We start from the raw sequence: 54,781 nt of genomic DNA, 5'->3' as shown, positions 1-54,781 counted from the left end.
CCATGGCGCTGCCACTGTCGAACATGGGGCGGTTTTGTTCGTCCACGATCTGGATCTGCAGGCCGTCGGGCGTCACGTCGGTGCGGATCTGCGAGCGGAATTCGTTCAGGCGCGCATTGCTGGTGATCATCGCGTCCACCTTGGCCTTGAGCGCCTTGATGCGGTTGGAATCCACCTGGGCCTGGTCAGCGCGGCCCGCATCGACGCTGGTGCGCCGGTTGGAGCTGTCCGCTGCCTCCGAGCGCCGCACCTGGCCGTGCACCTTGGCCAGGTCGTTGCCGCCGCCGGGAATCACGCTGGAGCTGTTGCCCGCACCGTCGCCGCCGGCCATCGCCACCTTCAGCGGCGAGGAAAAATACGCCGCAATGCCCTGCAGCTCACCCTTGGCCGTGGAGCCCAGCAGCCACATCAGCAGGAAGAAGGCCATCATCGCGGTCACGAAGTCGGCATAGGCGATCTTCCAGGCACCGCCGTGGGGTGCATGCGCTGTCTTCTTGACGCGCTTGATGATGATCGGCTGTAACTTTTTCTCTGCCATGGCTTGACGCTGCTGGACGCAGGATTACTTCTTGCCCTTGACGTGGGTTTCCAGTTCAAGGAACCCGGGACGTTCGGTGGAGAACAGCACCTTGCGGCCGAACTCGATGGCCGTGGCGGGGTTGTAGCCCTGCATGCTGGCCAGCAAGGTGGTCTTGATGCACTCCAGTTCCTTGGCAGCATCCTGGGCGCGTTGCTCCACCAGGCCGGCCATGGGTTCCACCAGCGCATAGGCCAGCAAAATGCCCAGGAAGGTACCGACCAGGGCCGAGGCGATCATGCCGCCCAGCACGGAAGGCGGCTGGCCCACCGAGCCCATGGTGTTCACCACACCGAGCACGGCCGCAATGATCCCGAAGGCGGGCAGGGCGCCGGCCAGGCGGGTCAACGCATTGACCGGGGCATGCGCTTCGGCGTGATGCGCCTCGATCTCGCTGTCCATCAGCGACTCGATCTCATGGGAGTTGAGGTTGCCCGACACCATCATGCGCAGGTAGTCGGTCAGGAACTCCACCACATGGTGGTCGGCCAGCAGCTCGGGGTACTTGGTGAAGATGGGCGACTCGTTGGGTGCCTCCACATCGCTTTCGATGGACATCAGGCCCTCCTTGCGGGCCTTTTGCAGAATCTCGTACAGCAGGGCCATCAGCTCCATGAAGCGGGCCTTGGTGTAGCGCGAACTCTTCATCACGCCAGGGATGGCCTTGGCCGTGGCCTTGAGCACCTTGGGCTGGTTGCACACGATGAAGGCGCCGATGGCGCCGCCGCCGATGGTCACCATCTCGAAGGGCAGGGCCTTGAGAATGACCTGGACGTTGCCCCCGTGCAGCACATAGGTGCCGAAGATGCAACCGAAGGCGACGATGTATCCGATGATGACAAGCATGGGAGTGGATTGTGAGCGCGCGCGGTGACGGCGTTGGGCTGAAAAGTCGGGTGATTGCTTGTTAGATCGGCAGCTTGGGCCAGGGATGTAGGGTTCACCCGGTGAAGATGCGATCAGACGCATGCATGCTACATGCGCGCTTCGCAATGAAAGCTGGAGAATTCAGGTGTTCGTCGGTCAGATCGCAGCTTCGACGCGGGCATCTGAGAAGACATTAGTGGGTACATGTCGATGCCCTTGCGCGATCGACGGGTCGGCCTGCTTGCAGGCCTGGAGGCAGCCAGCATTTGCCTGACTCCGACGTTCTTTTCCATTCATATGCCCCAGACTGCTCTTGTCATCATCGCGCGCGATGAAGAACGCTCAATAGCCCGCTGCATTGACAGCGTCAAAGACTTCGTGGATGAAGTCCTGGTGCTGGATACGGGCTCCGTGGACCGCACGATGGAGATCGCCCGCAGCTGCGGTGCGCAGGTGCATCGCTTTGAGTGGTGTGATGATTTCGCCGCTGCCCGCAACCGGGCCCTCGATCTGGCGGATGCGAACTGGAACCTGGTTCTCGACGCCGATGAATGGTTGGTTGAGGGCGGCGCGTGGTTGGCAGGGTTGCCGACGATGGAGCGCCAACTCGGAGTTGCCGACGTCCAGAGCCTGTACGAAATGGGCGTGACCGGCTCGGTGAGCCGTTCGCGGATTACCCGGCTTTTGCCACGGGGAGTGCGCTATCAGGGTGTCGTCCACGAACAACCCATGTCTGATCTGCCACGTGTGCTGGTGCCGCTGGTCATTCGGCATGACGGATATCTGCCTGAGCAGATGTCGCGCAAGCAGGGGAGAAACCAGCGCCTTCTTCTGCAGGAGTTGAGTAGAAATCCTCGTGATGCCTATATCAACTACCAACTGGGCGTGGACTTCGAACTGAACAGGGATTTCTCCAAAGCGTGCGCACACTATGGTGTGGCGATGGAGCAACTTGAAGTGTCGAGTGGCTATGAGCACGATCTGTGCGTCAGATACCTTTATTGCCTGGGGCAAGCGGGCCGCCATGAAGAGGGCTTGGCCCTGGCGCAGGCCCAGATGCCGAAATGGCAGGATTCGCCCGATTTCTTTTTCACTCTGGGCGGTGTCCTGCTGGATGCGGCCATTGCCAAACTTGATGGTCAGGTTGAGCACTGGCTTTCGATGGCTCAGGCTTCCTGGGAACGCTGCCTGGAGATCGGAGAGGTGGATGCGTGCCAGCATGGCGGGGTGGCGGGGCGGGGCAGCTATCTTGCGGCGCACAATCTGGCCGTGATGCATGAGCAGCTCGGAAATCTGGACGAGGCCCGGGCTCTGAGGCTGCGCCACCCCATGCCGGCTTCGGGTTCCTGAGATGAGAACTCGGCTCGACAGAGCGGGCGATCAAAAGCGTTAAGAGCTTGTGTCTTTCCGAAGCTCCAGCAGGTGCTTGCCTGTGGGGTCGTGGCTTAGCGGCTTGTGTGTCTCGGAGTGACCAACTGGGCGGTGTGATGTGTCTGGCCGGTTGCAGATGGTGTGGCAAAAGCTGCAACTACACCTGGAAACGGTGTCTGTTTGTGCGTTGCAACTAGGCTGCTTAACAGCGGATTGGTTGGCGGGCAAAAGTGGATAGTTGCCAAAGCTCCATCCTGCCGTGCCATAGCGCATTCTCTGGTCCATAGCCATGCCTTCTTCCGTACTCGCCGAAACTTCCTCGCCACCGGTCAGCATCCCTCAGGAGCTTGCGCGTGTCCGCGCCATGGTCGAGCAAATGCAGTTCATACAGGCGCTGGGTGCACTGTCGCAGCTGGTGGTCCAGGAGCCGCGTAACGCCCATGTGTGGCTGCACATAGGGTTTGTCTATGTGCGCATGGCCATCTGGCACAAGGCCGTTGATGCCCTGCAGGCGGCCCTGGAGATGGAGCCTCGTATGCCCGATGCGCAGCGCCTGCTGGCCCTTGCGCTGTTCAGCACTGGCCAGCGCGAGCAGGCCTGCGACCTCATTGACGAGGCCTGTCGGCACAAAAAGAACGATGGGCAGCATTGGATGATGCGTGCCTACATCCATTCGCACACCAGCAGCGATTCGGCGCGATCGCTGCAAGTGGCCGCTGATTGGGGCAGGCGCTTTTCTGATCCGCTGACGCGCAAGTCAGCGCCGCTGCCAGGGCGCGACCGCAACCCGCGCAAGCGTCTCAAGGTCGGATACGTGACGGCGGATTTTCGCGAGCACTCGGTGGCGTTCTTCATGCGTCCTGTGCTGGCCCACCATGATCCCGAGAACGTCGAAATCCATGTCTACTCCAGCGGCAAGCCCGATTGGGTGACTGCGCAGTTGCGCGCGTTGGTGCCGAATTGGCGCGAGGTTGCCGATCTGACCGAGGTGCAATTGGTTGACCAGATACGTGCTGACGGCATCGACATCCTCGTGGACCTGTCGGGCTTTACCCTTGGCCACCGGATGGAGGTGTTCGCCCGGCGTGCGGCACCAGTGCAAGTGACCTGGCTTGGGTACATGCACACTCTGGGCATGAAGGCCATGGATTACCGTCTGGTGGATGCCGGCATCGCTCCCCCCAGCCATGCTCCTTACTATTCAGAGGCACTGTTCCAACTGAGTTGCATGGCCAGCTATGCGCCACCTGAGTACTCGCCCTTGTGTGAGGAGCCGCCCATGCTGCGCAACGGCTATCCCACGCTGATATCGCTCAATAGTTCATCCAAGATTACAGACCAGATGCTGTCCGTATGGGCGCGCATACTGAACGAGCGCCAGGACGCACGGCTGATCATCATGGTCAAGGAGCAGGAGCCTGAGGCCGCCCAGATCCATATGCTGCCACGCGTGCAAAACGCTGGCATGCCGTTGGATCGTGTCTCGGTGCTGCATCAGCAACCACTGGACCGCTTCATGGAACTGGGGCATATCGCCGATGTGGCGCTGGATACATCACCTGTTTCCGGTGGCACCACTACGTTGCACGCCCTGTGGATGGGGCTGACCATCGTGGCACTGGATGCCGAGCGGGGTGTTGACGCCTCGACAGCACGAACCCTTGTCGGCCTGGGCTTCGGTGGAGAGGTCACCAATAACGAGCAGGAATATGTGCAGGCCGCATTGCAGCTGATGAACGATCCCGAGCGTCTGCGCCAACAGCGACTGACCGCGCGCGCCAGCATGGAGGCCAGCGTGCTGATGAACTATCCCGAGCGGACGGCCGAGCTGGAGAAGGCCTTCCGTCTGATGTGGCTCAACTGGCTGAACGGTGATCGCCGCAATTTGAGTGCGGCCGTTGATCTGGACGCCCTGCTGGCCGAAGCGGACGCTGTCGCATGAACCTCAATCGACCCACGAACATGGATCCCATTCCGCTTCTGGTGCCCGACATGCCTGCGCCGCAGGCCTTGTTGCCTTGGTTGGAGCGCATGCATGCGGCGCGGCACTATTCCAACTTTGGCCCGTTGGTACAGGAGTTGGAGGCGGCGTTCGCTCATCGATTTGCTGTGCCCAGTGATGCTCTGACAACGGTGGCGAATGCCACGCTGGGGCTGGAGCTGGTGCTGCAGGCGCTGGATCTGCCCCGCGGCTCACGTGTGCTGGTCCCGTCCTTGACTTTTGTGGCCACTGCCACTGCGGTGATCCGTGCAGGCCACGTGCCCGTGATCGGTGATGTGGATCCTGCCAGCTGGATGCTGACCCCTGCCATTGCATACGCGGCCTGCAAGCAGATGCGCATCGATGCGGTGTTGCCCGTCGCCACTTTTGGTATGCCCTATGACATGCAGGCATGGCAGCAGTTTGAATTGGAAACCGGATTGCCCGTAGTCATCGATGCAGCTGCTGCCTATGGAAGCCAGTGGTTGCAAGGCGCGCAGGGCACCTTGGTCTTCAGTCTGCACACCACCAAAAGCCTGCCGGCCGGCGAAGGCGGGCTCATCGTTTCCACGCGCCCAGGCTTGGCTGCCAGGGTGCGCCAACTCTCCAATTTCGGCATCAATCTGGACCCCGCTGCAGGATTGCCGATCGGTTCGCTGGCTTCCATGGGCAGCAATGCCAAGATGAGCGAATACCATGCAGCCATCGGCTTGGCTTCGCTGCAAGTCTGGGACGAGCACGCAAGGCAGAGGCGCGAGTTACAGGCCGAACTGATCGCTGCATTGAATGAGGCCAGTGGCCACAGCTTGTCCTGGCAAGCACAGGGTAGCGGTGGTTACCTGACGGCGCCTTCCCTGCTGTGCACACGCCTGCCGGGGGAGGCCGCGCGCGCAGCACTAGAGGCGGGCTGCCAGGCAGCCCGCATCGCAACTCGCCGTTGGTATCAGCCGCTGTTGCAACAGATGCCGGTGCTGGAGTCACAGTGCCTGCGGTTGGAAATACGCCATGCATGTGAACTGGGAGAGACGCTGCTGGGCCTGCCGTTTTTTCTGGACATGACACGGGATCAGCGCCAGCGCCTGTGCGACGTGGTGACCCAGAGCCTGCAGGGAAACTGCCCTCCCAGTCCAAGCCAACCTTTGCGCGCGCCAGCCCCAGTCACGCTGGCTGATTGAAGCGGGACATGCATGTGACCATGCATGAATGCCTTGATCACGAATAGAAGTACAGGCAGGTGTCCCAGCGGAAATGGGTGTGGTGGCGCAGTCCTATCTTGTATCCGGGCTGCTGCTGCATGACATAGTCCGTGATCTCCAGCAGATCGGATGTCCGGTGGTAGGCGGAGATGGCCAGCTTGGGCGCATGGTTCTTCAGTGACTGGCGGGCACCCTTGAGGGCAGACAGTTCTGCACCCTCCACGTCCATCTTGATGAAGCTGGGCGCATCGTCAATGATTTCATCTATCGGGCGCACGTCGATCATGTCCTCCTCGCTGCACGCTGAATCGGCCGCGTGGATGGAGCTGCCATGGCCTCCTTCGTGCTTGAAGGGAACCCTGCATGGGGTTTCGCCCACGCCGCAACCGTGGATGCTGGTTCTTGAGGCCAGTGCCGAGCCTTCGTAACGGCGGCGCAAAGCCTGCAGCGTCTGGATGTTGAATCGATCAGGCTCGATCAGCCAGCTATGGGCGAAATCTCCGTCGGTGACCTCGGCAAGACCCATAAGCGCTTCGCCCACAGAGGCTCCGCAGTCCACCATCTTTTCCGATTTTCCGAAGCTCAACAGGCCAGACCTGAAATAGAGTGCTGAATAGGGGCGCTCGATTTCATAGTAGTGGCTTGGATCGCAGGTAAGCCGGTAATTCAGGATCGAATAAAGTGTTTGTACTGAATAACCATCCGACAGGCGCTGGGCCAGTTGCTGGTATCTTTCGACGTTGTCTGCGATATATGGGCCCCAGTCGTCGAGCCGGAAATCGAGCAGACCGCTGATGCCAAATGCTCTGACGAATTGCTCAAAACTCAAGTGTGGAATCCCATTGGTACGGCACACATGGTTGAAGAAGAACTTCGGCTTGTCGTGGCCGCAGGTGTTGATGGCTACCGCATCACTCTGCCCGCGGGCTTTGGAAAGAAAGGCTTCGGTGGAGATTAATGGAATTCCACGATGCGTGGATTCCTTTTGGCAGAGAAAATCATCAACGACTGCCTCGACAACGAATTTTCCCTGGCGAGAGATTCGGATGATATCTTCCGAAAATCCTCTGCTGCCCAAAATAAAAACCCGTACGGATGGACCTTGCCGGGAAATGATGTCGCAAAGGTCCTGGGGAATGCCGAGCAGTGGATTATATCGCAGTGCTGTTGCTGATTCGAGAAATATTGCCTCCAGCTTGGAAGTGTGAATATCTGAGTGGGTTTGATTTTTCTTCATGATGCGAAGCTATTTCTATGTGCCCGGGTAAACGTATATCGGTTCGCCGTATCTCAGATCAAAAACCGTTTTGCTGGGGATGTCTTCATGATAAAGACGGGGCCAACCCAACTCACAGCCTCGTCCCACTGTGATGCCTTTCTTGATCATCGCCCCCATGCGTAAAATGCTATGCGCACCGATTTCTACGTTCGCGCCCACTTGCACGCCATTTTCGATCCAGCAGGACGTTTTGATGACGCTGTTGGCTCCAATCTGAACGCCGTTGTGGATGATGGTATTGAAGCCTATGCGGCTGCCATGGCCGATGCTGCAATGGTGACCAATGAAGCAGTTAGGGCCGATGAGGGCGTTCTGCGCCACGCTGGCCATGGGACTGATGAAGGGCTCCAGTTCCAGGCCGCGCTCCATGGCCGCCTGCATCAGTTCCATGCGTTTGAAGTTGCCGAAGCTCTCGTGAAAGGCCACAAAGGCACTGCCTTGTTGAGGATCCAGGCTGTCGAGCACGGAGTAATCGAACTCATAGTCTTCGCTTTGACAGACTTCGACTTTTTCAATTCGTTCATCAGGGCGTATCTGTTTCCATGCATGAAAAGAGGTATCCAGAAAATCACCGCAACCGATGATCCATCTAAATTTCATGGTCCGTCTCCATCAGAGTGGTGTACCAGCGCTCTATATTCCGGTTGGTGTACTCATAAGCACCTTGTGTAGGAAGAGGGGCTGTATCATGCAGGACAGATTGGATGCCTTCTAGGATGGCAATATCCTCTCCGACAATCTGCTTGCTGTAGTGCATATGTGATAGCAGCACCTGGCCCGAATAAGCGTAGGGGGCCTTCTTTCGGGCCGTCATGAAGAAAATTTCCACATCTGTCTGGCCGGGAGAGATTGGTACGTGATGCTCAATGGTGAAAGAGTAGCCCCCATTTCCGCAGGCTATGTGCAGATTGGGATAGGCTAGCCAGTTGAAATAGGCATCGGTATCTCCCCAGCGCTCCACCTTATCCAGCCATGGAACCCTTCTAATGGGGTCAATCTCTCCTTCTGGCCCTCCATAGCTGAATTCGCGAATTTCCTTTCGAAGACCAGCCGTTGATCCATCGAGCTGTGGCTTTTCTAGAGGCTCACCGTCTTGTGCAGCGAACGGGAAGCTGGCAACCTTGGCTAGGCTCTTAGGGTGAAGGTATTTCACATGATTGAAGTCGCGCAGATTCTCATAGACAAGCTTCCAATTGAATTTGGCATGCCAAGTGGTCATCATGACTTCGCTGTCATAGGATTCGGCACTGCTTTGCAGTAGTTCGATGAATTGGGCAGAGAACTGCTCCTCGAACTTCATGGGGTCGGATGACAGATTGATGAACAGCAGGCCGCCAATCTGCCTGAGAGAAAATTCCCGTAATTTCAGGGATTTTTTTTCGCAGGCATCGAGTCGATAGATTGCATCGCAATCTGGGATATTCTTCACCTGACCTTGGCTGTCATAGCTCCAGGCGTGATAGGCGCAAACCAACGGACGTGTGCCCGTGAAACCTTGCTGCAACGGTGCGCTGCGATGCAGGCAGATGTTCTCGAAAGCGCGCAACTCTCCGTTGAAATTCTGAATGACTACGGGAATGCCCGCGATCTTGCGTGTGATGAAAGAATGGTTCTTGGGTAACAGTGAGGCAAGGCCTGCGAACAGCCACACCTTGCGAAAGATCTTTTGCTGTTCGCGCTCGAAGATTTCCTGAGACAAATAATATTTTGGGTGCATGCGCGAGCGCATAAGAGATTTCCTGTCGGCTTCGGGTTTTTAGAAGATCACGCGTGCAGGATTGCCGAACACGGTGGAGCCGGCGGGCACGTTCTTGAGCACTACAGAACCGGCGCCCACGGTCGCGCCTTCGCCAACTTTGATGCCCGGCGTGATCGTGGCGTGCGGATGCACGATGGCATAGTCGCCGATTTGTGCACCTCCCCCGATGAAGGTCATGGCGCCTATCTGCGCATAGTTGCCGATATGCACGTCATGACCTATGACGGTGCCGCTGTGTATGTTGGCAAAGTCGCCGATGTGGACATCAGGGCTGACTTGCACGCGTGGCGCCCAGAAGCAGCCTGTTCCAAGATGCACGCGCACGCTCAGGTAGCCTACGGTGTTGTAAGGGGTGCGTACGTGCATGAATTCACCCCCTTTATCCAGTATGGGCTGGGAAAACTGCTGGCGTGGGCGTGGCAGGCCGATGGCGCAGACGAATGCTTCGTCCGGCTGCGGCATGTGGGTCAGGGGGCTTCCGACGATGGTCAGGCCGCAGTCAATGCCGTTGAGCATGTGGGGCCGTGTATCCAGAAAGCCGGCGATCTTCCAGTCCTGGCCATGCTCGACCGCATCACACATCTGGACAAGGACTTCCCGGCCCCAGCCACCAGCACCAATGATGTAGACCCTTTTCATCAGTGCGCTGCTCCGCCATCCAGGATCAGGCTGGTTCCTGTCACCCACCGGCTGGCATCGGACAGCAGGTAGATGGCTGCATGGGCAACGTCATCGGGCGTGCCATGGCCCAGCGGATGGAGAGCCTTGTCTGCCACCAGGATCTGCTGGCCCGACTCGGCAGGCGGCGTGCCAATGACTGCGGGTGAGATGCCGTTGACGCGGATTTTCTGAGAAGCCTGTTCCAGTGCGAGGCATTTGATGAGACCCCACAGCCCGGCCTTCATGGCTGCATAAGGGCCTAGCCGTTCCATGCCGCTGTGCGCAGCGGTGGATAGCATGAAGACGATGGAGCCTTTTTGCGCCACGGCGCCGACCTGCAGCAGGTGCTGGGTGAGCATCACAGGAGCCAGGAAATTGATCTGGTACATGCGCGTCATGAGTTCTTCGGTCAGTGCATTGACAGGGGTTGCCTGATGCAGTCCTGCGCAGTGCAGCAGACCATGGATGCCAATGCTGGCCTGGACCACGCGGTCCCGGTCCTTGGGCAGGGTCAGGTCGGCCGTGATCTGCACATGGCCTTCGCCCTGCAGAGCTTCATGGCATTGCCTCAGCCTGTCCGCATCACGCCCGGTGATCACCAAGCGAGCACCTCTTCGCGCCAGTGTGATAGCGATGTGCCGGCCCAGGCCTGAAGAGGCACCTGTGACCAGCACTGTCTTTCCTTGCATGGAAAAAGGAGAGATGGCCGCGCTGCTCATGCGTAGATGTCCATTGAGGTACTCAGTCCTCCGTCCAGGATGAAGTAGTTGCCGGTGATCCAGCGGCTGGCATCTGCGAGATGGAAGGCCGCGGCATAGGCTATATCCTGAGGATCGCCCAGGCCCAACGGTGTCTGCTCAATCAGGCGCTCCATCTGGGCACCGCCTTGGCTCAGTCCGTTCAGCATGGGGGTGCGAACGTAACCTGGTGCGATGCAGTTGGCACGTATGCCATGCTTTGCGACTTCGATGGCCAGTGAACGCATGGCTCCCAGCAGGGCCGATTTGCTTGCGGCATAGGCTGCTGTGGCCTGGGCCCCGCTGTGTGATGCCAGGGCCGAAATGAACACGATGGAGCCGCCGGCCACCACACGCTTTTTGCCCAGTAGCTCCTTGGTCAGCATCATCGGAGCATAGGTATTGTGTTCAAACATCTCGCTCAGATGCGCCTGGCTGATCATGCGAAAAGGCACCAGCCTGGAAATGCCGGCAGCATGCACCAGACCGTTGATCACGCCAGTTTGCTCGACCAGCCGAGCCAGATCGACAGGTTGTGCAAGATCAGCAATCACCGCCAAGTGGCCGCTGCCGGGCAGTTCATCGGCTGTGGCTTGCAGGCGTTGCGGGTCCCGTCCGGTGATGATCAGTTGCGCTCCCATGTCGGCGCAACTCAGCGCGACCTGCCGGCCTATGCCCGAAGACGCCCCCGTGACTAGAATGCGTTTCCCCGCCAGGGAGAACGGATCCTGATCCATCATGCCTCGACCAGTGCAGGAAAGCAGGCAGATTCCACTTCCACAATGGCCCCGCCCCAGGAAAGACCCACACCGAAACCGCACAGCAACAGCCGCTTTTTTCCCTCGGCCAACGCATCGCGCAGGCGCGTGGTCATGGTGACCGGCAATGAAGCGCCGCTGGTATTGCCGAACTCCTGCAGGGATGACGGCACTTTCTCGGCGGGCAGGCCGAGCTTCTTGCGTATCGTCTCGTTGATCATGCGGTTGGCCTGGTGAAAGATGAAGTAGTCCACCTCTTCCTTGTTCCTGCCGGAGTACTGCATCAGGCGCTCGACCATGGGCGGGACACGCTGCGTGGAAAAGCTCAGCACGGCAGGGCCGTCGAGCACCAGGTCCAGGTTGGAGTACCAGAAGCCATCTTCACCCTTGCGCGCAATCGCATGTTCCAGTTCAAAGGGCTGGCGATGCCCGCCTACCGGGACCATGATGGCCTTGTGGCCGCTGCCATCGCTGTTCAGATCGAAATGCATGGGGGGTGCTCCGGGCTGGTATTCCAGCGCTGTCGCCGTGGCGGCATCGGAGAACAGCGGGTCCTTGAGCGAGTCCCTGTGCTTGTAGCTGGACCGGTCTCCCAGCAGGATCAAGCCCTTCTTGACGACGCCCGAGGCCACCATGGAGCCCAGGATCTGCACCGCGAACGGATAACCGGAGCAACCCAGGTTGACATCAAAGGCCACGGTGCCGTGCGGCAGTCCCAGGCGGTCCTGCAAGATGATGGCCGTGGCCGGGGTCAGGTAGTCCGGCGACTGGGTGACCACGATCAGTGCATCGACCTCTTCGCGGGCCCATTGCAGCTCGGTGAGCAGCTTTTCGGCTGCATCGAACGCCAGGTCCGAAAAGCACTGCCAACTCGGACAGACCCTGCGCGTCAGTATGCCGATGTTGCGCACCAGGCGCTCACGCTCTGAACGCAGATGGGGGGGGACGTCGTTGATGTTGTGTACGACTTGCCGTGGCACGCAGCTGGCCATGCCCGCGAATCGCACGTTGTGCAGGGTGGACAGCGTCATGTCGTTCAGCCCAGCAGTTGGTAGAGGTCGTTGATGGTCGCGCAGTTCTTGAGATCGTCGCCCGTGATGGTTTTGCCGAAATCGACGTCGAACATGACGATCACGCCCAGTGCGGCCAGCGAGTCCCATTCGGGCAGGCGCTTGAGTTCGGTCTCTGGCGTCACTTCCACGGCCTCCTGGAAGTCCACGGCGGTCAGAAAGCTTTCGATGAATTGTTCAATGGAGGGCATGGACGGTGTTCCTAGTGAAAAACATCGTGCCCGGGCTTGGCCGCCAAGTCGCTTGGGCGGCTGGGTGGGCTTCGCCCATGCAGGCACGAAATACGACGGATTCTGGCAGAGCCGCTCGGGCGCGAACGATGGAACTGGACAGGAAAGTGCGGTTTGTTTTGTGTACTGCCGCAGGTGCCGTGCTTCTCGGACATCCACGCTTGGCCGCAGACCCCTGGAGTTGGCGCGGGCGCATCTATATCTTGTGGCCGGTGCGGGAGGGGCCGTCTGGGCAAAGTGTCAGGCTGGCATCAAAAAATCTTTGCAACGCCCCTAAAGTTCGCCGGGGCAGCTCCGAAAACCAACTCAGCAGAGGGACAAAAAGTCCTGAGCCCACCAAAAGCCGCGTAAATCGATGTGAAAGCGGCTGATGGTTGGATTGGGCCGCCGCCGCCCGCCTTGCGATAAGCGAGGGCACCGTGGCGGCGACGTAACTGAATTTACTAGGAGTTGTCACCATGGCCATGTCTATCAACACCAACGTGCAATCGCTGAACGCCCAACGCAACCTGGGTGCTTCGCAAAGCTCGCTGTCCACCACCATGCAACGCCTGTCCTCCGGCCTGCGCGTCAACAGCGCCAAGGACGATGCCGCTGGCCTGGCCATCGCTGAACGCATGAACGCCCAAGTCCGCGGCATGAACGTGGCTGTGCGCAACGCCAACGACGGCATCTCTCTGTCGCAGACCGCAGAAGGCGCGCTGGGCAAGATCGGTGAGAACCTGCAGCGTATGCGTGAACTGGCAGTCCAGGCGGCCAACGACACCAACGGCACGGCCGACCGCGGCTCGATGGACAAGGAATTCAAGCAGCTGGCCGAAGAAAACGCCCGCGTGATCAAGAACACCAAGTTCAACGGCCAGGAGCTGCTGACAGGTTCGGGTGGCAATTCCGGCACATTCCAGTTCCAGATCGGCTCCAACACGGCAAGCGACAACCAGATCTCCATTACCACGTCCGATCTGGCGTCTGCCATGGGCACCGTGGCTCAGGGTACAGGTGCCGGCGCAACGCTGGGTTCCACGGCCGCCACGGCCCTGACGGCAGTCACTGCCCTGGATAGCGCCATCGATGCCGTCAACGGCAAGCGCGCTGACTTCGGTGCCTCGCAAAACCGTTTCGATGCAGTGATCTCCAACCTGCAGGTGGCGTCCGAAAACACCGCGTCGGCACGCAGCCGCATCACGGATGCCGACTTTGCATCGGAAACAGCCAACCTGAGCCGTGCGCAGATCCTGCAGCAGGCCGGTACAGCGATGGTGGCCCAGGCCAACCAACTGCCCCAAGGCGTTCTGGCCCTGCTGCGCTGATCGTGCGAGTCCGGTGGCCTTCCCAAGCAGGAGGCGGCCGGAATTCTCCAAGCCCCAGGCATCTGCCTGGGGTTTTTTTATGGGCGAAAAGGTTGGCCAAGAGGGTGTACGAAGGGTGAATTGGCGCCAGATCATGGGCTTTATCGGCGCTTTGGTGAGGGGGCTTTTCCGCACAATCGTCCACATCAGATAGGCAGGGCTGGAAGTTCTGGCGTGCTGTCTGGCGTTCTGGCGGCTTGGGGTCGTCGAACGGTTGGCTATTGTTCATGCCTAACGAGGAGCTGCCCATGGCATCCATCATCAACACCAATCTTGTTTCGCTTAACGCCCAGCGCAATCTCAGCACGTCCCAGTCGTCGCTGAGCACGACCATGCAGCGCCTGTCTTCGGGTCTGCGTGTCAACAGTGCAAAGGACGACGCGGCGGGTCTGGCCATCGCCGAGCGCATGAACGCTCAGGTGCGAGGCATGAATGTGGCCATGCGCAATGCCAACGACGGCATTTCCATGGCGCAGACGGCCGAAGGCGCGCTGGGCAAGATCGGCGATAGTCTGCAACGCATGCGCGAACTCGCTGTTCAAGCTGCCAACGACACCAACGGCTCCACCGATCGGGGCTCGCTGGACAAAGAGTTTCAGCAGCTGGCGCAGGAAATTGCACGTATCGTTGGAAGCACAAGCTTCAACGGTCGTCCCCTGCTGAATAGCTCTAGTCCTACAGTCTTCCAGGTGGGCGCCAACACCGGACCTGACAATCAGATCACGATTTCCGCAGTGGATTTGACAGGCTCCACTCCGGGTGGTTTGGGAGTCAATGCAGGAACGACGCCTCCTTCGTTGGGCGGGTCCCTGGGCTCCTTGCTCGGTTCGGGTACCGGCACTGCGGGTGACGCACGCCTGTCGATGGCCGCGATCGATACGGCATTGGACGAAATCAACAATACACGCGCCACTTTTGGTGCTGCCCAGAACCGCTTTGAGGCTGTGATCTCGAACCTGCAGGTGGCGGCAGAAAATACATCGGCGGCACGCTCGCGCATCATGGACGCCGACTTTGCCGCTGAAACCGCGAACCTGAGCCGCACGCAGATCCTGCAGCAGGCCGGCACAGCCATGGTGGCCCAGGCCAACCAGTTGCCCCAGTCGGTGCTCAAGCTGATCCAGTAAGAGGGAGCCCGCGGGGCTTTGAGCCTGGCTGCGCGGCGCGCGGCCAAGAAAAGCCTCAGGTTCCAGAAAAACCGGTCGATAAGATACCGGGGAATGCCCTCGGGCATTTGGTGTGCGTGTTCGCAAGGACGCGTTCTGCGCTGTGGCGCGGAGGTGTTCTGCACTTAGAAAGGGATGGTCATGGCCACCTTGAGTTCAGCTGGCATCAGCGGCAGCGGCCTGGACGAGACGATGATCGCCAAACTGGTGGCCCTGCAAAAGCAGTCACTGGTTCCGCTTCAGCAAAAAGCGTCTGTCCTGGATTCCAAGATATCCACGTTCGGGCAGATCAAGTCCCTGATGTCCACGCTTCAGGACGCGGCCACTTCGCTGGCCAATGCCGATACGTGGCGTTTGACCAATGCTGCCACGACCAATACGGCCGTGGCGGTTTCGGTGACGGACGCCAATGCACTGCCGGGGTCTTCGGTGATCTCGGTGGACAAGCTGGCGCGCAGCCAATCGGTGGCCACCGGCATCATGCCTGCGGCCACGCAGTTCGGCGCGGGCAAGCTCACCATCACCATGGGTTCCTGGAACGCGGACGGAACCCAATTCAGCAATCCTGGAACGCCCCTGGATATCGATATCGCGGCGGGCGCCAAGCTGGAGGACGTGGTCCAGGCCATCAACAGCAAGGGCGCTGGCGTGGTGGCTTCGGTGCTCAAGGACGCCCAGGGCGAACGCCTTGTGCTGCGCTCGCGCAGCACAGGTGCGGATGCGGGCTTCACGGTCGGCTCCAGTGGAGATGCCAGCCTGTCGGCCCTGGCCTTCAATGGCAAGGCCACCACGGGTTCCGTGGCGCAGTACGCCCAGAACGCCGAGATCAATGTCAACGGCATCACGGTGCAATCGACAACCAACGAATTCAAGCAGACCCTGCCTGGACTCAATATCACGGTGACCCAGCAGACCACAGCGCCCGTCACGGTGACGGTGTCTTCGGACACTGAGGGCATGAAGAAGAAGATCCAGGCCTTCATGGATGCCTACAACGCGCTCAACGATGCGCTGGGCAGCTCCACCAAATACGACGCCGAGAGCAAGGTGGCTGGCGTGCTGCAGGGAGATGCCACCACGGTGGGCATGACCAACAGCCTGCGCAGCGTGCTCTCGGGCTCGGTCGTGGGCGGATCCGACACGCTCAAGCGCCTGTCGGACATGGGCATACAGATCCAGAAGGGCGGAAAGCTGGCCTTCGGGACGACGGCCAGTGACAAGACCAAGTTCGAGGCAGCTCTGAAGGACCCTGAGTCCATGAGCAAGATGTTCGCCTCGGCTGGCACCGATGGGCAGCCCAATACGCAAGGCCTTGCTGCGCGCATGAAGGACTTCACGAAGAAGGCCCTGGAGTTCGAAGGAACCTTCGACAACAAGAACAAGAGTCTGCAGGCGCTCAAGAAGGACAACGGCAAGTCCCAGGACCGGGTCAATGACCAGGCCGATTTGCTTGAAAAGCGCCTGCGTGCGCAGTATGCGTCCCTGGATGCCAAGATGGGCAGCTATTCCTCGCTGAGCGCTTACATGAACCAGCAAGTGGCACAGTGGAATAAATGATGGCAGGGCGGAGCGGCGGACGTGTTTTCTGTAACCAATGCTCGATGCCTCTACATTTTTGAGCATTGCAGCCGAAGAACAAGACATCAAGGAAACGAACATGTACACATCGCTCAACCGCCGTGCTGCAAGTGCCTACGCCCAGGTCGGCGTCCAGTCCTCCGTGGACGGCGCATCGCCCCACCAGCTGATCCAGCTGCTGTTCGACGCGCTTGAAAAATCGCTGAACGCGGCCAAGGGAGCCCTGCAGCGTGGCGACATCGGTGAGAAGGGAGTGCAGATCGGCAAGGCCGTTCGCATTCTGGAAGAAGGCCTGAAGGCCTCCGTCAATCCCGATGAAGGTGGCGAACTGGCCCAGAACCTGATTTCCGTCTACGACTACAGCATTACCCAGCTGACGCTGGCCAATCTGCGCAACGACGCGGCGCTGCTGCAAAGCGCGCAGGATGTGCTGGCTCCGATTGCCCATGGTTGGCGCGACATCGCCAACACGCCAGCCGTTGCCGGGACCTAGAAATGGAGCTGACATTGATTGACTTTTACCGTGCCATAGAAGACAGCAGCGCCAAGATGCTGCAGGCCGCACAGAACAAGGATTGGGAGGGGGTGACGCGCTACGAGGGCACTTGTGCCGTGCTGATCGAGCAGCTGCGGCTCAAGTCGCATGACGAGCCGCTGGCGCCCGATCAGCGCAAGGAGAAGGCCCGCATCATGCAGCGCATCCTGCGCAACGATGCCCAGATCCGCACGCTGGCCGAGCCCTGGCTGGCACAGTTCGAGCACATGTTCGACGGCCAGCCCCACGCCATGCATTGAGCAGGGCAGATCGGCAGGAGCAGCATCCGCAGCCTTCCTGCCGGACACATAAAAAAACCGCCTGATGTTCAGGCGGTTTTTTTATGGGCGGAATCTGTGGATGCCAGCGGCGGCTGAGGCTTCCCACCCGGCCGCTGTGGACTGATCAGGCCGCAGGCGCGGGCTGCACCTGCAGTTCGCTGAGCATGCGCAGCAGGATGCGGTTCACGTCCTCGATCTCGAAGGCGTGTTCTTCGCGCAGCTGGCGAATCGGTGCGGGATCGTCGGACTCCAGCGCAATGGCCATGAGCAGGGCCGGCGCGTAGGGGCCGGTGCGCGTCACTGCGGCGTCGAAGACGCGCTCGGACACGGGAATGCGGCGCAGCGCGGTGGGCAGGGGCTCGCCCAGCAGCTGGTCCAGCTGCGAGAGCAGGCCCAGCAGATAGACCTCGCGCTGCAGGTCGTGGCTGATGCCGGCCTCGATCAGTCGCTCGGTCAGGCTGGCGCGCAGCCGGATGGCGGTGCGCACGGGCACCAGGCTGGGCTCGGTGCAGGCGTGGGGCAACTGGTCGGACAGCCAGCGCTGCAGCGTGCCGTATCCCAGCATCACCAGGCCGCGGCGCAGCGAGTCCACATTGCCTCGCAGGCCCAGGGCTGCGGAGTTGGTGTAGAGCATGAAGCGATAGGCCAGGATGGGGTCCTCGCCCAGGATCTGCTCGAAGGCCTCGATCGATTGCTCGGCATCGACGGCGCGCATCAGTGCGAGCACGGTGTCGCGGCTGGGCAGGGCGGCGTGATGGCGCTGGGCATGCAGCGTATCGGCCACGGGCCAGCCGGCGATGGCGCCCGCATGGAAGCTGTCCAGGCACAGATCGGTCAGGGCCAGGCTGTCCAGCCCCTCGTACATCTGGCCGCCCAGCAGTTGCAGGGGCGGCAGGGTGGGTGCGGGCCTGGCGGCCTGCTTCAGGGCCTGGAGCTTGGTCGGTGCCTGGGCTGCCTGCGCGGCCTGTTGCAGCGCAAGCGCTGTCTGGTTTTGCATGCCCGAAGCGCCTTCGGGCGGCAGGTGCAGCAGGCTGCTGGCAAACCAGTGGGCGGCCTGGGCGTCGGGCACATCGGACAGTGGCCCGCGCCACACCAGCATGAGGCCGCGCGCATGGGCCTGGCGCACCAGGTCGTAGATGGCGGAGTCCTGCAGCCAGTCGCCGCGCACTTCGATCCAAGGGCTGCCCTTGGAGGCATTCTCCAGCAGGTCGCACAGTACCTGGCGGGATTGGGGGGACAGCAGCACCGGCGGCGACTGCGTGCCCCAGGTCTCGCGCAGTATGCGCAGCAGGTGGGCCACGTCGGCCTGGACGCCGGGTTCCTCGTGAAGATAAAGCTGCACGCCCGCCAGACGGCGGGCCTGGTTCCAGAGCGGCCTATAGCCGAGGGTCAGAGAGCTCAGGACGGACTGGACCATGGATGCATGCGCGGGTGGCTATCAGTTGATGAAGTTGAACAGTGACAGTTTCTGGATCGAGGCATAGGACTGCAAGGCAGCCTGCATGCCCACCTTCTGCATGTCCACATCGGAGAGGGCCTTGATCATATCGATGTCTTCGGCCCGCGAACGCGCCGCTTCCTGCTGGTCCGCCTGGTTCTTCATGTCGTCTTCAAGGCGGTCGGCGCGGTTGAGCTGGTCGCCGGCGAAGCTGCGCATGGCCTGGACGCGGCTCATGCCGGCGTCGAGTTCATTGAGGCCGCGTGCCAGCCCTTGCTGCAGGCCGCCAGGGTCCGTGCCGCCGTTCTTGACTGCGGAAATCACGCCGTCGAGCACACTGAACAGGTCGGTGCGCTGGCTGGGCGCCAGCTTGAAGGTGTCGCCGGTGGCCGGGTTGCCCGAAATGCCGACGGACATGCCGTCCACGGTGAGTTTGCCGTCGGCGGGGAAGGCCGTACCTGCGGGAACCTTGTTGGTTGTGGTGCCCCCGGGGGCGGGCAGGGGGTTGAAGGCGTCGATGCTATAGGTGACGGCGTTGGTGACCGGGTCCTTGACGAAGGCAATGGTGTAGGTGTCACTGGTCAGTTGACTGGGATCCGTTACGGTACCCAGGCTCGCGTAGGCGGAACTGCCGGCCACCGACTGGCGCGAGACGGAAAACACGCCGTTGCCCGTAGGCACGTTCATCCAAGTCGAGAACCCGTCCAGCGCGATCGGCAGCCCGTTCTCGCCGCCTGTGCTCTGGCCTGCCTGCAGCTGGGAGCTCGCGCCAGGCGTGGCGCTGGTCAGGGGGTCTTCCTTGCTGCCCAGTCCCCGGAAGAGAGGCATGCCATTGGAGTCCTTGGCATTGGCGTAGCTCAGGACCTGGTCGCGCAGGCTTTGGAGTTCCTGCACCAGCGCATCACGGGCCTTTTGGTCATAGGAGCCGTTGCCTGCCGCCAGGATCTTGTCGCGGAAGTCCTTGAGTGCGTCCTGGGCCGTACCCAGCTTGGATTCGCCCTGGGCGATCACATCGCGCTGCAGGCCCAGCACGCGCTGGTCGTTTTCGGAGCGGGAGATGCGCGTGAGTGCGCGTTCGGCCTGTGCGGCGGCCACGGGGTCGTCGCTGGCGCGCACCACGCGCTTGCCGGAGGTGGTCTTTTCCATCAGGTCCACCAGACTCGTGTTGCGCGAGTTCAGGTTGTTGATGGTGCTTTCGTACATGTTGGCCGTGCCAATGCGGGAGATGCTCATGGTGGAATGCTCCTGTCCTGTGATCAGCGGCCTACGGTCTGCAGAACGCTGTCGAAAATGCTTTGCGCGACCTGCAGCATCTTGGCCGAGGCCTGGTAGGACTGCTGGTACTGCAGCAGCTTGGCGGCCTCTTCGTCGAGGTTCACGCCCGAGACGGCCGTGCGGTCCGCCTCCAGGTTCTTGGCAATGGTCTCGGACAGCTTGGCCGCGTACTGCGCGCTCTGCGTGCGCGTTCCGACCTGGGCCATGGCGGTGGAAAAACCGTCGCTCAGCGTGGTCGAGCCATCGAAGAGCTTGCTGTCGCGCAGCGCCAGGAAGGAGCTGGCATTGCCCGCATCGCGCTGATAGGCGGTGCCGTATTGCGGGTCGGTGGCCTTGCCCAGCGTGACCTTGTCGCTGGTGGTTCCGTTGATGGCGGGCGTGCCGGTGATCTTGACCTGCAGGCCCGGTGCCAGCTGGATCGGCTGGCCGGAGGTGTAGGGACCGGTGGCGGGAATGCCGCCTGCGGGTGCCGGGGTGATGGTGTATTCCAGCTGCCCGGTGGCGTTCTTGCTGAACGACACCTCGGCGCCGGCAAAGCCTGCCAGATTGAAGCCGGCACTGACCTGGATGCCGCCCATTTGCAGGGTTGCATCGCCCAGCGATTTGATGCTGGCCGCCACGGGGTTGGCCACGGCCAGGTCGTTGGGCGAGTGCACGGCGGCCTGGATGTCGTGGGCGCCCGCCGCCATGGGGCGGAACAGCACGGTGTTGCCCGACACGCCTTCGGCCTTGAGGTCGAAGCGCAGGCCGTCGATCTCCTTGGAGCTCAGGTCGGCCATGTTGGTGAAGTCCGTGACCTTGCCGTCCGACAGGCGGATGACCTTGCCAGCTGGGGCCGTGCTGCCGAAGACGATCTGGTAGTCGGATGCCTTGAGCTGGCTGGAGTCGACCACCGTGGTCGTCGGCGTGGTGGCGCCTGTCCACTGCGCGCCCGTGGTCGAGCCGTTGCTGACCATGGACAGCTTGAACAGATTGCTGCCGCTTTGTCCCGACAGCGTCAGGCCCAGGTTGTTTTGCTCGTTCAGCGAGTCGCCAATGGCCAGGGCCATGCGGCCCAGCAGGTTGCGGCCCTCGGTCAGGTCGCTGCCCTGGAACTGCAGCAGGCCGGCGATCTCGCCGCCACCCAGCATGGAGGGCGTCAGTTCCACGTTCTGGCCGCCGGGCTGCTGGAAGTACAGGGCCATCTTGCCGCTGCCCGGGAACTCGGTGGCTTCCTTGAGCGTGAGCTGGGCGGAATTGGGTCCCAGCACCAGCGGCTGGCTGCCGCCCACGAACAGGCTGATGCTGCCGTCGTCCGCAGGGATCTGGCTGGTCTGCACGTATTTGTTGATGTTGCGCACCAGCTGGTCGCGCTGGTCCAGCAGGTCGTTGGGCGTCTGGCCCGAGGCGATGGAGCGGCTGATCTGCGCATTGAGCGTGGCTACCTGGCCTGCCAGGCTGTTGACCACGGTCACATCGTTGCCCATCTGCTGCTTGGCGCTGTAGTCCAGCTCGTCCAGCTGGGCCGATGCCGAGCGAAAGCGCGCCGCCAGCTCGTTCATGCGCGTGAGCACCACCTGGCGCGCCGACGGGTCGGTGGGCGCACCGGCCACGTCGCCGAACGAATTCATCATGTCCGTGATCGCCGCGCCCAGGCCGGTCTTGCCGCCGCCGAACACTTCCTGCATCTGCGCCAGCGAGGTGGCACGTGCCGAGTCGGCCGCCGACACGGCGCTGGCCGTGGCTGCCTGGCGGTTGAGCAGGTCATTGAAGTTGCGCAGGATGGTGTTCACATCCACGCCATTGCCGATGTAGCCGCTGCCCATGTTCTGGCCCGGCGAGGTCTGGAAGGCCACGCTCTGGCGCGAATATCCGGCCGTGTTGACGTTGGCGATGTTGTGGCCTGTGGTCTGCAGGGCGATCTGGTTCGCCATCAGGGCGCGGGACCCGACGTTCAAAAGGCTCATGACGTGTTCTCTGGTTAGGCTTGGGCACGTGCCGCGCTCTGCACGGCGCTCTGGATGGCGCGGCTGAGCTTGCTGGCGTATTCGGGATCGGTGGCGTAGCCGGCTTTCTGCAGCTCGGTCGCATAGGCCAGGGCCGAGTCGGTCTTTCCCATGGCTTTCTCGTAGCGCGGATTGCTGGTGATCAGGCGCGCGTAGTCGCGGAAGGACTCCTCGTAGGAGTCGTAGGCACGGAACTTGGCCGTGACCTTGCGCGCCACGCCGTCGATGTATTCGGTGGTAGTGACCTCGGCGACCTTGCCCGTCCAGCCCTTGCCGGCCTTGATGCCGAACAGGTTGTGGGCATTGCTGCCATTGGCATTCTTGATTTCGCTCTTTCCCCAGCCGGTCTCGTGTCCGGCCTGGCCCAGCATGAAGGCGGCCGGAATGCCGCTTTCCTGCGCCACGCGTGCAGCGGCGTCGCCATGGTGGGCGACGAAGTTGTCACGGCCCTTGGGCGCGGGCGCGTAGGCGTTGACGGACTGGGCCGCGCTGCTGCGGCTGCCGCTCCAGGCAGCTGTGGTGCCATTGGCGCTGCCGGCCGTGCTGCGCCAGGCGATGCGGCTCATGCTCAGTGTGGAGGGCACGGAGATCTCGGCATCCTCGGCGGCTTCCGAGCCCATGGTGCGGGCCAGCTGGCGCGTGATGGCATCCGACAGGCCGCCGGGCTGGCCCGACATGGCCACCGACAGCTGCTGGTCCAGCATGTCGGTGCTCAGATTGCCCTGTGCGCTGTCGAGCAGGCCGGACTTCATGGTGGCCTCGCGCATGCTCTTGATCATCTCGCGCATGAACAGCGATTCCAGCTGCTTGGCGGTTTCCTTCGCGGCCTGCGGACTGTTCTCGCCGGCCGCGAATTTGAGTGCGTTGAGGGACCGGGCGTCGGCCGCCAGCGCATTGCTGGCCGCAGTCTGCGATCCGTTGGGAAGTGCGATGCTCATATCACCTCCAGTTCGGCGTTGAGGGCGCCTGCTGCCTTGATGGCCTGCAGGATGGCCAGCAGGTCCTGGGGCGTGGCGCCCAGCGTGTTGAGTGCGCGCACCACGTCGGTCAGTTGCGGGGAGCCGGGCATGTTGATGATGTTGCCGGGCTCCTGCTTGATCTGGATGTCGGACTTCTGGGCCACCACGGTCTGGCCCTGCGAGAAGGCGCCGGGCTGGCTGATCACCGGCGTGGTGCTGATGGTGATGGCCAGGTTGCCATGCGCGATGGCGCAGGGGCCCAGGGTCACGGCCTGGTTGAGCACGATGGAGCCCGTGCGTGCATTGATCACGACCTTGGCCGAGGGCTTGGAGGTCTCGATCGGCATCTCCTGGATCTCGGCGATCATGCGCACGCGCGATCCCGGGTCCTGGGGCGCGGACACGCGCACGGTGCGCCCGTCCAGCGCCTGTGCCACGCCCTGGCCCATGCGCTGGTTGATGGCGCGCACCACCTTGTCGGCGGTCTGGAAATCGGTGGCGTTCAGGCCCAGCGTGATGCTGTCGCCTTCGTTGATCGGGGTGGGTACGGCGCGCTCGACCTGGGCGCCCTGCGGCACGCGGCCGGCGCTCAGGTGGTTGATCTGCACCTTGGAGCCGCCGGCCGAGGCGCCGGCGCCGCCGACCACGAGGTTGCCCTGGGCCAGCGCATAGATCTCGCCATCGGCGCCACGCAGCGGCGTGGCCACCAAGGTGCCGCCCTTGAGCGACTTGGCATTGCCCACGGAGGAGACCACCACGTCGATGGCCTGGCCCGGCTGGGCAAAGGCCGGCAGTTCGGCGGTGACGATCACGGCCGCCACGTTCTTGAGCTGCAGCTGGCCCGAATTGCCTGTGGCGGGCAGCGAGATGCCCATCTGCTCCAGGTAATTGGCCAGGGCCTGCTTGGTGTAGGGCATCTGGGTGGTCTGGTCGCCCGTGCCGTCGAGGCCGACCACCAGACCGTAGCCGGTCAACTGGTTGCTGCGCACGCCCTGGATGGCAGCGACCTCTTTGATGCGTGTTGCATGCGCCGGCAGGGTCAGCATGCTGGCGCCGAGGGCGGCTGCAACCCAGAAGGGGCGCTGCGCTTGGCGCAATGTCAGGAGCATGGACAGTACTTTCATGCTGTCCATTCTCCGGAGAATCAGAACGGCATAACGTTCAAAAAGAACCGGGACAACCAGCCAATTGACTGCGCTTCCCCGGCCTGTCCGCGGCTGCGCGATTCCACGCGCACATTGGCCACCTGGGTCGATGCGACCAGGCTGCCGGGCTGCATCGTGCGCGGGTCCACCGTGCCCGTGAAGCGCAGCACATCCACGTTGTGGTTCACGCCGATCTGCTTTTCTCCGGCGATCACCAGATGGCCGTTGGGCAGCACATCGACCACCGTCGTGCTGATGGCGCCCGTGAACGTGTTGTCGCTCGACGTCGAGCCCGAGCCCGTGTAGTCGTTGTTGTTGTTGAAGCCGATGTTCGAGCGGTCCTTGAGATTGGCCAGCGCATTGCCCGAGAACAGCGGCAGCGCAGAAATCCCCGCCGTGGTCTTGTTGGACCGCTTGAGGCCCGAATCCGACTTCTGGCTGGCCGTCACGCGCTCCACGATCTGCACCGTCACCATGTCCCCCACCAGGCGCGCGCGCCGGTTCTCGAAACCGGGACGGTAGCTGGCGGCATTGAACAGGCTGCCCGTAGGGCTGCCCGCCACGGGCGCGGCCGGCATCAGCACCGGAGGCGCAGTGGACGGCATGTCCACCGGCGGCGGGTCATTGAGCGTCGTGCAGCCCGACAGGACTGCCGCCAGCGCCAGGCACGTGCCCGTCGCGGAAAGGGAGAAAGTTCGTTGGGTCATGGCGATGTTCCCGGGTTCAATGGTTCATGGCTGCGCATGCAGACCCCTCCCTCGAGAACTGGCATGTCCCAGCCCAGGGACACCGAGGAAGGGCCGCCCCGCACCGAGGGTGTCGTCCCCCTCCCGCGCAGCGAGAGAGGGGGAAGCGGCGAAGCCGCTCAGGGGGAGAGATCGATTACAGCTGCGCCAGCTTGGCCAGCATCTGGTCCGAAGTCGTGATGGCCTTGGAATTCATTTCATAGGCGCGCTGGGTCTGGATCATGGTCACCAGCTCCTGCACCACGTTCACGTTCGAGCCTTCCAGGTAGCCCTGCTTGATCATGCCCATGCCGTTGACTCCGGGCTGGCCCTGCTGGGGCTGGCCCGAGGAAGCGGTCTCGGTGAACAGGTTCTGGCCACGCGGCTCCAGGCCGGCCGGATTGATGAACTGGCTCATGGCGATATTGCCCACCTGCTGGGGCGCGGCCTGTCCGGCCATGGTCACGCTGACCACGCCCTCGGGGCTGATCGACACCTTGGTCGCGCCCTGGGGAATGGTCACGCCGTTGGCGATGGGCATGCCGCTGGCCGTCACCAGCTGGCCCTGCGCATCGACCTGGAAGGAGCCGTCACGGGTATAGGCCGTGGTGCCGTCGGGCATGTTGACCTGGAAGAAGCCGTTGCCGTCGATGGCCACGTCCAGCGCATTGTTGGACTGCTGCAGGGCGCCCTGCAGGAAATTGCGCGAGGTGGCCACCGTGCGCACACCCAGGCCCAGGTGCAGGCCCGTGGGCAACTGGTTCTGCTCGGTCGTCTGCGAGCCGGACTGGCGCAGGTTCTGGTAGATCAGATCCTCGAACACCGCGCTGGCGCGCTTGTAGCCCGTGGTCGAGACGTTGGCCAGGTTATGGGAAATCACGTCCAGCTGGGTCTGCTGGGCTTCCATGCCGGTCTTGGAGATGAACAGTGAATTGATCATGGCGTTTTCCTTTTCAGTGCTTTCAGCCGTTCATGCTCAAGAGTTGGCTGGCCGTCTTGTCATTGGTTTCTGCCGTCTGCAGCAGGCGCATCTGGGTCTCGAACTGGCGGGCGGCGGCAATCATGCCGACCATGGTCTCCACCGAGTTCACGTTCGAGCCTTCGATGGCGCCGGACAGCAGGCGTGCGTTCTCGTCGTTGGGCAGCGGATCGCCGTCGCCCGTGCGGAACAGGCCGTCATTGCCGCGCACCAGCGCGGCGTCCTCGGGCGGCGTGGCCAGCTTGACGCGGCCCACGGCCACGGGCAGCTGGTTGCCGGTCTTGGCGGTCAGCGTGCCGTCCGAGCCCAGCGTGATCGTGGACTCGGGGGGAATGTCGATGGGGCCGCCGCCGTCGGACAGCACGGCCTGGCCATTGCTGTTGACCAGCTGGCCCTCGGGGGAGACTTCGAACACGCCGTTGCGTGTGTAGGCCTCCTGGCCATCCAGGCCCTGGACGGCGAACCAGGCGCGGCCCATGGCCATGGCGTCCAGTGCGCGGCCCGTACGCTGGGTGGGTCCGGGCGTGTCCACGTAGCCGGAGGTCGCCTCCAGCGCGAACACGCGCGTGCCCGCGCCGCTGCCCTGCAGGGGCACGGAGCGGAAGGTGGACATTTCGGCCCGGAAGCCGTTGGTGCCGGCATTGGCCAGGTTGTGGGCCAGCACGGACTGACGCTGCGCCGCTGCGTTGGCGCCCGTCATGGAGGTGTAGATGATGCGGTCCATGCCGGCTCTCCTGACTCAGTTCTTGGCTATCAGCGCAGGTTCACCAGGGTCGAGAAGACCTGGTCCTGGGTCTTGATGGTCTGGGCATTGGCCTGGTAGGCGCGCTGCGCGGTCATCATGTTCACCAGCTCGGCGGTCAGGTCCACGTTGGAGTCTTCCAGCGCGCCCGAGCGCAGCGAGCCGAAGGTGCCCGACTCGGCCGTGCCGTTCAGCGCCGGGCCCGAATCCGAGGTCTCCACCCACTTGTTGTCGCCCACGGCGCCCAGGCCCTGGGTGTTGGTGAAGGCGGCCAGGGCCAGCTGGCCCTCGGTGCGCGTCACGCCGTTGGAGTAGGTGGCCACGATGGAGCCATCGTTGCCGACATTGATGCCGGTGAGCGCGCCTGCGGTGTAGCCGTCCTGCTTGAGGCTGCTGACCGCGAACTTGGAGCCGAACTGCGAGACGTTGGAGAAGTCCAGCGTCACGCCCGCAGTGCCGTTGATGGTGCCGGGCGTGGGCGCGTTGGGGTTGCTGCTGTTGATCTGCACGCCAGCCACGGGGCTGCCGCTGGTGATCTTGCCGGAGGCGTCGAAGACCAGAGTAGTCAGCAGCTTGGCGACCTTCGGGGGCGATGCCGTCGGATCGTCCAGGCCGTCATAGACCTTCCAGGTGTTGGCGGCCGTGTCCTTCTCGAAGTACATCTGCACCGGCGTGGGCACGCCCTGGCTGTCATAGACGTTGATCGAGGTGCCATAGGTGGCGCGCGGCGTGGCGGGCACGGGCGGCGTGGCAGTGGAGTTGCCGGCTGCGGGCGTGGCGCGCGCATCGAGGTTCAGCGACACGTCGATCTTGGTCGTGGTCTTGGCAGCGATCGGCTGGCCCGAAGGAAAGACCATGGGCACGGGCTGGCCGCCGGCCAGCACCTTGCCCGTGGTGGCGTCCACGGGGTAGCCCATGACGTTGTCGCCCTGCACGGTCTTGAGGTTGCCCTGCTTGTCCAGGCCGAAGTTGCCGGCGCGCGTATAGGCCGTGCTGCCGTCGGGCTGGCGCACGACGAAGAAGCCGTTGCCGTTGATGGCCACGTCCAGGTTGTTGCCCGTGGTGGTGATCGGGCCCTGGCGGAACTGCTGGGTCACGGCGGCCACATTGACGCCGATGCCGCTGTTCTGGCCGCTGGCCGAACCCACGGCGCTGGCCACGGCCTCGGCGAACTCGGCGCGCGAGGACTTGAAGCCCGTGGTGTTGGCGTTGGCGATGTTGTGGCCGATCACGTCCAGGTTCTTGCTGGCGGCGTTCAGACCCGAGAGGCCTTGTTGGAATCCCATGGTGTGCTCCTGCGATGTATTTGGGTGGATGGTGCGGGGGTCAGTACACGGCCTTGACGGAGGCGTAGGCGACGTTGGTGCCGTCGTCCAGCTCCAGCGTCAGCTTGCCGTCGGTGGTGCCTGTGGCGAGCACCGCATGGGGCGACAGCGTGGTCGAGGCCACGACCGTGTCGGCATTCGTGGCCTGCACCGTGTAGCGCAGCTGGCTGGCGTCGCCCGTGTACTTGCTGCCGTCCCAGGTGAAGTAGTTGCGGCCAGCGGTGCCGCTGCCCAGCTCGACGGTGTCCACCAGCTCGCCGCTGGCGGTGGTGATCTGCACCTTCACGTCGGCGGCCGGGCCTTCGAGGTCGAAGGCAGCCGTATAGGACTTTTCCTTGCCCACGCCCAGGGTGTTGCCTTCGGTCAGCACGGTGCGGCCGATCATCTGCGTGCCCTGCAGCACCTGCATGGCGGTGAACTGGCCGGCCATGCTTTCCATGGTCTTGTTCAACTGCTGGATGCCGGTGACGGTGTTGATCTGCGCCATCTGCGAGGTCATCTGCGCGTTGTCCATGGGATTCATGGGATCCTGGTTGTTCAACTGCGCGACCAGCAGCTTCAGGAAACGGTCCTGCGCCGCCGCGGGGTCGGTGGTCGAATTGCTCGTGGCGGATTTGTTGTTGATGTCGGCCGTGCTGGCGACGCTGCCTGCGCCATAGATCATGGGAGTGGCTCCTGGAAAGTGGTGCGGACGGGGCTCACTGGCCCATCTGCAGGGTTTTGAGCAGCAGCGACTTGGTCGTGTTCATGACCTCGACGTTGTTCTGGTAGGAGCGCGAGGCCGAGATCATGTTGACCATCTCGTCCACGGCGCTGACGTTGGAGTGCGTCACATAGCCTTCGGCATCGGCCAGCGGGTGCTGGGGGTCGTGGATGCGGCGGCCGGGCGTGTTGTCCTGGCTGATGGCGCTGACGCGCACGCCAGAGGAGCCTTCCTCGCCCATGGCCACGGTCTGGAAGACCACCTGGCGCGCCTGGTAGGCCTTGCCGTCGGGGCCGGCCACGGCATCGACGTTGGCCAGATTCGAGGCCACGACGTTCAGGCGCTGCGATTGGGCGCTGACGGCACTGCCGGAGATGCTGAAGATGGAGAACATGGACATGGGAAAGCTCCTGTGATCTGTGGCGCCGGCTTACTGGCCCTGGATGGCTGACAGCATGGTCTTGGCCTGGCCGTTCAGAAAGCGCAGCGTGGCTTCGTAGCGCACGGCGTTGTCGACGAAGTTGGCGCGTTCGCGGTCCAGGTCCACGGTGTTGTTGTCCATGTTGGTCTGGGCCTGCACCGAGTAGCCGAGATGGCTTTGCGCGCTCTGCCCCGAGGCGGCGGCAGGCAGCGGAATGTGTCCGCCCTGGCTGACGCTGGCCAGCGTCATGGGCGAGGGGCCGGAGGTAACGGCCGTCAGCGCCTCGCGGAAATTGAAGTCTCGCGCCACATAGCCCGGGGTGTCGGCATTGGCGATGTTGCTGGCGATTGCACGCTGGCGCTCGGCGCGCAGCACCAGCGCCTTGCTCTGGAAGTCCAGTCGTTCAGTCATCTTGTCGAGCATGTCGGCCTCGCCCTCTGGGATTTGCGGTGATCGGTTGACGAAATGGCGGCAGCCCACGGACTGCGGCATGCGTCGATTATGGAAATCGGGCCCGAACGCTAAAGCGCGAAGAAAGCGCGTTTGCCTGCGCAGTTCGGCGCTTCGGAAAAGAGCGCTCGCCCTATATTTGCTGGCATCGCTCCAGGTGTCCCACCCATCCTGACGGGAGGCCGGAGCAAGTCAGGAGCCACAGCCATGCCGAACTTCAGCACCGCCCATTCGCCATCCGCCGTCCGAGCCCTCGCTCGCGCCGTCGCATGCGCTGCGCTTGCCGCTGGAGCGTCGCTGGCAGGCCCTGCCTTCGCGCAAAACGCTCCTGACGGTGCAGCCCAGCTCAGCCAGATCGGCCAGCGCTTTGCCGACGAGGCCCTGCAGCAAGGCATGGCCGGCGCGGGCGCCTTGCCCCTGCGCATGGAAGTGCAGATGGGCCAGCTCGATCCCCGCCTGCGCCTGGCCGCCTGCGCCAAGGTCGAACCCTATTTGCCCGCAGGCTCGCGCCTGTGGGGCCGTACCCGCCTGGGTCTGCGCTGCCTGCAGGGCGCCGTGGCCTGGAATGTGTTCCTGCCCATCACGGTCAAGGCCTGGGGGCCGGCCTGGGTGCTGCAAAACGGTGTGCCTTCGGGCCGCCCGCTGTCGGCCGACGATGCCGTCCAGGCCGAAGTGGACTGGGCCGAGGAATCGGCCGCCGTCTACGCCAACCAGCAGGACTGGGTGGGCCTGGTGGCTTCCCGCCCGCTGGCCGCAGGCCAGGCGCTGCGCCAGAACATGCTGCGCACGCCGGCGCTGTTCGCGGTGGGTGCCGAAGTGCGCGTTCTGGTCAACGGTGGTGGTTTTTCCGTCACATCGTCGGGCAAGGCCATGTCGGCCGCCGGCGAAGGCCAGACCGTGCGGGTTCGCATGGATAATGGCCGGCTCATCTCCGGGGTGGTGAATCCCGAGGGCGTGGTGCTGGTCCAGTAAAAAAACCTCAAGTTTTGTTCCAGGCAGTCGAAAGCTAGGCACAGCGCCTCACGCCGCCAGGGCGATTGGAGAATCAAGATGAAGATAGGTCAAAAACCGGAACTGCCCGCCGCTGCCTCCCAGGCCGCCGCCAAGCAGCCCAAGACAGCCAGCACCATTGCCGCCGAGGAATCCTCCGCCCAGGCCCAGCCTGCCAAGGCGGCCGGTGTTCCCGTGTCGTTCTCGACCTCGGCCCGCGCACTGGACCAATCTGGTCGCGCCACGGCCGATTTCGATGCCAACCGCGTCAAGGAAATCCGCGAAGCCATTGCCAACGGCACCTTCCGCGTGAACGCCGACGCCGTGGCCGACAAGCTGCTGGCCAACTCCGAAGAATTCCTCTCGCACTCGCGCATCTGAGCGCGGGTTCGGTTCTTTCTCGGTTTTTTCCTTCCGGCGCGAGCACGCGCTTTCTTTTTTCAGCAAGGCCTGTCCCATGACTCTCAGCGAGATGCTCGATTCCCTGGACGCGGTGGTCCGGATGGTGTCCGCCTCGCTGCAATCGAAGGATGCGGTCGCGCTGGAGCAGTCCAGCACCCGGCTGCGCGATGCCATGGCGGCGTTCTCCGAACTGGCCCGGCGCTTCAGCGCGGCCGACTGGACGCAGGAGCTGCGCGAACGCGCCCAGGCGCTGGGCGAGCAGATGGCCATGCAGCGCGACCAGCTGGCACGCATGGCCGTGGTGGCCCAGAGCCAGGCGGCGGCGCTGATTCCCCAGACTTCGGACCAGGCCACGTATGGACGCGACCTGTATGGACACCCCCATGCCGGACCGGGCAAGGCGCGCATCTACCACTCGGCCAGCTGAAGCCGCGTCCCTTTTTTCTCTCTCTTCTCTCTCCTCTTTCTTTCCGCTGCCCAACCCTCCGGCATCCGTGCCCGAGGGTTTTGTCTTTTCCGGGCTGGGATTCGGTTGAATGAATCTGCGCAGCGGGCGCAGGCACGGCTGGAGCTCGGGCGTACCCATCCATGCGCGGGATGAGGCTGCGCTCGGTCAATGAAGTGGAGGAGGGGGAATGCTGGATGGCCGTGCGCAGGAAGGGCGGCCAGGAATGAGGGACGGCCAGAGGCCAGATCCGGGGAAAACGAAGCAAGGACCCTGAAGACGGCAAGATCCGAAATGCGCGGAAATGACGCTGCCGTGCAATGGCAATGGCAATGGCAATGCAAGCGCAATGCAAGCGCAATGGCGCGCGCAAATCCCGTTCGGTCTGCGGTTTGCGGTCTGCGTTCTGAGGAGGCAAAGAGGGTCCGGCCGGGGCCGGACGTCCTCACACCTGCATGTTCATCACGTCGGTATAGGCCTGCACGAGCCGGTTGCGCACCTGCATCGTGGCCTGGAAGCCGATCTGCGCCTTTTGCATGGCGATCATGGTTTCTTCGAGGCTGACGGCCGGGTTCTCCAACTGCACCTCACGCTGCAGCTGGCTGGAGTTGTTCTGGGCTGAACTGACGGACTGCAGCGCGCCTTGGAGGGCCTGGCTGAAGCCGCCAGCCGCCACTTTGGTCGATGCGTCGCCTGCGCCCACGCCTTTGGGGAGCTGGGTGCCGTACAGGGGAGAGGTGGTACTGGGGATGCGAAGGTCCATGACACATTCCATCGGAGTTAGCAAGATGACGAGATCGTAGGGCGGCAGGGTTTTCGCATCGCGGCAAATAGACGGCCAAACGGCGCGCTTATCGGGCGAATGTGAAGCGGCGGACTTCGAATAATCGACAGCACGCTAGGGTCCTGTGTGTGCAGGGCTCGAACACCTGGAACCAAGATGTCTGCTGTCGCTGAAATCCCTGTCCCTCAAGCCACTCCCGTGCCCCAGCCTGCCTTGCAGCAGCGCTGGACGGCCATGGACCGTGGCGCGCGCCTGCGTTGGGGCGCGATCGCCGTGCTGCTGGTCGTCGCCCTGGGTGCGGCGGCCATGTTCTACCGCCAGCCGGACTACAAGGTGCTGTTCTCCAACCTGAGCGACAAGGATGGCGGCGCCATCGTCGCCCAGCTGTCGCAGATGAACGTGCCTTACCGCTACACGGAAGGCGGCGGTGCCATCCTCATCCCGTCCGACCGCGTGCACGATGTACGCCTGAAGCTGGCCACCCAGGGCCTGCCCAAGGGTTCGGTGACGGGTTTCGAGCTGATGGAGAACAGCAAGTTCGGCATCACCCAGTTCCAGGAACGCCTCAATTTCCAGCGCGGCCTTGAAGGCGAGCTGACACGCTCCATCCAGGCCCTGGCCGCCGTGCAAAGCGCACGCGTGCACCTGGCCCTGCCCAATCAGAACGGCTTTTTCCGCGAGCAGCAAAAGCCCTCGGCCTCGGTGCTGCTGAGCCTGTACCCGGGCCGCGTGCTGGACCGCACGCAGATCGCGGGCATCGTGCACCTGGTGGCCTCCAGCGTGCCCGAGATGGCGCCCACGGCCGTGAGCATCCTGGACGACTCGGGCAAGCTGCTGTCGCAGTCGCCCGACGGCAACGCCAACGCCGTGGACATGCAGCAGCTGAACTACACCCAGCAGATCGAGCAGCAGTACGTGCGCCGCATCCTGGAGATCCTGGAGCCCGTGGTCGGCAAGAACAATGTGAAGGCGCAGGTCTCGGCCGAGATGGATTTCAGCCAGACCGAATCGACTTCGGAGCAGCACCGCCCCAACCAGTCCTCCGACGCGGGCGTGGTGCGCAGCCAGCAGGTGGTGGAAAGCTCGGGCGAGCAAAAGCCGCCCCAGCCCACGGGCATTCCCGGCGCCACCAGCAACCAGCCGCCCCAGAACGCTTCCGCGCCCGTCAACGGCGCCAATCCCGCGCCCCAGGCGGCCGACGGCCAGAACGCCGCCCGCGCTGCCAGCAAGCGCGAGTCCATCACCAATTACGAAGTGGACAAGACCGTGCGCCACACACGCGGCAGCACGGGCAGCATCAAGCGCCTGACGGCCGCCGTGGTCATCAATGCGCCCCTGGTGGCTGCCCCTGCGCCGGCCGCTGCCGGTGCGGCAACCGATGCAGCCACCGTCGCTGCCGCCGCACGCGGCCTGACGGCGGCGCAGCAGGCGCAACTGCTGACCCTGGTGCGCGAGACCGTGGGCTACAGCGCCGAGCGCGGCGACTCGGTCAACCTGGTCAGCACGCCCTTTGTGCAGGACGAAGTGCCCGCCGATGTGCCGCTGTGGCGCCAACCCGAAGTGCTGGCCATGGCCCGCAGCCTGGGCGTGCCCATCGGCCTGGCCCTGTTCGGCGCCATCTTGCTGCTGGGCCTGGTGCGACCCATGCTCAAGGGCCGCAAGACGGTGGCCGTGGGCGGACAGCTCAATGCCATCGAAGGCGAGCAGCTGGACCGTCCGGCGCTGGCTGCACCCGCTGTCGATCTTTCGCCCACGCAGGAGCAAGTGCGCCTGGAGCAGGCGCGCCAACTGGCCAAGCAGAACCCGATCGCGGTGGCCAACATCGTCAAGACCTGGATCAACGGCGAGGCCACCTGAGCCTCTCAAAACACGGATTGCTGAGATATGGACGAACGAGGCCTGAACGACGCCGCCATCTTGCTGGTCTCCCTGGGCGAGGAGGAAGCGGCCGAGGTGTTCAAGCACCTCACCCCGAAGGAAGTGCAAAAGCTCGGCGAGACCATTGCGCACATGCGCGGTGTCTCGCGCGAGAAGGTGGACTTCGTCATCAACCGCTTTGCCGATGACGCGGCCGCGCAAAGCCTGTTGGTGGACGACGCCAGCGGCTATGTGCGCTCGGTGCTCAAGCGCGCCCTGGGCGACGACAAGGCGGCGCTGCTGATCGACCGCATCCTGCAGGGCGGCGATGTCTCCGGCATCGAAAGCCTCAAGTGGATGGACCCGCTGTCCGTGGCCGAACTGCTGCGCGGCGAGCATCCGCAGATCGTGGCCGCCATTCTCGTGCACCTGGAGCACGAGCAGGCCGCTGCCGTGCTGATGCAGCTGCCCGAGCGTTTCCGCAGCGAAGTCATGCTGCGCGTGGCCACGCTGGAAGGCATTCAGCCGACCGCGCTCAAGGACCTCAACGAGGTGCTGTTCCAGGTGCTGGCCGGCGGCGACAAGATCCGCAAGACCTCGCTGGGCGGCGTCAAGACGGCGGCCGAGATGATCAACAACCTCGGTGGCAATGCCGACGTGGCCGTGCTGGACACCATCCGCAACTACGACCCGGACCTGGCCCAGAAGATCATGGACAAGATGTTCGTGTTCGACGACCTGGTCAAGCTGGACGACCGCTCGGTGCAGCTGGTGCTGCGCGAGGTGGTGTCCGAGACGCTGATCATCGCCCTCAAGGGCGGTTCGATGGAAGTGCGCGACAAGATCCTGGCCAACATGTCCATGCGTGCCGCCGAGTCGCTGCGCGAGGACCTGGAAGGCCGCGGCCCGATGCGCCTGTCCGAAGTGGAAGCGCAGCAAAAGGAAATCCTGAAGGTGGTGCGTCGCCTGGCCGAAGAAGGCCAGATCACCATCGGCAGCGGTGCGGAAGACAGCTATGTCTAACGGCATGAACTCGCGCTTCATCCCTTCCGAGGAGATCGACGAGCGCCAGGTGGTGCAGTGGCGCTTCGGCGCCGTGGACCACATGGGCGGCCTGAAAAGCCTGCCCAGCCTCGCGGGTCTGCCGGACATCCAGGGTGCGCCCGCCGCATCCGGTGCCCAGGCTGGGCATGGCGGCGCGGGCATGGCGCGCGCGCCTGCCTCCGCGTCGGGCTTTCACAGCCTGTCGCTGCCCGGCCGCTCCGATGCGCCCCGGCTGGAGGCCGACTCCATGGTGCTGGATGTCGAAGCCGACACGCCGGGCGCCCCGGCCTCCACCGCCCCCGCAGTGGATGAGGAACAACTGCATGCCCTGCTGGAACAGGCACGCGCCGAAGGCCATGCCGAGGGCCTGGAGCAGGGCCGCCAGGAAGCCCAGCAGCAGTGGCAGCAACACATGGATGACTATGTCTCCGGCACGGGCCGCGAGACGGCGCAGCGCGTGGACGCGCTGCTGTCCGGCCTGGATGCCGGCTTCAAGCAGCTGCAGACGGATGCAGCGCAGGAACTGCTCAACCTGGCCTGCGACATTGCGCGCCAGGTGGTCCGCCAGGAGCTGCGCAGCCAGCCCCAGGCCCTGTTGCCCGTGGTGCGCGAGGCGCTGGACATGCTGGCCGCCGACGGCCGCGCCGCCACCGTGCGCCTGAACCCCGCCGACTTCGCCGTGCTGGACGAGGCGCTGCGCGCCGAGCATGGCGCCCAGTCCAAGGTGCATTGGATCAGCGACGCCTCCGTGGCCCAGGGCGATGTGCGCGTGGAATCGGGCGGCGCCCAGGTCGATGCCGGCATGGACAAGCGCTGGCGCCGTGCCGTGGCCGCGCTGGGCCTGGTCTCCACCTGGTATGACGGAGAACGCGATGCCGGTTGACACCCCGCCGGCCGATGCCGCCACACTGGCCACCGAGCCTGCCGCCAGGCCCTGGCAGCAACTGCTGTCCAATGCCCGTGCCCGCCTGCAGGGCGACATTCCCCTGGAAACCCATGGCACGCTCACGCGCCTGACCGGCCTGGTGCTGGAGGCCACGGGCCTGCAGGTGCCCGTGGGCTCGCAGTGCTGGATACGCCAGCAGGGCCAGGACCCGGTGCTGGCCGAGGTCGTCGGCTTTGCCGGCGAGCGTGCGTTTCTCATGCCTGCGGGCGACATCCAGGGCCTGTCCAGCGGCGCCATCGTGACGCCGGCCGAACCCTTTGTCGCACCGCTGCGCTTTGGCGACGGTGTCGAGCCGCCCGTGTCCCTGGCGGCCGGCGTGCTGCGCCTGCCCATTGGCAGCGGCCTGCTGGGCCGTGTCGTGGATTCGCAGGGCCAGCCCCTGGACCATGGCGGCCCGCTGGCCGACGTGAGCGCCGATCTGCTGGACCGCAACCCCATCAACGCCATGGACCGCGACCCTGTGCGCGAGACGCTGGACACCGGCGTGCGCTCGCTCAACGCCCTGCTCACCGTGGGCCGGGGCCAGCGTCTGGGCCTGTTCGCGGGCTCGGGCGTGGGCAAGTCCGTGCTGCTGGGCATGATGGCGCGCTACACCCAGGCGGACGTGATCGTGGTCGGCCTGATCGGCGAACGTGGCCGCGAGGTCAAGGAATTCGTCGAGGACATCCTCGGCGCCCAGGACCGCAGCCGCGCCGTGGTCGTCGCCGCCCCGGCCGATGCGCCGCCGCTGCTGCGCATGCAGGGCGCCGCCTATGCCACGGCCATTGCCGAACATTTCCGCGACAAGGGCCAGCATGTGCTGCTGCTCATGGATTCGCTGACCCGCTATGCCATGGCCCAGCGCGAGATCGCCCTGGCCATTGGCGAGCCGCCGGCCACCAAGGGCTATCCGCCGTCGTGCTTTGCAAAGCTGCCGGCCCTGGTCGAGCGCAGCGGCAACGGCCTCAACGGCGTGGGCTCGATCACGGCCTTCTACACCGTGCTGTCCGAAGGCGATGACCAGCAGGACCCTATTGCCGACGCGGCGCGCGCCATTCTGGACGGCCACGTCGTGCTGTCGCGGGCGCTGGCCGAGTCGGGCCACTACCCGGCCATCGATATCGAGCAATCGGCCTCGCGCGTGATGCACAACGTGGTCTCGCGCGAGCACTTCGAGCTGGCACGGCGCTTTCGCGCTGTCTATTCGCGCTACCAGAAGGGGCGGGACCTGGTCCAGGTCGGCGCCTACATGGCGGGCTCGGACCCGCAGATGGATGAGGCGATACGCCTGCAGCCGGCCATGGCGGCCTTTCTGCAGCAAAGCATGTTCGAGTCGGCTTCCATGGACGAGAGCATCTCGGGCATGGCTGCCGCACTCGGTGGGCAGTGACGCGGCGACGCGGCACTGCCAAAACGCGACCAACGCGATAACGAACACAGGGAGGAAACCCCGGTATGTCGTCCTTGAATGCCTTGATGGTGGCCATCGATGCCGCGTCGCGCAAGCGTGACGAGGCGCGCCAGGCGGTGCAGGAGCGCCTGCGCTCGCAGCAGGCCGCGCAGACGCAAATGGAGCAGCTGCAGCACTATGTGCAGGAAATGCAGACGCGCTGGGGCGCGCAGGAAAACCAGTCCGTGCAGCCCGAGGTCATGTTCCACCAGTACCAGTTCATGGACCGCCTGCAGCATGCCATCGGCCTGCAGACGCGGGTGCTGGCCGACCTGGCGATCCGCCTGGAGGCCGCGCAAAAGGCCTTGATGGCCTGCGAGCTGCGGGTCAGCAGCCTGCGCAAGGTCGTCGAGGTGCGCCGCCGCGATCTGGCGCTGAGCCAGATGCGCCGCGAGCAAAAGGAGACCGATGAACGTGCGGCCATCCAGTTTTTCCGTCGCAGCTTCGGGCTGACATTCCAGGAGGCTTGACGCATGTCCACCAACCAGATCGAACAGCGCGCCGATGCGCGCAGCGCCATGCAGCGCGCCATGGAAGGCGTTCGCTCAGCGCGCGGCACGCAGCCGCCCTCCAACGACCAGGCCGCAGGCTTTTCTTCGTTGCTGGCAGCGATGGACGGCATTGGCGGATTGCCGGCGCTGGCCTCGGGCGCCCTCGGCCAGGCCTTGGGCGAGGACGGCAGTGCCGCTCTTTCCGCGCTGTCCAGCCTCAAGGGCGCAGCCAAGGACGGCCTGAAGGATGCCGCAGACCTGCTGGCCGATCCCGGCCTGGCGCAGGGCCTGCTGCAGCAGCCGCAACTGCCGCTGCAGCCGCAGGCGGAGCCGACCGATATGACCACCTCGGCGCAGGCCGATGCCATGGCGCTGGCTGCCAACGGCCAGGCGCCCTGGCTCAGCCTGGTCGGGCAGACCGCCCATCTGGACGGCAAGGGCGACCGCGACATGCTGCAGGGCGTGGCGGGCGACTGGCTGTCCGGCCGGGGCAGCGCCGCCATGATGGCCCTGCGCCAGGAGCAGGGCGCCGTGGCGCACGCGGCCTTCCTGGCACCGCAGTCCGCAGCCGGTGATGCCGCAGGCACGGCGCTGGCCACGGCCAGCGCCAATGCTGCGGCCCTGGCTGCCGCTGCGGACCCCAATGCAGCCGGGGTACTGACCGATGGCGCTGCGCGCAGCACCCAGGCACAGGCCCAGGCCGCCGATGTGCTGGCCGCCGTGCAGTCCGATGCGGCACTGACGGCCGCCGCCGCACGCACGGCAACCACCGCCCAGGCCACGCATGAACACACGCCCCAGGCCCTGGCGGGCGGTGTGCGGCAGGACGTGGCCCTGGCGTCGGGCATTGCGCTCAACGGCATGGCCGCAGTGCGGCCCGAAGAATGGCGCGGCCTGTTCGAGCGAGCCAGGGAGGGCGGCACCGCCTCCACGGAGTCGGCGGCGAACGGACTGCACGGCGTTGCGGCTGCCGTGGGCGCCGCCCATGCCGGCCAATCCCTGGGCCAGCAGGCGGCCGGCCAAAATGGCGCGGCCTTTGCCCAGCCCGACGCCCAGGCCCAGCCGGGCAACTCCACCGAGCGCGAGCAGCAGGTGTCCGAGCAGGTGGCCTTCTGGGTCCACAACAAGAACCAGAACGCCTCGCTGTCCGTGGAGCATGAGGGCCGGGCCATCCAGGTGCAGGTCAGCCTGCAGGGCAACGAGGCCCATGTGCGCTTTGGCGCCAGCGAAGCCCAGGCGCGTGACTGGCTGGGCAACGGTGCCGACCAGCTGCGCGAGCTGCTGCAGGCCCAGGGCCTGCAACTGGCCGGCGTCAGCGTGGATGCGGGCGGCCAGTCCGGCCGCGGCGATTCGGCAAGACAGGGGGCGGACGCCCAGGCGCGCCAGGGCCGCGTGAGCGCCATGGTCGATGCCGCCGGTGTCACGGGCGGCAATGGTGCCGCACAGGCCGGCGGTGGCCGCGCGGCAGCGGGCGGGGTGGATCTGTTCGTCTGATTCTTCCTGCGCTTCTTGCGGGGCGGCGCATGCGCCGTTTCAGGGTTTTCACAACAGGCCGGGTGGCGACAAGCTGCCCGGCCTGTGGCGTTTGAGGGCCATCAAGCCAGCGAGAAACCGGGGTTTCATGCGCTTATTCAGGCCATGGTCCGGGGTCCAATCGCCGAATAATTCCTGCCATGGGCCTGCTGCGTCATGGCGCCGCGCATGAAGCGCGTGCGCGTGGCGGTCCCGCTCACCCAGAGGAATTCCAGTGTCTGCCACACCCAATGCCGCCAACAATGCAGCTCCCGCCCCGGCCAAGGGCAAGAAGCTGATCGTGCTGATCGTCATCATTGCCGTCCTGGCCATAGGCGCGGCCGCTGCCTTCATCCTGCTGTCCAAGCGCCACAGCAGCGGCGATGAGGAAGAAGGCAGCGCCAGCAAGGCGGCCGTGACCGTGCCCACCTTCCTGCCGCTGGACAACCTGGTGGTCAATCTGTCCGATACGGGCGGCGACCGCTTCGTGCAGATCGGCATCACGCTGGAGCTGGCCGACGAGAAGACCGCCACCACGGTCAAGCAATACCTGCCCAGCATCCGCAACGGCATCCTGATGCTGGTGTCCCAGCGCACGGCCGAGGAACTGCTGGAGCGCGAAGGCAAGGAGCGCCTGGCCGCCGACGTGCTCAACGAAGTGTCGGCCCCGCTGGGCTACGGCAACCAGGCCAAGGCCAAGAAGCGCAGCCGCGACGAGGATGCCGAGGACGAAGACGGCGAGCGCCGCCGCTCCTCCGCTGGCAAGAACCCGGTGCGCCGCGTGCTCTTCTCCAGCTTCATCATCCAGTAACCGGGGAGGCCAGGCGCCATGAGCGATTCGTTTCTCTCCCAGGAAGAAGTCGATGCCCTTTTGGAGGGCGTGACCGGCGAGAGCCAGAAATCCACGACCGAGGAGGTCGAGGCGGGCATCATCCGCCAGTACGACATCTCCAGCCAGGAGCGCATCGTGCGCGGGCGCATGCCGACGATGGAAATCGTCAATGAGCGCTTTGCCCGCAACTTCCGCATCGGCCTGTTCAACTTCATCCGCCGCAGCCCCGAAGTGTCCGTGGGCACGGTGTCGGTGCAGCGCTACAGCGCCTTCCTGCGCGAGCTGGTGGTGCCCACCAACTTCAACATCGTCGCCATCCGTCCGCTGCGCGGCAGCGGCCTGGTGGTCTGCGACCCCTCGCTGGTGTTCGGTGTCATCGATACGTTGTACGGCGGCACGGGCCGGCTGCAGACGCGTATCGAAGGACGTGACTTCTCGCACACCGAGCAGCGCGTGATCAACCGCCTGGTCAACGTGATCTGCGAGGAATACAAGAAGGCCTGGCACGGCATCTATCCGCTGGAGCTGGGCTACCAGCGTTCGGAGATGCAGCCGCAGTTCGCCAACATCGCCACGCCCAGCGAAATCGTCGTGTCCACGGCCTTTCAGCTGGAGATCGGTGACATCTCGGGCTCCATCCACATCTGCATGCCCTATGCAACGCTGGAGCCCATCCGTGATGTGCTGTATTCATCGACACAGGGCGACTCCATCGAAGTGGACCGTCGCTGGGTCAAGGTGCTCAAGCGCGAGATCCAGGCCGCCGAGGTGACCCTGGTGGCCGAACTGGCACGTGCCGACGCCACGGTGGAGCAGCTGCTGGCCATGCGCCCCGGCGATTTCATCGAACTCGACCGCGAGCCGCTGATCCGCGCCTCCATTGGCGGCGTTCCGATTTTCGAGTGCCAGTACGGCACTCACAACGACAAGTACGCAATCCGCGTCGAGAACTGCCTGCGTGGCGCCGACGCTGGCTGGATGGGAGAAAACAATGGCAACTGAAGATACGCAAAAGCCCGCTGGCGATGATCCGTTCTCGGGCTGGGCAGAGGCATTGGACGAGCAGCGCGAGCGCGACGCCAAGCTGGAAGAGGAGCAGGGCGGCCCGCTGACGGGCGAGCCCGTGCGTCCCTACGCCGGTGGCGGCGATGTGCCGGTCAACGACATCAACATGGTGCTGGACATTCCGGTGCAGCTGTCGGTGGAGCTGGGCCGCACCAAGGTGCCGATCAAGTACATCCTGCAACTGGCCCAGGGCTCGGTGGTCGAACTCGACGCACTGGCCGGCGAGCCCATGGACGTGCTGGTCAACGGCTACCTGATCGCCCAGGGCGAGGTGGTGGTGGTCAACGACAAGTTCGGTATCCGCCTGACCGACGTGGTCACGCCGTCCGAGCGCCTGCGCCGGGTCAGCCGTGGCTGAGAGCGCCGGCATGGGCCCGCTGTGGCCGACCCTGCTCACGGTGGTGGCCCTGGTCACGGCCATGGCCGCTCTGCCCTGGCTGCTGCGCCGCTTCCAGCAGCGCACGGCTGCGCTGCGCGGTGCCGCTGGCCTGCAGTCGCGGGTGCTGGGCGCCGTGGGCGTGGGCCCGCAGCAGCGGGTGGTGACGGTGGAAGTGGGCGAGGGCGCACAGACCGTGCGTCTGGTGCTGGGCGTCACGGCGCAAAGCATCCAGTGCCTGCATGTGCTGCAGGCCCCGGCCCCTGCTGATTTTTCGGCTGCGATGGCGCAAGCGCGCAGCCTGCCTGCGGACGGTGCGAATGTCTGAATATTCCTGCAAGCGCCCGGCGCGCACGCTGAGCCAGGCCGCTGGCGCCGCAGCGCTGGCGCTGTGCTGCGCCACGCCCCTGGCCTCCTGGGCACAGGGCGCGCCCGCCAGCCTTCCGCTGGTCATCGGCCAGGGCAGCGGTGGCACCAGCTTTTCGGTGCCCATCCAGACCCTGCTGTTCTTCACGGCGCTGTCCTTCCTGCCGGCCATCCTTTTGATGATGACGGGCTTCACCCGCATCGTCATCGTGCTGTCGCTGATGCGCCAGGCGCTGGGCACGCAGTCGGCGCCGCCCAACCAGGTGATCATCGGCCTGTCGCTGTTCCTGACGCTGTTCGTCATGGGCCCCACCCTGGACCGCGTGTACCAGGAGGCCTACGTGCCCTACACCACGAATGCCGTGACCTTCGAGCAGGCCATTGAGAAGGCCGAGGCGCCCATGCGCGACTTCATGCTCAAGCAGACGCGCCAGTCGGACTTTGCGCTGTTCGCGCGGCTGGCCAAGCTCGATGCAGGCGTCACCAGCGAGACCGCACCGCTGCGCGTGCTGGTGCCCGCCTTCGTGACCAGCGAGCTGAAGACCGCGTTCCAGATCGGCTTCATGATCTTCATCCCCTTCCTGGTCATCGACATGGTCGTGTCCTCGATCCTGATGTCCCTGGGCATGATGATGCTGTCGCCCGTGCTGGTGGCCCTGCCGTTCAAGCTCATGCTCTTCGTGCTGGCCGATGGCTGGAACCTGCTCATAGGCTCGCTGGCGGCCAGCTTCGCCGTCTAGCCCCGCTCTTTTTTGGAAATCCTTCCATGACCTCCCAATACGTGCTCACCTTCGGCCGCGAGGCACTGACCTTGCTGCTCATGATCTCCATGCCCGTGCTGGGTGTGGTGCTGGCCGTGGGCCTGGCCGTCAGCGTCTTCCAGGCGGTGACCCAGGTGCATGAGGCCACGCTGGCCTTCGTGCCCAAGCTCATCTCCGCCGTGCTGGTGTTTGCCATTGCCGGTCCGTGGATGCTGAGCACGCTGGTGGACTTCATCCGCCGCACCATCGAGACCATTCCGCAGGCGGTGGGCTGAGCCCTGCGCCGCGCACTGGAAACGCCACTGTGATCACCTTCAGCGAAGCCCAACTGGTGGCGTGGCTGTCGCCCGTTCTCTGGCCGTTTCTGCGCGTGCTGGCCATGTTCTCCGTGGCCCCCGTGTTCTCGCAGCGCGTCATTCCCATGCGGCTGAAGATCGGCCTGGCCTTTCTGGTCGCGGTGTGCGCGCAGCCCGTGCTGGGCGACCAGCCCGTGATCGGCATCAACTCGCCACAGGCGCTGGGCACGCTGATTCAGCAGGTCGGGGTGGGGCTGGCCGTGGGCTTTGCCGTGCGCCTGGTGTTTGCCGCCGTGGAGGTTGCGGGCGAGGTGGTCGGCCTGCAGATGGGGCTGAACTTCGCCAGCTTCTTCGATCCGACCACGAATGCCCAGCTCAGCGCCGTGGCGCGCTTCATGGTCCAGATTTCCACGCTGCTGTTCATCGTCATCAACGGGCACCTGCTGGTGCTGATGGCCGTGCTCAAGAGTTACGAGGCGTTTCCTGTGGACGGCAGCTTCCTGCAGGCCATCAACCAGATGCGGCTGCACGAGATGGGGGCGGCGGTCTTCGCCAGTGCCTTCTGGATCGCCCTGCCCATGGTCGCCATGCTGCTGTTCGTGAACCTGGTGCTGGGCATCATTTCGCGCGTGGCACCGCAGATGAACATCTATGCCGTGGGTTTTCCGGTCACGCTCACCGTGGGCTTGACGGGATTGATGGCCACGCTGCCGCTGCTCGAGCAGCCCCTGGTCGCCTTGCTGCAGCGCGGCATTGCGGTATTTGGCACTTCAATGTAAGCAGTTGTGAAAAACAACAGATTTACAGGCCTGTCGGCCGCAAAAGCCTCAGATCAGCTGGTTGTGGATGGCGTAGGCCGTGAGTTCGGCATTGCTGCTCATCTGCAGTTTTTCCAGCACGCGGGCCCGGTAGACGCTGACGGTCTTGGGGCTGAGCATCAGCTCGGTGGCGATGTCGGTCAGCCGCTGCCCGGCCGCGATCTTGATCAGCGTCTGCAGCTCGCGCTCGGACAGGCTTTCATGCGGCACCTGGGGTGCGGGCTGGGCCAGGCTGTCGGCCAGCATCTGGGCCACTTCGGACGTCAGGTACTTGCGGCCCGTGGCCACGGTACGCACCGCCTCGATCAGCAGCACCGGGTCGCCTGCCTTGTTGGCGTAGCCCTGCGCGCCCGCCTTCAGGCAGCGCAGCGCGTACTGATCCTCGGGGTACATGGAGACCATGAGCACCTTGATCAGCGGATGGGTTTCGCGCACGCTGGCCAGGGCTTCCAGGCCACTGCGGCCGGGCATGTTGATGTCCAGCAGCAGCACGTCGCAGGTGGCGGTGCGCAGCTGTTCGCGCAGCTCGGCATAGCTGCCTGCTTCGGCGGTGACGCTGATGTCCACTGCCTCGGCCAGGGTGTCACGGATGCCCCGGCGCAGCACCGCATGGTCGTCGCACAGCACCACGTGGATCAAAGTCGGCCTCCTGGAAAAAGGGTCACGCCGCCATGGCGTTCAGCATTCATTGCCCGGGATATTAGGGCAAGTGCCGCCATCGTCCAGCGGAATGGAGACGATGACCGAGGTTCCTCGCCCGGCTTGACTGCTGACATCCAGCCAGCCCCGAACGGTGCGCGCACGCTCGCCCAGACCGCGCAAACCGAAGGATTCGGGCTTGTCGCGCGCGCCTTTGGCCAGGCCCACGCCGTCGTCCGTCACCTCCAGCGTGAGAAAGCCTTCGCGGTCCGAGAGATCGATGTCCACATGGCGCGCCTGGGCATATTTGCCGACGTTGGTCAGCGCCTCCTGGGCCGTGCGGTAGGCCACGACCTGGATGTCGGGCGCGATGTCCATGCTCTCGCGGCTGCTGCGCACCCGGGTGGGCACGCCCGTGCGGCGCTCGAAATTCTCGGCCAGCCATTGCACGGCGGCCACCAGTCCCTGGTCCAGCACGGGCGGGCGCAGGTTCATCATGATGCGCTGGCTTGCACCCAGCGCATGCTCCAGCATTTCCAGCGCGGCCAGCGCATGCTCGCGCAGTCCGCCCTCGGGCGCATTGCGCGCAATCCAGGCCACATCGAACTTCACCGAGGTCAGCGAGCCGCCGATGTCATCGTGGATCTCGCGGGCAATGCTGGCGCGCTCGCGCTCGGTGGAGGTCTGCAGGTGCTCGGTCAGATCGGCCAGGCGACGCTCGGACGCCGCCAGCTCGGCCGCCGCGCGGCGGCGCGCCAGGCGGGCCTCGTGCACTTCCAGCGCATGCGAGACCACATGGGGCAGGCGCGTGATGTGGTCCTTGAGCAGGTAGTCGCTGATGCCCTCGCGCATCACGTCCACGGCGGCCGACTCGCCGATGGCGCCCGACAGCAGCACAAAGGGCGGATGCCCGGGCTGGCGGCGCACCAGCTCCCAGGCGTCCAGCGCCGTGAAGCCGGGCAGGTGGTAGTCGGCCAGGATGAGGTCGAATGCCTGGCTCTGCAGCGCGGCTGCGGCATCATCGAGCAGGTCGACCGCGACAATCTCGCAGACCAGCCCGCCGCGCAGCAGGCTCAGCCGCGCCAGCGCCTGGTCGGCCGCCGAATCCTCGATGTGCAGTATGCGCAAGGGCTTGTGCGGTGGTCTGGCATCCCCGGGGGCGCTATCATGAGATACATTTTGGAACATAAATGCAAGTGGTCGTGTATATCAAGGGATGCGCTGCATTCCTGGGGACGATTGACAAGGGCTGGCCATGCTGCAGAGCATGGCGAACATTGGGCTGAAACGCTGGTGGTGGAGTAACAATGCAGTCAATGCACAAGCCTTCGGGCGAGCCTGCCGTCCCCATGCCCGTCATGGTGGCCGCAGACCTGCAGGATGCCTTGCTGGTGGCGATGCGCGATCTGCAGCGCCTGGAAGGCCTTCTCAATCATGCAACGCAGAACCTGCTGGACCGTTTCGACGAGACCCACGGCCAGCTGGCCGGTGAGGCGCTAGGCGCCTTGCCCGAGCTGGACGCCGCGCGGTCCACGCTTCGGTTGGCGGTGACCGAGTTGCAGTTTCACGACATGTCCTCCCAGTTGATCGCCCATATTACGAAGATTTTGCAAGGCTGCGCGTTCCAGTTGGCCGCAGCCACCATGGGTGTGGACGAGGGGGAGGACGATTCCCTGGGCCTGCCGGCGATACCCGACCGGCCCAATCCCGTCACGCAAAGCGAGATGGATGCTGGCTCGGTCGAGCTGTTCTGACCACTGACCATGCACTCTTCTACCTTTTATTGCCCGTCTGTTGGAGCTATACATGCGATCGATTCTGGCTGTTGATGATTCCCCCTCGATGCGAAAGATGGTGGCGTTCACCCTCGCAGGGGCGGGATTTCGCGTTGTGGAGGCGGTTGACGGCGTGGATGCGCTCGAGAAGGCACAGCTCGAACAAGTCGACCTGGTGCTGGCCGACCAGAACATGCCGCGTCTGGATGGCATCGGTCTGACCCGCAAGCTGCGCGAAGACCCCAAGTTCCAGAACACGCCGATTCTCATTCTCACCACCGAATCCAGCGACCAGATGAAGCAGGCCGGACGCGCCGCGGGCGCCACGGGCTGGCTGGTCAAGCCCTTCGATCCAAACCGTTTGATCGAAGTCATTCAGAAAGTAATGCGTTGAGCCGATAAGTACGGGCAACAGGAAACAGCAGGACCAAAGATGGCGGATCTACACCAGGATGGGGCAGGAGCGGGCGCAGACTTCGACCTGAGCCAGTTCTATCAAATCTTCTTCGAAGAAGCGGCCGAGAACCTCGACCAGATGGAGCAGATGCTGCTGAATCTGGATCTGTCAGCGGCCAATGACGAGGAACTCAACGGCATCTTCCGATGCGCGCACTCGATCAAGGGCGGGGCGGCCACCTTCGGCTTTGCCGACGTGACCGAGCTGACGCACCGCATGGAGTCGCTGCTCGACCGGCTGCGCCGGCACGAGATCACACCGATTCCGGAGATGGTCGATGTGTTGCTGGAGTCGGCTGATGCCAGCCGCAGCCTGCTGGCACGCCACCAGGCCGGCAACGAGGGCGAGGCCCTGTCCACCACGGATCTGGTGGCACGCATCGAGACGCTGGCGGAAGGCCGCAGCGCCGTACCTGCAGCGGCAGCGCCGGCTCCCGCACCGACCCCGGCTCCAGCCCCTGTGGCTGCGCCAGCGCAGGCTCCGGCCCCGGTTGCTGCAGCACCTGTCTCGGGCGGCGCCGTCGGCACGGCACCCAGCAGCGGCGGACGTTCGCTGCATATCCTGATCGGTCCGCTGGAGCGCCTGGAGATGGCCGAGGCCATCAAGGAGCTGTTCCGCGACATTCCGGGCCTGGGACGCATCGAGGACCTGGCCTGCGATCAGCCGCAAAGCCGCCTCTTTGACGTACAGACCTCGTCCACCGACGACGACCTGCTCGATCTGTTCGCCTTCCACGTGGCCAAGGAGCAGGTCCGCATCACGGCGGCCGGAGCCTCTGCCGAGGCAGCACCCGCAGCGGTGGCGGCGCAAGCCCCGGCCGCTGAAGAGCATGCGCACGACCCCGATGCCGCCCTGGCCTCGGCCGCCATTCCGCCTGCCGATGAGGCCTATGGCTTCTTCAACGGCGCGCCTGGCATGCCCCAGGCCGATGGCGCGCTGGCCATCCAGCCGGCCGGCGCCGTGGCCAAGCCCGCCGCTAAGACGGCGGCCCAGACGCAGCAGGCGCAGATGGAGTCCACCAGCATCCGCGTGTCGGTGTCCAAGGTCGACCAGCTCATCAACCTGGTGGGCGAGCTGGTCATCACCCAGGCCATGCTGGCGCAAAACAGCCACGGACTGGACGCATCGGCCTACCAGCAACTGCTGGCAGGCCTGGCCGACCTGGATCGCAATACGCGCGATCTGCAGGAGTCGGTGATGTCCATCCGCATGATTCCCATGTCCACCGTGTTCAGCCGTTTCCCGCGCATGCTGCGCGACCTGGCCGGCAAGCTGGGCAAGAAGATCGACCTGATCACGCTGGGCGAGGCCACGGAGCTGGACAAGGGACTGGTCGAAAAGATCACCGACCCGCTGACCCATCTGGTGCGCAACAGTGTGGACCACGGCATCGAAATGCCCGAGGACCGCCTGGCGGCCGGCAAGTCCGAGCACGGCACGCTGACGCTGGCAGCCTCCCATCAGGGCGGCTCCATCGTCATCGAGGTGCGCGACGACGGGCGCGGCATGAACCGCGAACGGATTCTCCAGAAGGCCCGCGAGCGCGGCATGGATGTCTCGGACAACATGCCCGATCAGGAGGTCTGGCAGCTGATCTTCGCGCCGGGCTTCTCCACGGCCGACGTGGTCACCGACGTGTCCGGGCGCGGCGTGGGCATGGACGTGGTCAAGCGCAATATCGCGGCGCTGGGCGGCTCGGTCGAGATCGAGTCCACCCAGGGCAAGGGCATGCGCGTGGCCGTTCGCCTGCCGCTGACCCTGGCCATCATGGATGGCATGTCGGTCGGCGTCAGCGACGAGGTCTACATCCTGCCGCTGTCCTCGGTGGTCGAGTCCTTCCTGGTCAAGGCCGAAGACGTGAACACCGTGGCCAACGGCACGCAGCTGGTCAAGGTGCGCGACGAGTACATGCCCGTGTTCGCGCTGGAAAAGACCTTCCGCGTGCCGCGCAGCGACACCAGCCAGTCCAGCAACATCATGGTGGTTGTCGAGTCCGACGGCAGCCGCGTGGCCCTGCTGGTCGACGAGCTGCTGGGCCAGCACCAGGTGGTGGTCAAGAACCTTGAATCGAACTACCGCAAGGTGCCCAACGTTTCGGGCGCCACCATCCTGGGCGATGGCACGGTGGCGCTGATTCTGGACACCGGCGCGCTGGTGCGTCGTGCACGCCACTGAACGGGACAGGGGTACCTGACCACAATCGACGGCGCCGCAGGCAGTGCCTGCGCGCCGCCAAGAAACCATGGCCTTCGCCACCACGGCGCGGGTCCGACAGTTGAGGAGCTGAGCAATGAGCGTGATCGCTAAGACCGCAGAAGGCGTCGCCACCGGCGCGCGCGAGTACCTGACCTTCCGCCTGGACCAGGAGGAATACGGCATCGACATCCTGAAGGTGCAGGAAATCCGCGGCTACGAGCCGCCGACCCGCATCGCCAATGCGCCGGAATTCATCAAGGGCGTGGTCAATCTGCGCGGCACCATCGTGCCCATCGTGGACATGCGGCTGAAGTTCAACTGCTCCCAGGTGGAATACAACAGCTTCACCGTCGTCATCATCCTGAACCTGCGCAACCGCGTGGTGGGCATCGTGGTGGACTCGGTCAGCGACGTGATGGAACTGGCTCCCGAAGCCGTGCGCCCCGCGCCGGACATCGAAAGCGCCATCGACAGCGGCTGCATTCTGGGCCTGGGTTCCGTGGGCGAGCGCATGCTCATCCTGTTGGACATCGAAAAGCTCATGAACAACGTGGACATGGGCCTGGTCGCCTCGGTCGACTGAGACCCGTTCTTGCACTGAGCGCCCTCATGCGATCCGGCTCTTCCAATGCGGCACTGGCCGCACGTCCCGTCGCCGACGACGGGGATGCCAACGGGCCCCTGGCCCAGGGGCGCGAATTCGAATGGTCGTCGCGGGACTTTGCCCGCGTACAGGCGTTGATCTACCAGCGGGCCGGCATCAGCCTGCACGATGGCAAGCACGCCATGGTCTACAGCCGCCTGTCGCGGCGCCTGCGCGAGACGGGCTACGACAGCTTCTCCACCTACTTGGACTGGCTGGAGTCGCAGTCCGACGGCGTGGAGTGGCAGGAGTTCGTGAACGCGCTGACCACCAATCTCACGGCGTTCTTTCGCGAGCAGCACCATTTCGAGATCTTTGCCCAGCATCTGCGCAGCAAGCCGGCCGGCACGGCCTGGAAGGTCTGGTGCAATGCGGCCTCGACCGGGGAAGAGCCTTACTCCATCGTCATGACGGCGCTGGAAGCGCTGGGTGCCACGCCCAGCTTTCAGCTGCAGGCCAGCGACATCGACTCGCGCGTGCTGGACACGGCATCGGCCGGCGTCTACCGCGCCGAAAGCATCAAGGGCATGAGCGCCGAGCGCCTGCACCGCTTTTTCCTGCGGGGCAAGGCCGGCAATGCAGGCCTGGTGCGCGTCAAGCCCGAACTGCGCCGCCTGGTGGAGTTTCTCAACGTCAACCTGATCCGTGACGACTGGCCGTTCCGCGACCCCTTCGACGTGGTCTTCTGCCGCAACGTGATGATCTACTTCGACGCGGCCACGCAGCGCCGCGTGCTGGAGCGCATCCACCGCGTGATGAAGCCCGGTGGCCTGTTGTTCGTCGGGCATGCCGAGAACTTCAGTGAATCGCGCGATCTGTTCACGCTCAAGGGGAAGACCGTCTATGAGCGCCGCTGACGCAGGTCCTGCCGCACGCCAGGGGGTGCTTCCATGATCGGAGACCGCCCTGCCTTCGCACCGCCACCGGCGCCCTCGGAGCGTCGCCGCATGCCGCGCATCAACAGCTATACCGCTGCAGACTATCCGGCGCCGGGCGATCCGGTGCCGCGTTCCTCGCTGGAGCAGCTCAAGCGCCAGCAGCGCTACCCTGGCGAGGCTTCGTTCTTCTATTACGACCCGCATTTCCAGCACAACGCCGTCAAGGTGCTGCCCGGCGAATACTTTGTCTCCAACGAGGACGTGATCCTGGTCACCGTGCTGGGCTCTTGCATCTCGGCCTGCATCTGGGACCGCACCATGCGCGTGGGCGGCATGAACCATTTCATGCTGCCCGACGGCGACTCTGCCGATGCATCGGGCCGCTACGGCTCGTACGCCATGGAGTTGCTGATCAACGAAATGCTCAAGCTCGGTGCCCGGCGCGAGTCGCTGCAGGCCAAGATCTTCGGCGGCGGGCAGGTGATGCACAACTTCACCACCATGAACGTGGGCGAACGCAATACCGCCTTCGTCACGCAGTATCTGCAGACCGAACGCATCCCCATCGTCTCGGAGGATGTGCTGGACATCTACCCTCGCAAGGTGGTGTTCTTCCCCGCCAGCGGCAAGGCCATGGTCAAGCGCCTGGCACATGCCCATCCGGAGGAGCTGGTACAGCAGGAATTCACACGCGGCAATGCAGCCGTCGTGGCACGCAATACGGCAGGCGGCTCGGTCGACCTGTTTTGAGGAAGGTTCAAAGGAATGGACAGGAAAATCAGGGTGATCGTGGTGGACGACTCTGCGCTGGTGCGCAGTCTGTTGTCCGAGATCATCAATCGCCAGCACGACATGGAATGCATCGGCTCGGCCAATGACCCACTGATCGCACGCGAAATGATTCGCGAGATGAATCCCGACGTGATCACGCTCGATGTGGAAATGCCGCGCATGGATGGCATCGACTTCCTGGGCCGGCTCATGCGCTTGCGTCCCATGCCGGTGGTCATGATCTCCACGCTGACCGAACGCGGCGCCGAGGTCACCATGCGCGCACTGGAGCTGGGCGCCATCGACTTCGTGGCCAAGCCGCGCGTGGGTGTCTCCAACGGCCTGCAGGAACTGGCCGCGCAGATCGTGGACAAGATCCGCGTTGCTGCCGTGGCCCAGGTACGGCGTCTGCCGGTCGCTCCCCGCAGTGCAGCCTCTGCCGCAGGCAGCGCGGCAGCGCCGGTCGCTTCCTCTGCAGGTTCGGCCGTGCCGCGCCAGGCTGCACCGACGTCGCTGCTGGGGCGGCTTTCCACGGAGAAGCTGGTTGCCATCGGCGCCTCCACGGGCGGCACCGAGGCCATCCGCGAAGTGCTCACCCATCTGCCGGCCGACTGCCCGGCCATCGTCATCACCCAGCACATGCCGCCGGGCTTCACCACCAGCTTCGCGGCCCGGCTCAACAGCCTGTGCCAGATGACCGTGAAGGAAGCGCAGCACGGCGAGCGTCTGCTGCCCGGTCATGCCTATATCGCCCCGGGTGGCAAGCATTTCTCCGTGCAGCGCAGCGGCGCCAACTATGTCGCCGTGGTCGATGACAGCCCGCCGGTGAATCGCCACAAGCCTTCGGTCGAAGTGCTGTTCAAGTCGGTGGCCGCCTGCGCGGGCCGCAACGCCTACGGCATCATGCTCACCGGCATGGGCGCCGATGGTGCGGTCGCCATGCGCGAAATGCGCGATGCAGGCAGCTACAACCTCGTGCAGGACGAGGCCAGCTGCATCGTCTTCGGCATGCCGCGCGAGGCCATCGCCCACGGCGCTGCCGACGAAGTGCTGCCCCTCAACCAGATCGCCGCCGCCTTGCTGGGCAAGCTGCGCATAGGTTCGGACCAGGTGCACCACCGCATCTGAGCGCAACGGCCCGCTCTGGCGGCCTCCATAAAAAAGAGCGCATGGCGCTCTTTTTTTGTCAGTTCGACACGGTGCCTACTCGGACAAGGCGCTCCAGCGCTCCAGTGCCTCCATCAGCTGCTCATCGATCTCGCCATCGCGCTGGTGCAACTGAACGGCGCGGGAGTTGTCGTTGGCATACAGCGAGCCGTCGGCCAGGGACTCGCGAATGGATTTCTGCTCCGCCTCCAGAGATGCAATGGTCTCGGGCAACTGATCGAGCTCGCGCTGCTCCTTGTAGCTGAGCTTGCGCTTGGGCTTGCTGTCGCTGCGCACCGCCGTCGGCTTGGCCTCTTCCTTGGCAGGCTTGGGCTGTGCAGCCTCGGCCAGATCCTGGCTGCGGCGCGACTGGTCCAGCCAGTCCTGCACGCCGCCTTCGTATTCGCGCCACTTGCCCGGCCCTTCCCAGGCAATGGTGCTGGTGACCACGTTGTCCAGGAAACTGCGGTCATGGCTGACCAGGAACACCGTGCCGTCGTAGTTCTGCAGCAGGTCTTCCAGCATCTCCAGCGTCTCGATATCGAGGTCGTTGGTCGGCTCGTCCAGAACCAGCACATTCGCGGGGCGGGCAAACAGGCGTGCCAGCAGCAGGCGGTTGCGCTCGCCGCCGGACAGTGAACGCACAGGAGAGTGAGCGCGTGCCGGAGAGAACAGGAAGTCCGACAGATAGCTCTTCACGTGCTTTTTCTGGTTGCCGATCTCTATCCACTCGCTGCCGGGGCTGATGAAGTCCTCCAGCGTGGCATCCATATTGATCTGGTGCCGCATCTGGTCGAAGTAAGCCACCTGCAGATTCGCACCCAGCCGCACGTTGCCGCTGTCAGGCGCCAGTTCGCCCAGAATCATCTTGAGCAGCGTCGTCTTGCCGGCACCGTTGGGCCCGATCAGTCCCACCTTGTCACCGCGCAGGATGGTGGCGCTGAAATGCGAGACGATCTGCTTGTCGCCAAAGGACTTGGCCACATCGGTCAGCTCGGCCACGATCTTGCCCTGATAGCCATCGCCCCGGCCCGAGGCAATGTCCATCTTCACCCCGCCCAGCACATCGCGGCGGGCAGCGCGGTTGGCCCGCAACTGCTCCAATCGGCCGATGCGGCTTTGGCTGCGCGTGCGGCGCGCCTCCACGCCCTTGCGGATCCACACCTCCTCCTGGGCCAGCAGCTTGTCGGCCTTGGCGTTGATCACGGCTTCCTGGGCCAGCTGATCTTCCTTGGTTTGCTGGTATTGAACGAAATTGCCGGGATAGGAGCGCAGCGTTCCACGATCCAGCTCCACGATGCGCGTGGAGACGCGGTCCAGGAAGGAGCGGTCGTGGGTAATGGTCACCACGCTGCCCTTGAAGTTCAGCAGCAGCTCCTCCAGCCACTCGATGGCATCCAGGTCCAGGTGGTTGGTCGGCTCGTCCAGCAGCAGCACGTCAGGACGGGCCACCAGCGCCTGGGAAAGCGCAACGCGCTTCTTCATCCCCCCGGACAACGTGCCCACCAGGGCGTCGGGATCCAGGTGCAGCCGCTGCAGCGTCTCTTCCACGCGCTGCTCCCAATTCCAGGCGTCATAGGCCTCGATCTGGGACTGCAGCGCATCGAGATCCTCGCCCTCGCCACCCGCCAGATAGCGCTCGCGTACGGCGATCACCTCGGCAATGCCAGCGGACGCCGACTCGAAGATCGTCTGCTCGGGCACAAGCACCGGCTCCTGCGCCACATAAGTAATGCGGATACCGGACTGTGTCTGGACCTGGCCGTCATCGGCCTTGGCCAGTCCGCCAAGAATCTTCAACAAAGAGGACTTCCCTGCGCCGTTTCGACCGATCAGGCCCACACGTTCGCCGCTCTCCAGGGAAAACTGGGCGTGGTCGAGAAGCGCCACATGCCCGAACGCCAGTTGGGCGTCTATCAAAGTAATCAATGCCATCGTGCGCGCATTATCTATGCGGGCCCGATTCCTGGTGCAGGCAGCAGGGCCTCCCCGCCCGGAGCCTGCCCGCAGGGCAGGCTCCGGGCCGGTTTCAGAGGGCGGGGCGGTGGCTTCTTCACTGGTCTGCAAGGAAGTTCACGAATTTCACGCCATCGGTAAAAACCCATGCTATAGTTCGATCCCTCGTCGCCACACTGCCTTGCAGACAGCGATGAGTCAGAAAAGTCTTGTAGACAGCATGAAAAAACGTGCTACAATGCAAGGCTCTGCTGAAGAGAAGCGATGCAGATCGCTGGTGTTGAAAAGATCGAAGAAATTTGATTGCAACGACGCTAAAAACTGTGCTAGAATTCAAGGCTTCGCTGATCGCAGCGAGTCGGAAG

At 64.1% G+C, this 54,781-nt stretch carries 58 protein-coding genes (1 of these 58 cut by a window edge); 32 read left to right on the top strand and 26 right to left on the bottom strand.

The genetic code is table 11. The features are described 5' to 3' along the window. Together motB and motA are read right to left on the bottom strand one after the other, a co-directional pair. On the bottom strand, positions 1-538 hold the 5' portion of the coding sequence (gene motB / locus BW39_RS14740) for a flagellar motor protein MotB (protein ID WP_043822586.1). Its footprint begins 500 nt before the window's first position; the window shows 538 of its 1,038 coding nt (coding positions 1-538); it begins with the start codon at positions 536-538; its stop codon lies off the left edge, out of view. A gap of 24 nt (positions 539-562) precedes the next feature. After that, positions 563-1,423, bottom strand: a complete 861-nt coding sequence (gene motA / locus BW39_RS14735) for a flagellar motor stator protein MotA (RefSeq protein WP_012202536.1) — start codon at positions 1,421-1,423, stop codon at positions 563-565. 225 nt (positions 1,424-1,648) lie between these two features. Between motA and BW39_RS14730 the strand changes: the two genes are divergently transcribed. From BW39_RS14730 to BW39_RS14720, 3 genes are all read left to right on the top strand, one after another. Next, a complete protein-coding gene (locus BW39_RS14730) occupies positions 1,649-2,794 on the top strand; it encodes a glycosyltransferase family 2 protein (RefSeq protein ID WP_235264209.1) in 1,146 nt (381 codons plus the stop codon). 310 nt (positions 2,795-3,104) lie between these two features. After that, positions 3,105-4,757 carry an O-linked N-acetylglucosamine transferase, SPINDLY family protein gene (locus BW39_RS14725; protein ID WP_043822584.1) on the top strand — a complete coding sequence of 551 codons (1,653 nt, stop codon included), beginning with the start codon at positions 3,105-3,107 and terminating at the stop codon, positions 4,755-4,757. Further along, the gene (locus tag BW39_RS14720; RefSeq protein WP_052155344.1) at positions 4,754-5,971 is read left to right on the top strand and encodes a DegT/DnrJ/EryC1/StrS family aminotransferase; all 1,218 of its coding nucleotides are present in this window, start codon (positions 4,754-4,756) and stop codon (positions 5,969-5,971) included. The genes BW39_RS14725 and BW39_RS14720 overlap by 4 nt, the downstream gene beginning before the upstream one ends. Before the next feature lie 37 nt (positions 5,972-6,008). Here the strand turns inward: BW39_RS14720 and BW39_RS14715 are convergent, their stop codons facing one another. Genes BW39_RS14715 through BW39_RS14680 form a run of 8 tightly spaced genes read right to left on the bottom strand, consistent with a single transcriptional unit; the run spans position 6,009 to position 12,446 of the window. Further along, positions 6,009-7,229: an FkbM family methyltransferase gene (locus BW39_RS14715; RefSeq protein WP_052155343.1), complete on the bottom strand. Its 1,221-nt coding sequence runs from the start codon at positions 7,227-7,229 to the stop codon at positions 6,009-6,011. 15 nt (positions 7,230-7,244) lie between these two features. After that, positions 7,245-7,871 (bottom strand): DapH/DapD/GlmU-related protein, encoded by a 627-nt coding sequence (locus tag BW39_RS14710; RefSeq protein ID WP_043822582.1) that lies wholly within the window; start codon positions 7,869-7,871, stop codon positions 7,245-7,247. Further along, the gene (locus tag BW39_RS14705; protein WP_043822580.1) at positions 7,861-9,000 is read right to left on the bottom strand and encodes an aromatic ring-hydroxylating oxygenase subunit alpha; all 1,140 of its coding nucleotides are present in this window, start codon (positions 8,998-9,000) and stop codon (positions 7,861-7,863) included. Before BW39_RS14705 ends, BW39_RS14710 begins: the two co-directional genes overlap by 11 nt. Positions 9,001-9,027: 27 nt before the next feature. Continuing rightward, positions 9,028-9,669, bottom strand: a complete 642-nt coding sequence (locus BW39_RS14700) for an acetyltransferase (protein WP_043822578.1) — start codon at positions 9,667-9,669, stop codon at positions 9,028-9,030. After that, positions 9,669-10,379, bottom strand: a complete 711-nt coding sequence (locus BW39_RS14695) for an SDR family NAD(P)-dependent oxidoreductase (RefSeq protein WP_231890621.1) — start codon at positions 10,377-10,379, stop codon at positions 9,669-9,671. Before BW39_RS14695 ends, BW39_RS14700 begins: the two co-directional genes overlap by 1 nt. A 26-nt stretch (positions 10,380-10,405) precedes the next feature. Next, positions 10,406-11,167: an SDR family NAD(P)-dependent oxidoreductase gene (locus tag BW39_RS14690; RefSeq protein WP_034398034.1), complete on the bottom strand. Its 762-nt coding sequence runs from the start codon at positions 11,165-11,167 to the stop codon at positions 10,406-10,408. Further along, positions 11,164-12,216 carry a ketoacyl-ACP synthase III gene (locus tag BW39_RS14685; RefSeq protein WP_043822576.1) on the bottom strand — a complete coding sequence of 351 codons (1,053 nt, stop codon included), beginning with the start codon at positions 12,214-12,216 and terminating at the stop codon, positions 11,164-11,166. Before BW39_RS14685 ends, BW39_RS14690 begins: the two co-directional genes overlap by 4 nt. A 5-nt stretch (positions 12,217-12,221) precedes the next feature. Continuing rightward, positions 12,222-12,446: an acyl carrier protein gene (locus BW39_RS14680; protein ID WP_034398038.1), complete on the bottom strand. Its 225-nt coding sequence runs from the start codon at positions 12,444-12,446 to the stop codon at positions 12,222-12,224. Between the two features lie 497 nt (positions 12,447-12,943). Between BW39_RS14680 and BW39_RS14675 the strand changes: the two genes are divergently transcribed. From BW39_RS14675 to BW39_RS14655, 5 genes are all read left to right on the top strand, one after another. Next, positions 12,944-13,795, top strand: coding sequence for a flagellin domain-containing protein (locus BW39_RS14675; protein WP_034398040.1), 852 nt, complete (start codon positions 12,944-12,946; stop codon positions 13,793-13,795). Positions 13,796-14,082: 287 nt separating this feature from the next. After that, a complete protein-coding gene (locus tag BW39_RS14670; protein ID WP_034399132.1) occupies positions 14,083-14,961 on the top strand; it encodes a flagellin domain-containing protein in 879 nt (292 codons plus the stop codon). Between the two features lie 180 nt (positions 14,962-15,141). Beyond that, entirely contained in the window at positions 15,142-16,557 is a 1,416-nt protein-coding gene (gene fliD, locus BW39_RS14665) for a flagellar filament capping protein FliD (RefSeq protein ID WP_034399134.1), read from the top strand. A gap of 100 nt (positions 16,558-16,657) precedes the next feature. After that, a complete protein-coding gene (gene fliS / locus BW39_RS14660; RefSeq protein WP_034399135.1) occupies positions 16,658-17,071 on the top strand; it encodes a flagellar export chaperone FliS in 414 nt (137 codons plus the stop codon). Between the two features lie 2 nt (positions 17,072-17,073). Beyond that, positions 17,074-17,373: a flagellar protein FliT gene (locus BW39_RS14655; protein WP_012202553.1), complete on the top strand. Its 300-nt coding sequence runs from the start codon at positions 17,074-17,076 to the stop codon at positions 17,371-17,373. A gap of 145 nt (positions 17,374-17,518) precedes the next feature. Here BW39_RS14655 and BW39_RS14650 read toward each other — a convergent pair whose 3' ends face one another. The 12 genes from BW39_RS14650 to flgB all read right to left on the bottom strand — a co-directional run bounded on the left by BW39_RS14650 (position 17,519) and on the right by flgB (position 29,514). Next, complete coding sequence (locus BW39_RS14650; protein WP_034398042.1) at positions 17,519-18,811, bottom strand: HDOD domain-containing protein; 1,293 nt, start codon at positions 18,809-18,811, stop codon at positions 17,519-17,521. A 21-nt stretch (positions 18,812-18,832) separates the two neighbouring features. Beyond that, positions 18,833-20,065, bottom strand: a complete 1,233-nt coding sequence (gene flgL / locus BW39_RS14645) for a flagellar hook-associated protein FlgL (protein WP_034398045.1) — start codon at positions 20,063-20,065, stop codon at positions 18,833-18,835. Positions 20,066-20,088: 23 nt separating this feature from the next. Then, positions 20,089-22,053, bottom strand: coding sequence for a flagellar hook-associated protein FlgK (gene flgK, locus BW39_RS14640; protein WP_043822573.1), 1,965 nt, complete (start codon positions 22,051-22,053; stop codon positions 20,089-20,091). Positions 22,054-22,067: 14 nt separating this feature from the next. Beyond that, positions 22,068-23,030, bottom strand: coding sequence for a flagellar assembly peptidoglycan hydrolase FlgJ (flgJ, locus tag BW39_RS14635; RefSeq protein WP_034398047.1), 963 nt, complete (start codon positions 23,028-23,030; stop codon positions 22,068-22,070). Next, positions 23,027-24,175, bottom strand: coding sequence for a flagellar basal body P-ring protein FlgI (locus BW39_RS14630; RefSeq protein WP_012202558.1), 1,149 nt, complete (start codon positions 24,173-24,175; stop codon positions 23,027-23,029). The genes flgJ and BW39_RS14630 overlap by 4 nt, the downstream gene beginning before the upstream one ends. Positions 24,176-24,195: 20 nt before the next feature. After that, positions 24,196-24,903 carry a flagellar basal body L-ring protein FlgH gene (locus tag BW39_RS14625; protein ID WP_013800361.1) on the bottom strand — a complete coding sequence of 236 codons (708 nt, stop codon included), beginning with the start codon at positions 24,901-24,903 and terminating at the stop codon, positions 24,196-24,198. A 175-nt stretch (positions 24,904-25,078) separates the two neighbouring features. Continuing rightward, complete coding sequence (gene flgG, locus BW39_RS14620) at positions 25,079-25,861, bottom strand: flagellar basal-body rod protein FlgG (protein ID WP_013800362.1); 783 nt, start codon at positions 25,859-25,861, stop codon at positions 25,079-25,081. Between the two features lie 22 nt (positions 25,862-25,883). Further along, positions 25,884-26,624: a flagellar basal body rod protein FlgF gene (locus tag BW39_RS14615; protein WP_013800363.1), complete on the bottom strand. Its 741-nt coding sequence runs from the start codon at positions 26,622-26,624 to the stop codon at positions 25,884-25,886. Positions 26,625-26,653: 29 nt separating this feature from the next. After that, the gene (flgE, locus tag BW39_RS14610) at positions 26,654-27,928 is read right to left on the bottom strand and encodes a flagellar hook protein FlgE (RefSeq protein ID WP_043822570.1); all 1,275 of its coding nucleotides are present in this window, start codon (positions 27,926-27,928) and stop codon (positions 26,654-26,656) included. A 40-nt stretch (positions 27,929-27,968) separates the two neighbouring features. Continuing rightward, complete coding sequence (locus BW39_RS14605; RefSeq protein ID WP_012202563.1) at positions 27,969-28,631, bottom strand: flagellar hook assembly protein FlgD; 663 nt, start codon at positions 28,629-28,631, stop codon at positions 27,969-27,971. 34 nt (positions 28,632-28,665) lie between these two features. Continuing rightward, positions 28,666-29,070 (bottom strand): flagellar basal body rod protein FlgC, encoded by a 405-nt coding sequence (gene flgC / locus BW39_RS14600; protein WP_012202564.1) that lies wholly within the window; start codon positions 29,068-29,070, stop codon positions 28,666-28,668. Positions 29,071-29,100: 30 nt separating this feature from the next. Next, entirely contained in the window at positions 29,101-29,514 is a 414-nt protein-coding gene (flgB, locus tag BW39_RS14595; RefSeq protein ID WP_013800365.1) for a flagellar basal body rod protein FlgB, read from the bottom strand. A 234-nt stretch (positions 29,515-29,748) separates the two neighbouring features. On the opposite strand from flgB, the gene flgA reads away from it, so the two are divergent. The 3 genes from flgA (at position 29,749) to BW39_RS14580 (ending at position 31,360) form a co-directional block, all read left to right on the top strand. Beyond that, positions 29,749-30,513: a flagellar basal body P-ring formation chaperone FlgA gene (gene flgA, locus BW39_RS14590; RefSeq protein WP_043822568.1), complete on the top strand. Its 765-nt coding sequence runs from the start codon at positions 29,749-29,751 to the stop codon at positions 30,511-30,513. Between the two features lie 78 nt (positions 30,514-30,591). Further along, entirely contained in the window at positions 30,592-30,912 is a 321-nt protein-coding gene (flgM, locus tag BW39_RS14585; protein ID WP_043822566.1) for a flagellar biosynthesis anti-sigma factor FlgM, read from the top strand. Between the two features lie 76 nt (positions 30,913-30,988). Next, a complete protein-coding gene (locus BW39_RS14580; RefSeq protein ID WP_012202568.1) occupies positions 30,989-31,360 on the top strand; it encodes a hypothetical protein in 372 nt (123 codons plus the stop codon). Between the two features lie 463 nt (positions 31,361-31,823). On the opposite strand, the gene fliE is transcribed toward BW39_RS14580, so the two are convergent. Beyond that, positions 31,824-32,141, bottom strand: a complete 318-nt coding sequence (gene fliE, locus BW39_RS14575) for a flagellar hook-basal body complex protein FliE (RefSeq protein WP_013800367.1) — start codon at positions 32,139-32,141, stop codon at positions 31,824-31,826. Between the two features lie 177 nt (positions 32,142-32,318). Here fliE and fliF point away from each other — a divergent pair, with 177 nt between their 5' ends. The 13 genes from fliF to fliR all read left to right on the top strand — a co-directional run bounded on the left by fliF (position 32,319) and on the right by fliR (position 43,916). Continuing rightward, positions 32,319-34,019 (top strand): flagellar basal-body MS-ring/collar protein FliF, encoded by a 1,701-nt coding sequence (gene fliF, locus BW39_RS14570; RefSeq protein WP_043822565.1) that lies wholly within the window; start codon positions 32,319-32,321, stop codon positions 34,017-34,019. A 27-nt stretch (positions 34,020-34,046) separates the two neighbouring features. After that, a complete protein-coding gene (gene fliG, locus BW39_RS14565; protein ID WP_012202571.1) occupies positions 34,047-35,042 on the top strand; it encodes a flagellar motor switch protein FliG in 996 nt (331 codons plus the stop codon). Next, entirely contained in the window at positions 35,035-35,946 is a 912-nt protein-coding gene (locus BW39_RS14560; protein ID WP_043822562.1) for a FliH/SctL family protein, read from the top strand. The genes fliG and BW39_RS14560 overlap by 8 nt, the downstream gene beginning before the upstream one ends. After that, entirely contained in the window at positions 35,936-37,378 is a 1,443-nt protein-coding gene (gene fliI, locus BW39_RS14555; protein ID WP_043822560.1) for a flagellar protein export ATPase FliI, read from the top strand. Before BW39_RS14560 ends, fliI begins: the two co-directional genes overlap by 11 nt. Positions 37,379-37,443: 65 nt before the next feature. Beyond that, a complete protein-coding gene (fliJ, locus tag BW39_RS14550; RefSeq protein ID WP_012202574.1) occupies positions 37,444-37,908 on the top strand; it encodes a flagellar export protein FliJ in 465 nt (154 codons plus the stop codon). Between the two features lie 3 nt (positions 37,909-37,911). Beyond that, entirely contained in the window at positions 37,912-39,423 is a 1,512-nt protein-coding gene (locus BW39_RS14545) for a flagellar hook-length control protein FliK (protein ID WP_043822558.1), read from the top strand. A 253-nt stretch (positions 39,424-39,676) separates the two neighbouring features. Then, positions 39,677-40,252, top strand: a complete 576-nt coding sequence (locus BW39_RS14540; protein WP_012202576.1) for a flagellar basal body-associated FliL family protein — start codon at positions 39,677-39,679, stop codon at positions 40,250-40,252. Between the two features lie 18 nt (positions 40,253-40,270). Next, positions 40,271-41,275 carry a flagellar motor switch protein FliM gene (fliM, locus tag BW39_RS14535; protein WP_012202577.1) on the top strand — a complete coding sequence of 335 codons (1,005 nt, stop codon included), beginning with the start codon at positions 40,271-40,273 and terminating at the stop codon, positions 41,273-41,275. Continuing rightward, entirely contained in the window at positions 41,265-41,696 is a 432-nt protein-coding gene (fliN, locus tag BW39_RS14530) for a flagellar motor switch protein FliN (protein ID WP_013800372.1), read from the top strand. Before fliM ends, fliN begins: the two co-directional genes overlap by 11 nt. 10 nt (positions 41,697-41,706) lie before the next feature. Further along, positions 41,707-42,042, top strand: coding sequence for a FliO/MopB family protein (locus BW39_RS14525; RefSeq protein WP_012202579.1), 336 nt, complete (start codon positions 41,707-41,709; stop codon positions 42,040-42,042). After that, a complete protein-coding gene (gene fliP / locus BW39_RS14520) occupies positions 42,035-42,820 on the top strand; it encodes a flagellar type III secretion system pore protein FliP (RefSeq protein ID WP_012202580.1) in 786 nt (261 codons plus the stop codon). Before BW39_RS14525 ends, fliP begins: the two co-directional genes overlap by 8 nt. Before the next feature lie 26 nt (positions 42,821-42,846). After that, complete coding sequence (gene fliQ, locus BW39_RS14515; protein WP_012202581.1) at positions 42,847-43,116, top strand: flagellar biosynthesis protein FliQ; 270 nt, start codon at positions 42,847-42,849, stop codon at positions 43,114-43,116. A gap of 29 nt (positions 43,117-43,145) precedes the next feature. Continuing rightward, positions 43,146-43,916 (top strand): flagellar biosynthetic protein FliR, encoded by a 771-nt coding sequence (gene fliR, locus BW39_RS14510; RefSeq protein WP_012202582.1) that lies wholly within the window; start codon positions 43,146-43,148, stop codon positions 43,914-43,916. Between the two features lie 48 nt (positions 43,917-43,964). Here the strand turns inward: fliR and BW39_RS14505 are convergent, their stop codons facing one another. Together BW39_RS14505 and BW39_RS14500 are read right to left on the bottom strand one after the other, a co-directional pair. After that, positions 43,965-44,594, bottom strand: coding sequence for a response regulator (locus tag BW39_RS14505; protein WP_012202583.1), 630 nt, complete (start codon positions 44,592-44,594; stop codon positions 43,965-43,967). Positions 44,595-44,633: 39 nt separating this feature from the next. Next, the gene (locus tag BW39_RS14500) at positions 44,634-45,782 is read right to left on the bottom strand and encodes a hybrid sensor histidine kinase/response regulator (protein WP_043822556.1); all 1,149 of its coding nucleotides are present in this window, start codon (positions 45,780-45,782) and stop codon (positions 44,634-44,636) included. A 119-nt stretch (positions 45,783-45,901) separates the two neighbouring features. Between BW39_RS14500 and BW39_RS14495 the strand changes: the two genes are divergently transcribed. From BW39_RS14495 to BW39_RS14465, 7 genes are all read left to right on the top strand, one after another. After that, a complete protein-coding gene (locus tag BW39_RS14495; RefSeq protein WP_012202585.1) occupies positions 45,902-46,348 on the top strand; it encodes a hypothetical protein in 447 nt (148 codons plus the stop codon). Between the two features lie 52 nt (positions 46,349-46,400). Continuing rightward, entirely contained in the window at positions 46,401-46,763 is a 363-nt protein-coding gene (locus tag BW39_RS14490; protein ID WP_012202586.1) for a response regulator, read from the top strand. 39 nt (positions 46,764-46,802) lie between these two features. Further along, the gene (locus BW39_RS14485; protein ID WP_043822554.1) at positions 46,803-49,001 is read left to right on the top strand and encodes a chemotaxis protein CheW; all 2,199 of its coding nucleotides are present in this window, start codon (positions 46,803-46,805) and stop codon (positions 48,999-49,001) included. 115 nt (positions 49,002-49,116) lie between these two features. Next, on the top strand, positions 49,117-49,605 hold the full coding sequence (locus tag BW39_RS14480; RefSeq protein WP_012202588.1) for a chemotaxis protein CheW: 489 nt from the start codon (positions 49,117-49,119) through the stop codon (positions 49,603-49,605). Positions 49,606-49,631: 26 nt separating this feature from the next. After that, a complete protein-coding gene (locus BW39_RS14475) occupies positions 49,632-50,522 on the top strand; it encodes a CheR family methyltransferase (RefSeq protein ID WP_013800375.1) in 891 nt (296 codons plus the stop codon). Between the two features lie 33 nt (positions 50,523-50,555). Then, entirely contained in the window at positions 50,556-51,293 is a 738-nt protein-coding gene (cheD, locus tag BW39_RS14470; RefSeq protein ID WP_012202590.1) for a chemoreceptor glutamine deamidase CheD, read from the top strand. A 15-nt stretch (positions 51,294-51,308) separates the two neighbouring features. Continuing rightward, on the top strand, positions 51,309-52,442 hold the full coding sequence (locus BW39_RS14465) for a protein-glutamate methylesterase/protein-glutamine glutaminase (RefSeq protein WP_013800377.1): 1,134 nt from the start codon (positions 51,309-51,311) through the stop codon (positions 52,440-52,442). A gap of 75 nt (positions 52,443-52,517) precedes the next feature. On the opposite strand, the gene BW39_RS14460 is transcribed toward BW39_RS14465, so the two are convergent. Further along, positions 52,518-54,395 (bottom strand): ATP-binding cassette domain-containing protein, encoded by a 1,878-nt coding sequence (locus tag BW39_RS14460; RefSeq protein WP_043822552.1) that lies wholly within the window; start codon positions 54,393-54,395, stop codon positions 52,518-52,520. A 109-nt stretch (positions 54,396-54,504) separates the two neighbouring features. Here BW39_RS14460 and BW39_RS31990 point away from each other — a divergent pair. Further along, positions 54,505-54,781, top strand: a 277-nt coding sequence (locus BW39_RS31990; protein WP_235264208.1) for a hypothetical protein, incomplete at its 3' end; no start/stop codon positions are given.

Origin of the sequence: Delftia sp. RIT313, assembly GCF_000632165.1 — a bacterium.
Lineage (GTDB): Bacteria > Pseudomonadota > Gammaproteobacteria > Burkholderiales > Burkholderiaceae_C > Comamonas > Comamonas acidovorans.
This window is presented reverse-complemented; position numbering and strand designations above follow the sequence as displayed.

Excerpts from the sequence above, each read along its gene's own strand:
- fliQ (WP_012202581.1), top strand. The coding sequence starts at position 42,847 with ATGACCTCCCAATACGTGCTCACCTTCGGCCGCGAGGCACTGACCTTG.
- motA (WP_012202536.1), bottom strand. The coding sequence starts at position 1,423 with ATGCTTGTCATCATCGGATACATCGTCGCCTTCGGTTGCATCTTCGGC.
- fliI (WP_043822560.1), top strand. The coding sequence starts at position 35,936 with ATGCCGGTTGACACCCCGCCGGCCGATGCCGCCACACTGGCCACCGAG.
- BW39_RS14710 (WP_043822582.1), bottom strand. The coding sequence starts at position 7,871 with ATGAAATTTAGATGGATCATCGGTTGCGGTGATTTTCTGGATACCTCT.
- BW39_RS14475 (WP_013800375.1), top strand. The coding sequence starts at position 49,632 with ATGCGATCCGGCTCTTCCAATGCGGCACTGGCCGCACGTCCCGTCGCC.
- fliG (WP_012202571.1), top strand. The coding sequence starts at position 34,047 with ATGGACGAACGAGGCCTGAACGACGCCGCCATCTTGCTGGTCTCCCTG.
- BW39_RS14730 (WP_235264209.1), top strand. The coding sequence starts at position 1,649 with ATGTCGATGCCCTTGCGCGATCGACGGGTCGGCCTGCTTGCAGGCCTG.
- BW39_RS14690 (WP_034398034.1), bottom strand. The coding sequence starts at position 11,167 with ATGATGGATCAGGATCCGTTCTCCCTGGCGGGGAAACGCATTCTAGTC.
- BW39_RS14625 (WP_013800361.1), bottom strand. The coding sequence starts at position 24,903 with ATGACCCAACGAACTTTCTCCCTTTCCGCGACGGGCACGTGCCTGGCG.
- BW39_RS14560 (WP_043822562.1), top strand. The coding sequence starts at position 35,035 with ATGTCTAACGGCATGAACTCGCGCTTCATCCCTTCCGAGGAGATCGAC.
- BW39_RS14495 (WP_012202585.1), top strand. The coding sequence starts at position 45,902 with ATGCAGTCAATGCACAAGCCTTCGGGCGAGCCTGCCGTCCCCATGCCC.
- flgL (WP_034398045.1), bottom strand. The coding sequence starts at position 20,065 with ATGAGCATCTCCCGCATTGGCACGGCCAACATGTACGAAAGCACCATC.
- BW39_RS14490 (WP_012202586.1), top strand. The coding sequence starts at position 46,401 with ATGCGATCGATTCTGGCTGTTGATGATTCCCCCTCGATGCGAAAGATG.
- BW39_RS14725 (WP_043822584.1), top strand. The coding sequence starts at position 3,105 with ATGCCTTCTTCCGTACTCGCCGAAACTTCCTCGCCACCGGTCAGCATC.
- fliF (WP_043822565.1), top strand. The coding sequence starts at position 32,319 with ATGTCTGCTGTCGCTGAAATCCCTGTCCCTCAAGCCACTCCCGTGCCC.
- BW39_RS14605 (WP_012202563.1), bottom strand. The coding sequence starts at position 28,631 with ATGATCTATGGCGCAGGCAGCGTCGCCAGCACGGCCGACATCAACAAC.
- BW39_RS14695 (WP_231890621.1), bottom strand. The coding sequence starts at position 10,379 with ATGCAAGGAAAGACAGTGCTGGTCACAGGTGCCTCTTCAGGCCTGGGC.
- fliJ (WP_012202574.1), top strand. The coding sequence starts at position 37,444 with ATGTCGTCCTTGAATGCCTTGATGGTGGCCATCGATGCCGCGTCGCGC.
- BW39_RS14485 (WP_043822554.1), top strand. The coding sequence starts at position 46,803 with ATGGCGGATCTACACCAGGATGGGGCAGGAGCGGGCGCAGACTTCGAC.
- BW39_RS14630 (WP_012202558.1), bottom strand. The coding sequence starts at position 24,175 with ATGAAAGTACTGTCCATGCTCCTGACATTGCGCCAAGCGCAGCGCCCC.
- BW39_RS14615 (WP_013800363.1), bottom strand. The coding sequence starts at position 26,624 with ATGGACCGCATCATCTACACCTCCATGACGGGCGCCAACGCAGCGGCG.
- BW39_RS14670 (WP_034399132.1), top strand. The coding sequence starts at position 14,083 with ATGGCATCCATCATCAACACCAATCTTGTTTCGCTTAACGCCCAGCGC.
- flgE (WP_043822570.1), bottom strand. The coding sequence starts at position 27,928 with ATGGGATTCCAACAAGGCCTCTCGGGTCTGAACGCCGCCAGCAAGAAC.
- flgM (WP_043822566.1), top strand. The coding sequence starts at position 30,592 with ATGAAGATAGGTCAAAAACCGGAACTGCCCGCCGCTGCCTCCCAGGCC.
- fliP (WP_012202580.1), top strand. The coding sequence starts at position 42,035 with ATGTCTGAATATTCCTGCAAGCGCCCGGCGCGCACGCTGAGCCAGGCC.
- BW39_RS14580 (WP_012202568.1), top strand. The coding sequence starts at position 30,989 with ATGACTCTCAGCGAGATGCTCGATTCCCTGGACGCGGTGGTCCGGATG.
- BW39_RS14705 (WP_043822580.1), bottom strand. The coding sequence starts at position 9,000 with ATGCGCTCGCGCATGCACCCAAAATATTATTTGTCTCAGGAAATCTTC.
- flgA (WP_043822568.1), top strand. The coding sequence starts at position 29,749 with ATGCCGAACTTCAGCACCGCCCATTCGCCATCCGCCGTCCGAGCCCTC.
- fliD (WP_034399134.1), top strand. The coding sequence starts at position 15,142 with ATGGCCACCTTGAGTTCAGCTGGCATCAGCGGCAGCGGCCTGGACGAG.
- BW39_RS14460 (WP_043822552.1), bottom strand. The coding sequence starts at position 54,395 with ATGGCATTGATTACTTTGATAGACGCCCAACTGGCGTTCGGGCATGTG.
- fliE (WP_013800367.1), bottom strand. The coding sequence starts at position 32,141 with ATGGACCTTCGCATCCCCAGTACCACCTCTCCCCTGTACGGCACCCAG.
- fliM (WP_012202577.1), top strand. The coding sequence starts at position 40,271 with ATGAGCGATTCGTTTCTCTCCCAGGAAGAAGTCGATGCCCTTTTGGAG.
- BW39_RS14545 (WP_043822558.1), top strand. The coding sequence starts at position 37,912 with ATGTCCACCAACCAGATCGAACAGCGCGCCGATGCGCGCAGCGCCATG.
- BW39_RS14500 (WP_043822556.1), bottom strand. The coding sequence starts at position 45,782 with ATGTTCCAAAATGTATCTCATGATAGCGCCCCCGGGGATGCCAGACCA.
- BW39_RS14680 (WP_034398038.1), bottom strand. The coding sequence starts at position 12,446 with ATGCCCTCCATTGAACAATTCATCGAAAGCTTTCTGACCGCCGTGGAC.
- BW39_RS14525 (WP_012202579.1), top strand. The coding sequence starts at position 41,707 with ATGGGCCCGCTGTGGCCGACCCTGCTCACGGTGGTGGCCCTGGTCACG.
- fliN (WP_013800372.1), top strand. The coding sequence starts at position 41,265 with ATGGCAACTGAAGATACGCAAAAGCCCGCTGGCGATGATCCGTTCTCG.
- cheD (WP_012202590.1), top strand. The coding sequence starts at position 50,556 with ATGATCGGAGACCGCCCTGCCTTCGCACCGCCACCGGCGCCCTCGGAG.
- BW39_RS14675 (WP_034398040.1), top strand. The coding sequence starts at position 12,944 with ATGGCCATGTCTATCAACACCAACGTGCAATCGCTGAACGCCCAACGC.
- flgJ (WP_034398047.1), bottom strand. The coding sequence starts at position 23,030 with ATGAGCATCGCACTTCCCAACGGATCGCAGACTGCGGCCAGCAATGCG.
- BW39_RS14465 (WP_013800377.1), top strand. The coding sequence starts at position 51,309 with ATGGACAGGAAAATCAGGGTGATCGTGGTGGACGACTCTGCGCTGGTG.
- fliS (WP_034399135.1), top strand. The coding sequence starts at position 16,658 with ATGTACACATCGCTCAACCGCCGTGCTGCAAGTGCCTACGCCCAGGTC.
- BW39_RS14480 (WP_012202588.1), top strand. The coding sequence starts at position 49,117 with ATGAGCGTGATCGCTAAGACCGCAGAAGGCGTCGCCACCGGCGCGCGC.
- flgG (WP_013800362.1), bottom strand. The coding sequence starts at position 25,861 with ATGATCAATTCACTGTTCATCTCCAAGACCGGCATGGAAGCCCAGCAG.
- BW39_RS14720 (WP_052155344.1), top strand. The coding sequence starts at position 4,754 with ATGAACCTCAATCGACCCACGAACATGGATCCCATTCCGCTTCTGGTG.
- flgC (WP_012202564.1), bottom strand. The coding sequence starts at position 29,070 with ATGTCCATGTTCTCCATCTTCAGCATCTCCGGCAGTGCCGTCAGCGCC.
- BW39_RS14655 (WP_012202553.1), top strand. The coding sequence starts at position 17,074 with ATGGAGCTGACATTGATTGACTTTTACCGTGCCATAGAAGACAGCAGC.
- BW39_RS14715 (WP_052155343.1), bottom strand. The coding sequence starts at position 7,229 with ATGAAGAAAAATCAAACCCACTCAGATATTCACACTTCCAAGCTGGAG.
- BW39_RS14700 (WP_043822578.1), bottom strand. The coding sequence starts at position 9,669 with ATGAAAAGGGTCTACATCATTGGTGCTGGTGGCTGGGGCCGGGAAGTC.
- BW39_RS14650 (WP_034398042.1), bottom strand. The coding sequence starts at position 18,811 with ATGGTCCAGTCCGTCCTGAGCTCTCTGACCCTCGGCTATAGGCCGCTC.
- flgK (WP_043822573.1), bottom strand. The coding sequence starts at position 22,053 with ATGAGCCTTTTGAACGTCGGGTCCCGCGCCCTGATGGCGAACCAGATC.
- BW39_RS14685 (WP_043822576.1), bottom strand. The coding sequence starts at position 12,216 with ATGACGCTGTCCACCCTGCACAACGTGCGATTCGCGGGCATGGCCAGC.
- flgB (WP_013800365.1), bottom strand. The coding sequence starts at position 29,514 with ATGCTCGACAAGATGACTGAACGACTGGACTTCCAGAGCAAGGCGCTG.